At 41.0% G+C, this 57,671-nt stretch carries 54 protein-coding genes and 2 pseudogenes (1 of these 56 running past the window's edge); 38 read left to right on the top strand and 18 right to left on the bottom strand.

What is annotated here, in order from left to right:
• Positions 1–675: the 5' portion of a LacI family DNA-binding transcriptional regulator gene (locus tag IFO66_RS15685; protein ID WP_192026069.1), read on the bottom strand. 276 nt of this gene lie to the left of the window's left edge; 675 of the gene's 951 nt are visible here — the first part of the coding sequence; its start codon is at positions 673–675; the stop codon falls past the left edge of the window.
• Between the two features lie 178 nt (positions 676–853).
• Positions 854–1,903: a bifunctional transcriptional activator/DNA repair enzyme AdaA gene (locus tag IFO66_RS15680; protein ID WP_192026068.1), complete on the bottom strand. Its 1,050-nt coding sequence runs from the start codon at positions 1,901–1,903 to the stop codon at positions 854–856.
• A 402-nt stretch (positions 1,904–2,305) separates the two neighbouring features.
• Between IFO66_RS15680 and IFO66_RS15675 the strand changes: the two genes are divergently transcribed.
• On the top strand, positions 2,306–3,340 hold the full coding sequence (locus IFO66_RS15675) for a DUF2332 domain-containing protein (protein WP_192026067.1): 1,035 nt from the start codon (positions 2,306–2,308) through the stop codon (positions 3,338–3,340).
• A gap of 162 nt (positions 3,341–3,502) precedes the next feature.
• Here the strand turns inward: IFO66_RS15675 and IFO66_RS15670 are convergent, their stop codons facing one another.
• Both IFO66_RS15670 and IFO66_RS15665 read right to left on the bottom strand, forming a co-directional pair.
• Positions 3,503–4,108 carry a hypothetical protein gene (locus IFO66_RS15670; RefSeq protein WP_192026066.1) on the bottom strand — a complete coding sequence of 202 codons (606 nt, stop codon included), beginning with the start codon at positions 4,106–4,108 and terminating at the stop codon, positions 3,503–3,505.
• Between the two features lie 226 nt (positions 4,109–4,334).
• Complete coding sequence (locus tag IFO66_RS15665) at positions 4,335–4,931, bottom strand: TetR/AcrR family transcriptional regulator (protein ID WP_192026065.1); 597 nt, start codon at positions 4,929–4,931, stop codon at positions 4,335–4,337.
• 232 nt (positions 4,932–5,163) lie between these two features.
• Here IFO66_RS15665 and IFO66_RS15660 point away from each other — a divergent pair, with 232 nt between their 5' ends.
• On the top strand, positions 5,164–5,805 hold the full coding sequence (locus IFO66_RS15660) for an HD domain-containing protein (RefSeq protein ID WP_192026064.1): 642 nt from the start codon (positions 5,164–5,166) through the stop codon (positions 5,803–5,805).
• A 60-nt stretch (positions 5,806–5,865) separates the two neighbouring features.
• Here IFO66_RS15660 and IFO66_RS15655 read toward each other — a convergent pair whose 3' ends face one another.
• On the bottom strand, positions 5,866–6,477 hold the full coding sequence (locus IFO66_RS15655; protein WP_192026063.1) for a hypothetical protein: 612 nt from the start codon (positions 6,475–6,477) through the stop codon (positions 5,866–5,868).
• 201 nt (positions 6,478–6,678) lie between these two features.
• On the opposite strand from IFO66_RS15655, the gene IFO66_RS15650 reads away from it, so the two are divergent.
• From IFO66_RS15650 to IFO66_RS15640, 3 genes are all read left to right on the top strand, one after another.
• On the top strand, positions 6,679–7,128 hold the full coding sequence (locus IFO66_RS15650) for a DUF5946 family protein (RefSeq protein ID WP_192026062.1): 450 nt from the start codon (positions 6,679–6,681) through the stop codon (positions 7,126–7,128).
• 100 nt (positions 7,129–7,228) lie between these two features.
• Complete coding sequence (locus IFO66_RS15645) at positions 7,229–8,785, top strand: ABC-F family ATP-binding cassette domain-containing protein (RefSeq protein ID WP_192026061.1); 1,557 nt, start codon at positions 7,229–7,231, stop codon at positions 8,783–8,785.
• Between the two features lie 462 nt (positions 8,786–9,247).
• Entirely contained in the window at positions 9,248–9,925 is a 678-nt protein-coding gene (locus tag IFO66_RS15640) for a protein kinase family protein (protein WP_192026060.1), read from the top strand.
• An 82-nt stretch (positions 9,926–10,007) separates the two neighbouring features.
• Here IFO66_RS15640 and IFO66_RS15635 read toward each other — a convergent pair whose 3' ends face one another.
• Complete coding sequence (locus tag IFO66_RS15635) at positions 10,008–10,949, bottom strand: helix-turn-helix transcriptional regulator (protein ID WP_192026059.1); 942 nt, start codon at positions 10,947–10,949, stop codon at positions 10,008–10,010.
• A gap of 142 nt (positions 10,950–11,091) precedes the next feature.
• On the opposite strand from IFO66_RS15635, the gene IFO66_RS15630 reads away from it, so the two are divergent.
• The 10 genes from IFO66_RS15630 to IFO66_RS15585 all read left to right on the top strand — a co-directional run bounded on the left by IFO66_RS15630 (position 11,092) and on the right by IFO66_RS15585 (position 20,432).
• Entirely contained in the window at positions 11,092–11,613 is a 522-nt protein-coding gene (locus tag IFO66_RS15630; protein ID WP_192026058.1) for a dihydrofolate reductase family protein, read from the top strand.
• Positions 11,614–11,725: 112 nt separating this feature from the next.
• Entirely contained in the window at positions 11,726–13,138 is a 1,413-nt protein-coding gene (locus IFO66_RS15625) for an MBOAT family O-acyltransferase (protein ID WP_192026057.1), read from the top strand.
• Between the two features lie 18 nt (positions 13,139–13,156).
• A complete protein-coding gene (locus tag IFO66_RS15620; protein ID WP_192026056.1) occupies positions 13,157–14,449 on the top strand; it encodes an alginate O-acetyltransferase AlgX-related protein in 1,293 nt (430 codons plus the stop codon).
• 22 nt (positions 14,450–14,471) lie between these two features.
• Positions 14,472–15,326 carry an aminoglycoside 6-adenylyltransferase gene (gene ant(6), locus IFO66_RS15615; protein ID WP_192026055.1) on the top strand — a complete coding sequence of 285 codons (855 nt, stop codon included), beginning with the start codon at positions 14,472–14,474 and terminating at the stop codon, positions 15,324–15,326.
• A gap of 225 nt (positions 15,327–15,551) precedes the next feature.
• Positions 15,552–16,604, top strand: coding sequence for an NADH:flavin oxidoreductase/NADH oxidase (locus tag IFO66_RS15610; protein ID WP_192026054.1), 1,053 nt, complete (start codon positions 15,552–15,554; stop codon positions 16,602–16,604).
• Positions 16,605–16,818: 214 nt separating this feature from the next.
• A complete protein-coding gene (locus IFO66_RS15605) occupies positions 16,819–17,268 on the top strand; it encodes a MarR family winged helix-turn-helix transcriptional regulator (protein ID WP_192026053.1) in 450 nt (149 codons plus the stop codon).
• A gap of 156 nt (positions 17,269–17,424) precedes the next feature.
• Entirely contained in the window at positions 17,425–17,745 is a 321-nt protein-coding gene (gene trxA, locus IFO66_RS15600; protein ID WP_192026052.1) for a thioredoxin, read from the top strand.
• Positions 17,746–17,951: 206 nt separating this feature from the next.
• Positions 17,952–18,563 carry a TetR/AcrR family transcriptional regulator gene (locus tag IFO66_RS15595; protein ID WP_192026051.1) on the top strand — a complete coding sequence of 204 codons (612 nt, stop codon included), beginning with the start codon at positions 17,952–17,954 and terminating at the stop codon, positions 18,561–18,563.
• 47 nt (positions 18,564–18,610) lie between these two features.
• Positions 18,611–19,831 (top strand): cytochrome P450 family protein, encoded by a 1,221-nt coding sequence (locus IFO66_RS15590; RefSeq protein WP_192026050.1) that lies wholly within the window; start codon positions 18,611–18,613, stop codon positions 19,829–19,831.
• A 127-nt stretch (positions 19,832–19,958) separates the two neighbouring features.
• Complete coding sequence (locus IFO66_RS15585; RefSeq protein ID WP_192026049.1) at positions 19,959–20,432, top strand: GyrI-like domain-containing protein; 474 nt, start codon at positions 19,959–19,961, stop codon at positions 20,430–20,432.
• A 122-nt stretch (positions 20,433–20,554) separates the two neighbouring features.
• Here IFO66_RS15585 and IFO66_RS15580 read toward each other — a convergent pair whose 3' ends face one another.
• A complete protein-coding gene (locus tag IFO66_RS15580; RefSeq protein WP_192026048.1) occupies positions 20,555–21,802 on the bottom strand; it encodes a hypothetical protein in 1,248 nt (415 codons plus the stop codon).
• 315 nt (positions 21,803–22,117) lie between these two features.
• Here IFO66_RS15580 and IFO66_RS15575 point away from each other — a divergent pair, with 315 nt between their 5' ends.
• The gene (locus IFO66_RS15575) at positions 22,118–24,502 is read left to right on the top strand and encodes a polyprenyl synthetase family protein (protein WP_192026047.1); all 2,385 of its coding nucleotides are present in this window, start codon (positions 22,118–22,120) and stop codon (positions 24,500–24,502) included.
• A gap of 312 nt (positions 24,503–24,814) precedes the next feature.
• Here the strand turns inward: IFO66_RS15575 and IFO66_RS15570 are convergent, their stop codons facing one another.
• Positions 24,815–25,252 (bottom strand): hypothetical protein, encoded by a 438-nt coding sequence (locus tag IFO66_RS15570; RefSeq protein WP_192026046.1) that lies wholly within the window; start codon positions 25,250–25,252, stop codon positions 24,815–24,817.
• 122 nt (positions 25,253–25,374) lie between these two features.
• Here IFO66_RS15570 and IFO66_RS15565 point away from each other — a divergent pair, with 122 nt between their 5' ends.
• Positions 25,375–26,061 carry a response regulator gene (locus tag IFO66_RS15565; protein ID WP_192026045.1) on the top strand — a complete coding sequence of 229 codons (687 nt, stop codon included), beginning with the start codon at positions 25,375–25,377 and terminating at the stop codon, positions 26,059–26,061.
• Positions 26,062–26,260: 199 nt separating this feature from the next.
• On the opposite strand, the gene clpP is transcribed toward IFO66_RS15565, so the two are convergent.
• A complete protein-coding gene (clpP, locus tag IFO66_RS15560; RefSeq protein ID WP_192026044.1) occupies positions 26,261–26,845 on the bottom strand; it encodes an ATP-dependent Clp endopeptidase proteolytic subunit ClpP in 585 nt (194 codons plus the stop codon).
• A gap of 183 nt (positions 26,846–27,028) precedes the next feature.
• Here clpP and IFO66_RS15555 point away from each other — a divergent pair, with 183 nt between their 5' ends.
• The 5 genes from IFO66_RS15555 (at position 27,029) to IFO66_RS15535 (ending at position 32,259) form a co-directional block, all read left to right on the top strand.
• Positions 27,029–27,772 carry an RNA polymerase sigma factor gene (locus IFO66_RS15555; protein ID WP_192026043.1) on the top strand — a complete coding sequence of 248 codons (744 nt, stop codon included), beginning with the start codon at positions 27,029–27,031 and terminating at the stop codon, positions 27,770–27,772.
• 400 nt (positions 27,773–28,172) lie between these two features.
• A complete protein-coding gene (locus IFO66_RS15550) occupies positions 28,173–29,378 on the top strand; it encodes an MFS transporter (RefSeq protein WP_192026042.1) in 1,206 nt (401 codons plus the stop codon).
• Between the two features lie 146 nt (positions 29,379–29,524).
• Positions 29,525–30,709, top strand: a complete 1,185-nt coding sequence (locus tag IFO66_RS15545) for a stalk domain-containing protein (RefSeq protein ID WP_192026041.1) — start codon at positions 29,525–29,527, stop codon at positions 30,707–30,709.
• Positions 30,710–30,907: 198 nt separating this feature from the next.
• Positions 30,908–31,657 carry an alpha/beta fold hydrolase gene (locus IFO66_RS15540; RefSeq protein ID WP_192026040.1) on the top strand — a complete coding sequence of 250 codons (750 nt, stop codon included), beginning with the start codon at positions 30,908–30,910 and terminating at the stop codon, positions 31,655–31,657.
• A gap of 8 nt (positions 31,658–31,665) precedes the next feature.
• Complete coding sequence (locus IFO66_RS15535) at positions 31,666–32,259, top strand: TetR family transcriptional regulator (protein WP_192026113.1); 594 nt, start codon at positions 31,666–31,668, stop codon at positions 32,257–32,259.
• Between the two features lie 51 nt (positions 32,260–32,310).
• On the opposite strand, the pseudogene splB reads toward IFO66_RS15535, so the two are convergent.
• Together splB and IFO66_RS15525 are read right to left on the bottom strand one after the other, a co-directional pair.
• A pseudogene (splB, locus tag IFO66_RS15530) lies at positions 32,311–33,337 on the bottom strand (spore photoproduct lyase).
• Complete coding sequence (locus IFO66_RS15525; RefSeq protein WP_192026039.1) at positions 33,330–33,605, bottom strand: transcriptional regulator SplA domain-containing protein; 276 nt, start codon at positions 33,603–33,605, stop codon at positions 33,330–33,332. The pseudogene splB and the gene IFO66_RS15525 overlap by 8 nt, the downstream one beginning before the upstream one ends.
• A 213-nt stretch (positions 33,606–33,818) precedes the next feature.
• Here IFO66_RS15525 and IFO66_RS15520 point away from each other — a divergent pair, with 213 nt between their 5' ends.
• From IFO66_RS15520 to IFO66_RS15510, 3 genes are all read left to right on the top strand, one after another.
• Complete coding sequence (locus IFO66_RS15520) at positions 33,819–35,015, top strand: serine hydrolase domain-containing protein (protein WP_192026038.1); 1,197 nt, start codon at positions 33,819–33,821, stop codon at positions 35,013–35,015.
• 43 nt (positions 35,016–35,058) lie between these two features.
• Complete coding sequence (locus IFO66_RS15515; RefSeq protein ID WP_192026037.1) at positions 35,059–36,036, top strand: phosphotransferase enzyme family protein; 978 nt, start codon at positions 35,059–35,061, stop codon at positions 36,034–36,036.
• A 223-nt stretch (positions 36,037–36,259) separates the two neighbouring features.
• A complete protein-coding gene (locus IFO66_RS15510; RefSeq protein WP_192026036.1) occupies positions 36,260–36,613 on the top strand; it encodes a HesB/IscA family protein in 354 nt (117 codons plus the stop codon).
• Positions 36,614–36,660: 47 nt separating this feature from the next.
• Here the strand turns inward: IFO66_RS15510 and IFO66_RS15505 are convergent, their stop codons facing one another.
• Positions 36,661–38,379, bottom strand: a complete 1,719-nt coding sequence (locus tag IFO66_RS15505; RefSeq protein WP_192026035.1) for a DUF11 domain-containing protein — start codon at positions 38,377–38,379, stop codon at positions 36,661–36,663.
• 383 nt (positions 38,380–38,762) lie between these two features.
• On the opposite strand from IFO66_RS15505, the gene ahpC reads away from it, so the two are divergent.
• Together ahpC and ahpF are read left to right on the top strand one after the other, a co-directional pair.
• On the top strand, positions 38,763–39,326 hold the full coding sequence (ahpC, locus tag IFO66_RS15500; RefSeq protein ID WP_028595040.1) for an alkyl hydroperoxide reductase subunit C: 564 nt from the start codon (positions 38,763–38,765) through the stop codon (positions 39,324–39,326).
• Between the two features lie 13 nt (positions 39,327–39,339).
• Positions 39,340–40,869, top strand: a complete 1,530-nt coding sequence (ahpF, locus tag IFO66_RS15495) for an alkyl hydroperoxide reductase subunit F (RefSeq protein WP_192026034.1) — start codon at positions 39,340–39,342, stop codon at positions 40,867–40,869.
• A gap of 62 nt (positions 40,870–40,931) precedes the next feature.
• Here ahpF and IFO66_RS15490 read toward each other — a convergent pair whose 3' ends face one another.
• Positions 40,932–41,588, bottom strand: coding sequence for a helix-turn-helix transcriptional regulator (locus IFO66_RS15490; protein WP_192026033.1), 657 nt, complete (start codon positions 41,586–41,588; stop codon positions 40,932–40,934).
• Between the two features lie 273 nt (positions 41,589–41,861).
• Here IFO66_RS15490 and IFO66_RS15485 point away from each other — a divergent pair, with 273 nt between their 5' ends.
• The 4 genes from IFO66_RS15485 to IFO66_RS15470 all read left to right on the top strand — a co-directional run bounded on the left by IFO66_RS15485 (position 41,862) and on the right by IFO66_RS15470 (position 45,593).
• Positions 41,862–42,155 (top strand): HesB/YadR/YfhF family protein, encoded by a 294-nt coding sequence (locus IFO66_RS15485; RefSeq protein ID WP_192026032.1) that lies wholly within the window; start codon positions 41,862–41,864, stop codon positions 42,153–42,155.
• Positions 42,156–42,269: 114 nt separating this feature from the next.
• A complete protein-coding gene (locus IFO66_RS15480; RefSeq protein ID WP_192026031.1) occupies positions 42,270–43,268 on the top strand; it encodes an NAD(P)/FAD-dependent oxidoreductase in 999 nt (332 codons plus the stop codon).
• 382 nt (positions 43,269–43,650) lie between these two features.
• Complete coding sequence (locus tag IFO66_RS15475) at positions 43,651–43,917, top strand: CD3324 family protein (RefSeq protein ID WP_192026030.1); 267 nt, start codon at positions 43,651–43,653, stop codon at positions 43,915–43,917.
• A 203-nt stretch (positions 43,918–44,120) separates the two neighbouring features.
• Positions 44,121–45,593 carry an amidase family protein gene (locus IFO66_RS15470; RefSeq protein WP_192026029.1) on the top strand — a complete coding sequence of 491 codons (1,473 nt, stop codon included), beginning with the start codon at positions 44,121–44,123 and terminating at the stop codon, positions 45,591–45,593.
• Between the two features lie 53 nt (positions 45,594–45,646).
• Here IFO66_RS15470 and IFO66_RS15465 read toward each other — a convergent pair whose 3' ends face one another.
• Complete coding sequence (locus tag IFO66_RS15465) at positions 45,647–46,342, bottom strand: Crp/Fnr family transcriptional regulator (protein ID WP_192026028.1); 696 nt, start codon at positions 46,340–46,342, stop codon at positions 45,647–45,649.
• A gap of 86 nt (positions 46,343–46,428) precedes the next feature.
• On the opposite strand from IFO66_RS15465, the gene IFO66_RS15460 reads away from it, so the two are divergent.
• From IFO66_RS15460 to IFO66_RS15450, 3 genes are all read left to right on the top strand, one after another.
• A complete protein-coding gene (locus IFO66_RS15460; RefSeq protein ID WP_192026027.1) occupies positions 46,429–47,190 on the top strand; it encodes an HAD-IIB family hydrolase in 762 nt (253 codons plus the stop codon).
• A gap of 165 nt (positions 47,191–47,355) precedes the next feature.
• Positions 47,356–48,474: an NAD(P)/FAD-dependent oxidoreductase gene (locus IFO66_RS15455; RefSeq protein WP_192026026.1), complete on the top strand. Its 1,119-nt coding sequence runs from the start codon at positions 47,356–47,358 to the stop codon at positions 48,472–48,474.
• Between the two features lie 140 nt (positions 48,475–48,614).
• The gene (locus tag IFO66_RS15450; RefSeq protein ID WP_192026025.1) at positions 48,615–49,394 is read left to right on the top strand and encodes a hypothetical protein; all 780 of its coding nucleotides are present in this window, start codon (positions 48,615–48,617) and stop codon (positions 49,392–49,394) included.
• A gap of 158 nt (positions 49,395–49,552) precedes the next feature.
• Here IFO66_RS15450 and IFO66_RS15445 read toward each other — a convergent pair whose 3' ends face one another.
• The 3 genes and pseudogenes from IFO66_RS15445 to IFO66_RS15440 form a co-directional block, all read right to left on the bottom strand.
• Positions 49,553–49,810 carry a hypothetical protein gene (locus IFO66_RS15445; RefSeq protein ID WP_192026024.1) on the bottom strand — a complete coding sequence of 86 codons (258 nt, stop codon included), beginning with the start codon at positions 49,808–49,810 and terminating at the stop codon, positions 49,553–49,555.
• A gap of 341 nt (positions 49,811–50,151) precedes the next feature.
• Positions 50,152–50,308, bottom strand: a pseudogene (locus IFO66_RS24375) (IS1634 family transposase); the annotation flags it as partial.
• A gap of 261 nt (positions 50,309–50,569) precedes the next feature.
• On the bottom strand, positions 50,570–51,016 hold the full coding sequence (locus IFO66_RS15440) for a DUF6386 family protein (RefSeq protein WP_192026023.1): 447 nt from the start codon (positions 51,014–51,016) through the stop codon (positions 50,570–50,572).
• 1,312 nt (positions 51,017–52,328) lie between these two features.
• On the opposite strand from IFO66_RS15440, the gene IFO66_RS15435 reads away from it, so the two are divergent.
• From IFO66_RS15435 to IFO66_RS15420, 4 genes are all read left to right on the top strand, one after another.
• Positions 52,329–53,153, top strand: coding sequence for a MerR family transcriptional regulator (locus IFO66_RS15435; RefSeq protein ID WP_192026022.1), 825 nt, complete (start codon positions 52,329–52,331; stop codon positions 53,151–53,153).
• 110 nt (positions 53,154–53,263) lie between these two features.
• Positions 53,264–54,283: a serine hydrolase domain-containing protein gene (locus tag IFO66_RS15430; RefSeq protein ID WP_192026021.1), complete on the top strand. Its 1,020-nt coding sequence runs from the start codon at positions 53,264–53,266 to the stop codon at positions 54,281–54,283.
• Between the two features lie 238 nt (positions 54,284–54,521).
• Positions 54,522–55,505 carry a LacI family DNA-binding transcriptional regulator gene (locus tag IFO66_RS15425; RefSeq protein ID WP_192026020.1) on the top strand — a complete coding sequence of 328 codons (984 nt, stop codon included), beginning with the start codon at positions 54,522–54,524 and terminating at the stop codon, positions 55,503–55,505.
• Between the two features lie 246 nt (positions 55,506–55,751).
• Complete coding sequence (locus IFO66_RS15420; RefSeq protein WP_192026019.1) at positions 55,752–57,503, top strand: amidohydrolase; 1,752 nt, start codon at positions 55,752–55,754, stop codon at positions 57,501–57,503.
• Here IFO66_RS15420 and IFO66_RS23835 read toward each other — a convergent pair.
• Positions 57,471–57,671 (bottom strand): hypothetical protein (locus IFO66_RS23835; RefSeq protein ID WP_225445805.1); only part of this gene is annotated, 201 nt, incomplete at its 5' end. The two genes, IFO66_RS15420 and IFO66_RS23835, sit on opposite strands and share 33 nt — an antisense overlap.

Genomic DNA, 57,671 nt, shown 5'->3' with positions numbered 1-57,671 from the left:
ATTCTTAGCTGCCGCAATACCATCATCGAGACAACTGCAGCCGGTCAAATAATATTCGGGTATAAATGTTCCAAATACCTCTTTGTATGCCGTTATCAAATGTTGTGTACTCATACTTTCGGTTTCACGCGCTGTTGTAAATGCAACGTGTGTATGTCCTTTATCCTTCAATAGTTGAAATGCATCAAGATAGGATGAATATCTGTCGATATAAGAACATCCGATTGCAGGATGGGAAGTGTAATCGTATGACACGATCAAACCGTAGTCTGAATAAGGAATAATCGCATCCCAGTCATTTGCTCTAGAGGTAATGATCATACCATCAAGCTGTTTATTTTTTAATTTTGAAAGATATTCAATTTCTTTTTCTTTATTGTATTGAGTAGGCAGCACGATAACCGTATAATCCATTTCAACCGCTTTGTTTAGCACACCATTCAGTAATTGATCAAAACAAGCATTATTGTTGTAAGGTATGATAAGGCCGATCATCTTAGTTTCGCCGCGAGTTAAGTCGATTGCACTTTGGTTCGGCGCATAATTTAGCTCATTAATAATGGTAAGTACTTTTGTCCTTTTGTCATCTGACACATATTTATGATTATTGAGGACTCTAGAAACCGTCGTAACCGAAACACCAGCCAGTTTAGCTATATCATGAATATTCGCCATGGAAGTGAGCTCCTGTAACAGTATGATGCGGTTGATTCGCACTCCATTTAATCAAAGATAGAATCGATTATTGTAGAGGGAATCACCTGCATCCATTGTAAAATGTGAAATGGGTTTCATGTCAAGGACGACTGAGCCCTCTCATCCCGAACAAGAATGGGGATCGCTTTCTTTGAACTTATCTCGTTTGCTTTTCGTGATTAATTAACCATTCCTTGCGGGACAGTCCACCACCGTAACCTCCAAGATCTCCATTGGCGTTGATTATGCGATGACAAGGGACGATAATGGCCAGTTGATTAGCGCCATTTGCTCGTGCCACTGCACGATAAGCAGTTGGTTGGCCCACCAATGTGGCTAATGCTGAGTAGGATTGAGTTGCACCAGAAGGAATATTTCTTAAATGCTCCCATACTTTTTGCTGAAAAGGTGACCCAAGGTAACGAATGGGGGTATGAAATTCAATGCGTTTCCCGTCAAAATATTGAGTAAGCTCCATTTCGATAGACTGAATCGGCGGTGCAGTTCCTGGAATAATCGCGGATTTTGTTTGCTGCCTAAGTCGTTCAATCTCACGTTCCAACCCCCGACGATCCACAAATTCTAACAGATACAGTGCTTCGTCATCGGCGATGGCAATCATGGGGCCTAACCGTGTGTCTAGCCAAGATGCTTTCAGAGTGTGAATGCTTTCGAGCGAGCTAGGAGCTGTACCCATAATTCGTGAAAATGCATCTCTAAACCCGCTGCTTGATTCATAACCAACTGAAAATTGTGCATCGATTACAGGCTCGCCTCCTCTTATTTGCTTCATGGCAATCCCCATGCGCCGTGCACGTGCATATTCCACAAATGTCATTCCGAACCGCTTTTTGAATTGACGACGGGCTGTAGAGGCATCGATAGATATCTGCTGAAAGTCTACATCTTTCCATCTTTTTTCAGGATTCGTCTCAATCGCCTTCACAAGAATTCGAACGACTTCTGAAACGTGGTTGGGGTGGGAAAGAGGGTGGCATCTTTTACAAGGCCGAAAAGAAGCAAGCAATGCTTGCTTAGCAGTTTCGAAAAATTCACAATTCTCGAACTTGGGTTTTCTAGCTGGACAAGTTGGACGGCAAAATACACCTGTCGTCTTCACGCCAACATAGAATTGTCCTTCATATTGCGAATTTTTCTCAATCAACGCTTGATAATACTCCTGTTTACGCTCGACTCTAAACGTCATTCCGTTCACCCTTATTATAATTTGACTTGCTTTATTTACGATCATTATAGCCTTCTGTTTAAGTACTGTCCGCCGAAAATCAGGCATTGATTTTTTAGATTATGTCAGCACTATTATTTCCTCATCGACATCCTAACTTAATTTAAATAATCAAGGTAAGTAACAGGATTGGATGACAATTAGTTTACATAATAAATTTTTCGTAAACAATTTAAGTGCTTGAAAATACGGCCTTCTTGTGTTTAATCAAAGGCTATTGCTATTTATATGGACTTAGGGAAAAGTCGGTTTGGCATCGAATGATTAATAAATTATTTTTATATAATCAACAAGAAGTATTAAATATTATTTATTAAATTAAGGTGATAGAATACCAATAAATAGGTGATAAGGGGTGTGTGAATGACTTCTTCATTATCCAAACATTTTATGGTATTCGCAGCTAGGGAATGCAAAGGATCAAGCAGCTTGTACGAACACTTGTCTGACAAAATAGCGGCAGATGATGAACTGCTCGAATTGGCTGGATATGTCAGACAAGGGCAACCTGTACCCAATCTTTTCTTTGGTGCGGTTCACTATTTATTACTGAAAGGCTACGGTCATGAGCTAAGAGAGTTTTATGCAAGCCTTGTCAACGATCCTAGAAATGTTGCAGAAGCATTTCCGCATTTTAAAGACTTCTGCTTAACCTACAAGCTCGATATCATTCCGTTACTACAGAACAAGCTTGTACAGACAAATGAAGTTAGACGATGTTCTTATCTATATCCAGCTTTTTGTTATATGTACGAGAAAACGAAGCGACCATTAGCATTAATTGAAATTGGAACAAGTGCAGGGCTGCAGTTGCTGTGGGATAAATATAGTTACTCCTATAACTCTGATAATGAGGTTTATGGAAATGTTCATTCTGAGCTGCACATCCGTGCGGAAATAAAAGGAGCACGACATCCATTTATTTATAAGCAGAGCCCACCAGTCATTAGTAGAATAGGACTAGACTTGCATATTAATGACCTAAATGCTCCAGAAGATTATTTATGGCTAAACGCATTGATATGGCCAGAGCATTCGGAACGGAGAATTCATTTTGCCAAAGCTGCACAGTGTGCAAAAGAGCAAACAATTCAATTCATCGAAGGCGATGGTGTGAAGCTGCTTCCTGAGATTGCCTTGCAAATACCTAAAGAGTCTGTGATTTGTGTGTTCCACACGCATGTAGCCAATCAAATACCGGTAGAAGGTAAGCAAGAATTGGAAAGGCATATTAAGAAGCTTGGCGAAGAGAGAGAAGTTCTTCATCTTTATAATAATATGCGGGATTCTGGACTACTTCATCTTGATTATTATGTTGGAGGAAAGGAGTATAAGGAAACGTTAGCGGAAACGGAAGGGCATGCTCGCTGGTTCCAATGGATAGGAAAACATAAATAGGGCAGATATGAGTAAATTTAGAAAGTAAGCTTGACTAGATGATATAAGAGGTGGGTGTTGCTATATGCTATGAGCCGAACTTTAACTATGTAAGGTTCGGCTCATAGCTCAAATTGTGAAAAGGATGTATCGTTCTATCGTGCAGCCAACAACGGCTGAATATTAGGAATTCATTTTCCATTTTCTCATACCTTCTGACAAAAACCATCCTGCAATTCCGGATACCGCTATCACTCCCAGAACGAGTGGTATTTCGGAAGATCTAAATAAGGAAATATATCCAGTGAATGTATTGTTTACAGCACGCATACTAAACACAATTATGTAACTCAACATACATCCAACACCCATGCCGAGCATAGTGTACTTCAATTTGTAATCGGATAGTTTCTGTGGGACGGCTTTAATGCCAATTAGTATGCAGAGCAATGGAATACAGTCTATTACGATTTGAATAATTGATGAATAAGGTGAATAAGGTATAAACAGCTGATTATTCACTAGCGTATACAACCAAAATCCAAACACGCCTCCGAAAGCAATTCCACGAACATTCAGTTTCCCATACGTCTTGAAAAATTTCACACTGACTGCAATGGTGAGTAATGGAAATGCTAAAATTGCATATAGGTATGCGCCCAAGCGAGCCATACCGACTTCTGACGGACTAAATTTGCTAATATAAAATATTTCTAGCAAAAAATTTACGACTAGATAACTAGCTATAATCGAAACGATGCTTCCGAGTATAGAATATAAACTTCTCATAAGACTCTCCTTATCCATTTGGATAGGGGGATCATAAGCTGAGAATGATTGAAAATTAATTTCTTAATAATAATGTAACTATGTAAGCGCATAAACACCGGAATGGTTTCATTCATTAACCTTTTTTTGAAAATTTTTCACACGCATGCGGCCATCCAATACTAGCAGAAGACAAGCATGAACGGCAAATATGCATGAAAAAGCTTAGTGAAGAGAGATCTTGATATTACCTTTTTTTCGAAAGTGAAATTAATACATATTCAAGGTTCTTCTTAACAAAAGCGATATGTATATTATTCATAGTTAGTCTGCTAGACATGATACTGCCTTCAAGAGAAGAAAGGATGAAAGAAGCGGTAGCTTCTGTATCCATTTCAGAGTGATATTCTCCATCTCTTATCCCTTGTTCCAGTATATTTTGTATAATTGTAAGCATATCTATATAGGCTTCTGATGCTTTCTCGCGTAAAAGGGGGATCGTCTGATCACTTTCTACGGCCGTATTTAAAAGTGGGCAGCCGCCTTTCAATGGCGGATTATGCGCCGCGTCACGATAAACCTCGCACATAGCTAAAATTTTGGCTGTTGCTGTTGCTTCGCCGTCTATAGCAGTCATGAAACGTTCTGCTACCAACTTAGTGGAATAGTCGAAGGCTTCTAGTGCAATATCTTCTTTGCTTGAGAAGCAACCGTATATTCCGCCTTTCGTAAGACCTGTCACCTCCATAATATCCTGCATAGAACAAGACGCGTAGCCTTTTTCGTTAAAAAGCTCCGCAGCCTTCATTATGATATCCTGTTTGGTTTTATCGCCTTTCCGCATCTATAGGTTCCTTTCAAGTGGTATATATGTGCTTCCGTATTCATTGTAGCATGGTGAAGGGGCTTGTAAACGGATTAGCTCCAACGATATTTATTGTGCAAGTGATTGTCATAAAAGTTTGAATATTTGCAACATTTGCACCTTAAAGTTGGAGGGATATAATGGTATGTTTAAAAAGAACCGACCGGTCGGTTTTGTGTTATGCTAAATCCATTGATGAGGAGTGAAAGGAATGAGTAACCCTTTTTATCGAGTTCCTGATAGTGAATTAGCGACGAAAGCTACGAGCTACGTGAAAAACTTGTCAGCCCCGTATTTGTATAACCATGTAATGCGTTCGTATGCTTATGGCTACATTGTCGGAGAACGGACAGGAATGAAGTACGACCTCGAACTGTATTATTTAGGATCACTTTTTCACGATATTGGATTTACAGCACCTTTAGTTTGTGCAGATGGTCCCTTTGACAAATTAGGAGCGCAGGAAGCTTACAATTACTTAGTCGAGCATGAATATCCATCTGAAAAAGCAAAAATTGCGCAGCTTGCAATTGAACTCCATACTACTTTGGAAGGAAAGGATCATACACAATCGGAAGTGGCTATGGTTTCGTTGGGGGCAATGATAGATGCTACAGGTATCGCGATTCATGAAATTGATGCTAAGGCATTGCGTTATATTATGGATGCATATCCTGATGTAGAAGCGAACTGTTCCTTTATAGAATTATTTTTATATCAATATAAGAAAACAAATGATGTGAAATTCCTGATGATTGCGGAAGCTGCAAAGAAAAATAGACCCACATGCAGCCACAAGAGCCATAGATACGACAGCATGTTTCCAACAAGTGTGGACATAACGAAGTCTTAAATAAAAAGGTATAACCACTTCATTCATGAGGAGGTTATACCTTTACTTTTTCTATGTTCTCTAATGAGACGGTTGTTGTGTTTCTGGCAATGAATCAACCTTTTTCTTGTTGGTGGATAATAACCATCCTACAATCGCAGATACCGCTATCACTCCTAGGACGAGTGAAGTCTCGAATGTATCAAAATAAAAGTAGGAAATTAGGGAATTCTGAATGGCTCGCATCACAATTACAGTAGCGTAGCCTAATAGCCATCCGATAGCTGAACCAATTCCTATGTATACGATCTTGAAGTCATTAAACTCACGCTTCACGACGATGTAGCCAACGATAATAGACAACAACATGATGTAGTTCAAATAGGGATTAATGGAAGGAACGTCAGCCGAGATATACGTGTCCAATAATGTATAGAGCAAATATCCGATAGCGCCTCCAACAGCTATTCCACGCACATTCACCTTATCAAATGATTTAAAATAGAATAGAAGAAGGAGTATAGCTAGTACTAGAAGGGCAGTGAATGCTACAACTACTGACTGCAGCGTTGGGAAGAATCCGTCCGGCGAACGGAATGTACTGAAGTAAAAGACATCTAATACATGAAACAACCCTAAGTTGCTAGCAACAACGGTAACGATACTGCCTAGTATAGAATATATAATTTTCATATGTGCCTCCTTATATATTAGAATATTCATATCATAAGAGATAAATCGTTTGGGAATATTTTCTTAAGAATGATGTAACCAATTGAGATTTTTGTGCTGCACCCTATTTAGAATTCGAACATAAAAATGTACTTGACCTCACGTAACGTCATTGTATTAACGTTGTGAAGACAGTAGTTTGAACGGAACGGGGGGAGCAACTTGGTAGATAACAGCACAGTGATGGAATCTGGAAGATGTATAGAGTGTGGGGCTAGGGGAATTGATGGACATTCGTGTTATGAATTGTTCGGTTATCCCCTTGTGTGGGAACATAATAATCCAGACTTGTATGCATTGCACTTTTGGCTGGTTTCCTGTTATATGATCCAGCATCCTTCGAACTATACAGAGGAGGGCCACCGGTTATTGGTTCAATTATTTATTGATGCTTATGATCATAACTGGGATACGGGGTATATTCTTCAAAGAAATCGAGAGCTAGTAAGTAAAGTTGGTAAAATTACAAATCCAGTACCAAGTCAAGAAAGAACTCGAAATTCTAAATATTGGTCGATGACAATTGAAGATATATACACAGGAGGCGAGAAGAAGGCCATCCAACATATTATCAAATGGAAAGAGCGGGTAAGAGGCGAACTTCCATCGTAAAACAATATCATTCATAAAATACATGGATACACATTGAGTTATAGGCCCGATAACGTTTATAATAAGTCGAGTAAAAAGTATATTAGAAAAGGTGTCATGGATGAGCATATTAAACGTAGAGAAATTAAGCCACGGCTTTGGAGATCGTGCGATCTTCAAGGACGTTTCCTTCCGCCTGCTTAAAGGCGAACACATTGGGCTAATCGGTGCAAACGGTGAAGGTAAGTCCACTTTTATGAACATTATTACAGGCAAGCTTCAACCAGATGAAGGTAAAGTCGAATGGTCCAAACGCATGCGTGTTGGATATTTGGATCAGCATGCTGTACTTACCAAAGGATCATCCATTCGTGATATCTTAAGAAGTGCTTTCCAATATCTATTTGATTTGGAACAAGAAATGAATGATATGTACGGCAAGATGGGGGATGTAACGCCAGAAGAGTTAGAGAAGCTGCTTGAAGATGTCGGAACGATTCAAGATACGTTGACGAATCAAGATTTCTACCTCATCGATGCGAAAGTAGAAGAGACGGCACGCGGACTTGGTCTAAACGATATCGGTTTGGATAAAGACGTTCATGACCTTAGCGGCGGACAACGTACGAAAGTATTGTTGGCGAAGCTATTGCTCGAGAAGCCGGACATCTTGCTATTGGACGAGCCGACGAACTATTTGGATGAGCAGCATATCGAATGGTTAAAACGCTATCTACTGGCGTATGAGAATGCATTCATTTTGATTTCACATGATATTCCGTTCCTTAACAGTGTCATTAACATGATTTATCATATGGAAAATCAAGAGTTGAACCGCTATGTCGGCGACTATGATAAATTCCAGCAAGTCTATGAAATGAAAAAGCAGCAGCTTGAATCTGCTTATAAGCGTCAACAGCAGGAAATTGCTGAGTTGAAAGACTTCGTTGCCCGTAACAAGGCAAGTGTAGCGACACGTAACATGGCGATGTCCAGACAAAAGAAGCTGGATAAGATGGATGTTATTGAGCTGGCGCAAGAGAAACCGAAGCCGCAATTCAATTTCAAAGATGCTAGAGCTTCCAGCAAGCTTATTTTCGAAACGAAGGATCTTGTTATTGGATATGACGAGCCATTGTCTCGTCCGCTTAACTTACGTATGGAACGCGGTCAAAAGATTGCATTTGTTGGTGCGAACGGTATCGGTAAAACGACGTTGCTGCGCAGCATTTTGGGCGAAATCCAAGCGATTTCCGGCTCTGTTGAGCTGGGTGAGAACTTGGCAATCGGCTATTTCCAACAGGAAATGAAAGAAGCCAACACGAACACTTGTATCGAAGAGATTTGGGGCGAATTCCCATCCTTCTCACAATTCGAAGTGCGTGCAGCACTAGCGAAATGCGGACTTACGACGAAGCATATTGAGAGCAAGATTCAAGTACTTAGCGGTGGTGAGAAAGCAAAGGTACGTCTATGCAAGCTTATTAATAACGAGACAAACTTGCTTGTACTCGATGAGCCGACGAACCACTTGGATGTAGATGCTAAGGATGAGCTGAAGCGTGCGCTAAAGGCATACAAAGGCAGCATTCTACTCATTTCCCACGAACCAGAATTCTACCGTGATGTGGTTACAGAAACATGGAACTGTGAATCCTGGACGACAAAAGTATTTTAATAAGTGCTAATAAAGCCGGTTCTGTCGCAGTCGTTGTGATGGAGCCGGTTTCTACTAGTTACATACGTTGCAGTTTTAAGTACTCTACTTACGAGAAATGTTGAATGTCATCTAACGAAGCGTTAAGAAGTATAGACAACGTAGAACTATTATTTTTACAAGCCAACAAACCTCTTAGAAACCACAAACACTACTAGTTCACCATCATGGAAAAACAGATAGTCTCTAAGACAGAAGCTTTTGATATATACGGAAACCATTGTGAATATATTGGAGATGTAGCCTTCTGCATCGTGATAGAAACATGAAAGAAGTTTTACTAGCTCATATTATTGGGTATCAAATGAACAGAGCTTGCTACATTCCTATTTCAATACGTTGTATAGAGATGAAACGTCATTTGAAGATTACCGTGTAAACGTAGAAGCAGTGATATTCAGCAACATCTAAATGAGGTGACCTATGAATAGTGAGCAATGGAGGAGGGCAGAACACGCCCTGTCTCGTATGGAAGTAATAAAGCAAGGCATCAACGATCCGGTGACGATAGAAGGAGAATCGGATGAACTGCACTGTATAGGGATCGGTACGGATGCTGCTGTATTTGTCTATAAACAAATGCCTCAATTTGCCTACAAACTATATGCCACTCAGGCGCTTCCGAAAAAGGAAGCAGAAATAAGCGTGTATGAAGCATTGAAGGGGAGCCCTTATTTTCCTGTGTATTATGGTGCGGGGGATCGATATGTGGTCATAAGTCATGAACGAGGGATAAACTTGTATGATTGTTTGCTATTGGGTGTCCCTGTGCCAAGACAAGTTGTAGATGATGTAGAAGCAGCACGAGCATTTGTCCGAGAACGAGGATTGAACCCACGAGATATCCATTTGAAAAATGTATTGCTGCAGGATGGTCGAGGAAAGGTACTCGATGTATCTGAATATATACAGCCTGGCAACGACAAAAGATGGGAGCATCTCGTATGGGCTTACGATAACGTTTATCCTTTGCTAGAAGGAGAGAAAATATCGAGCTGGCTGCTCGAAGCTGTGAAAAATGGATATTACCGTTTTGATCCAGCAAGCGGCAATTTACAGGATTTCGCGGAGCGAATTAGAAGGCTCTTTTTTGGAAAATAAAATACTACGTTTCAAATAAAAAGTGGTTGGTCTCCTGTACATTGAGGAAGCCAGCCACTTTTCACTTTATTGTTATTCCGATTCAGTTAGCATGACCATACATCTGCAAAATTTCTTCCGCATGTTTGCGCATGCCTTCTATTAACTCCTGCGGTTCTATCACCCGTGCATGAGTTCCGAGTCTTAAAAACAGGGGCATCGAAAAAGCAATCTCACCTTTGTCTATAGGCGAATCAATCGTTCCCGATCCATCTTCATGAATGATGACAGTTCCCTCTAGGAAAGGGACGCTTTTGCACTGACGCACGCCTTCTTGTGTCAATTGAACATGGAGTCGCACAGGTTGTGTTATTTCATAGGAGCCGAACCATTGTTCCAAATTCATGTATTCATCTTTATTCTCTTCCGTCGAAACAATGGACACAATTCGATCGACACGATAAAGTAGTACTTTTTGCTTCGTATAATCAAATGCGGGCAAATACCATAATCCATCATGCGCATACACACCGATAGGTCGAATGTGCTTGGTCGTTGTTCCTCCTTTTGATTCATAGAGCATATGTATATTTTTATTTTCAATGGCAGCCTCTAACGTGTCTTTAAGCAGCGGGGTATCTATTGTTCGGGTAGGATTCCAAAAGGCGATGTAGGAGCGTACTTTATCTACTTTCCCTTTGGCATCAACCTGTAAGGAACGATATAGCTTTTGTGCAACGGAGTTGATCTCAGCATCAAATGGCAAGTCCCGATAATAGCGTAACGATTGAAAAGCAAAAAAGATGGAAACGGCTTCTTCTTCCGTAAATAGAATAGGTGGCAGCAACTTGCTCGATAATACAGTGTAGCCTCCGTTCCGCCCTTGTTCCGCATAAATAGGTAAACCCATATCACTTAAATCCAATATATATCGATGTACGGTACGAACTGATATATGAAATTCATCTGCAATTTCTTGCGCGGTAAATTTCTTTTTCGCACTGGCAAACACGAGAATATCTAGTAATCGTTTTGCTTTAGACAATTTCTTCACCTTTTCTTTTTTATCATGACATTAGTTGTCATGTTTTATGGTTAGTATAGAGGATACCTAATGAATTTATCAATTAGGATCATGTAAAATTTCATGTACATGGGATATGTATTGTAAAAAGGAGAACGATTATATGTCACGTGAAGTTATTTTGTTTATCGCAGTTAGTTTAGATGGATTTATTGCGAAAGAAGACGATGATTTGCAATGGTTAATGGAAACGGAAGGCGAGGGTGATAACGGATATAGCGAGATGTATCAATCGATTGATACAACGATTATGGGAAAACGCACGTATGACTGGGTGAGGGAGCAGATCGACACTTTTCCGTATACAGATAAAAAGAACTACGTATTTTCGACAACGGAAACGGGTTCTAATGAATATGTGGAATTTGTAAATGAAGATGTAGTCGAGTTTACGAAGAAACTAAAGGCACAACAAGGCTCAAAAATATGGATGGTAGGCGGAGGCATCATCCTGGATGCGTTTATCAAAGAAAACTTAATTGACGAGTATATCATAACGGTTACTCCTCATATTCTTGGCTCAGGTATTCCATTATTCAAAGAACGGAATCCACAAATCAATTTACAGCTCATAAACACAAGACGTTTCGGTCAGTTTGTAGAATTGCATTATAAGGTGAAATAGGGCGCTCTCGATGAGCGTCTTTTTAATTTTTCCTTTTTAGGGAAAAGTAACAACAAGAACGAGGACTAACTGTTATGGAGCATGGAGCATCAACAAGGGGGTGACAGATGATATGGTATTTTCAAGTATTCCATTTTTGTTTTTATTTTTACCGGGAGTACTAGCCATTTACTATGGATTGCTAAGAAAGCGTCAAGCACGAAACATGTTTTTGCTTCTTGCGAGCTTAGTATTCTACGCATGGGGAGAACCAGTCTATGTCCTGATAATGATTGTGAGCTTCATGGGTAACTATCTATTTGGCTTATCGGTGCATACATACAGAGAGCATCTGAACATGAGCCATCTCATCATTACAGCAATGTTGCTATTTAACCTCGGAATCCTCGCAGTTTTTAAGTATTTAGAATTTGCAGTTGGGATTATGAACAGCATATTCAATGTGCAATTGGACGCACCACATTTAACACTGCCGATAGGGATTTCATTCTATACCTTTCAAGGGATATCTTATGTCATCGATATCTATCGACGGGATGCAGAGCCATTAACCAATCCATTGGATGTAGGTTTATATATCGCTTTATTTATGCAGCTTGTCGCCGGACCTATTGTCCGTTTCAAGACCATTGCTAAGCAAATTTATGAAAGGCAGGAATGTGAGCATAAATTTGTATATGGTATCTCCCGTTTTATTGAAGGATTGGCTGTTAAGGTGCTGCTTGCCAATCAATTTGCACTGCTGGCGGATGCTGCTTTTCGTCATGAAGGTTATGAGCTGTCTGTTATGCTGGCGTGGATGGGCGCGGCAGCATATGGTCTGCAAATCTTCTTCGATTTCTCAGGCTATTCCGCAATGGCAATCGGCCTTGCTAACATGTTCGGTTTCCACTTTGAAGAAAACTTTAATGCCCCGTATATTTCGCGCACGGTATCCGAATTTTGGCGTAGATGGCATATCTCATTAGGCACATGGTTCCGAGACAATGTATATATTCCGTTAGGAGGCAGTAGGGTGTCCAAGTGGAAAGTCGTGCGCAACTTGTTCCTTGTGTGGTTGTTAACGGGACTATGGCATGGTGCCAATTGGACGTTTATTGCGTGGGGACTTCACTTTTTCCTGTTTATTATGCTGGAGAAGATGCTGGGCTTAGAAAGCTTCTTTGCTAAATACAAAGTATGGGGGCATATGTACGTCATACTGGTTGTGCTATTTGGGTGGGTGTTGTTCAGAGCCAACAATATTGCGCATGCCCTTGAATATATGCGTTCTATGTTTGGGTTCAACGGTAATGTGACCGTTGGAGAGGAGGCTATGTTTTATGCTCGCGAATATGTTCTTCTGTTCATCATCGGGATCTTGAGCTGCTTGCCATTGAAGAAGTGGGTGCTCAATCGCCACGTTAACCAAGTAAATTCAGTTGTAACTTATACGTATCAATTCGTCATGGCCGCGCTCTTTATTTTCTCCATTGCATATTTGGTGAAGGGCAGCTACAATCCATTTATTTATTTTAATTTCTAACCGATAGGAGGCATACGTGTGGACACGAGAAAAGAACAGCAAGCTAAGGAACACGACAATAGAAGCAGTGTCAAAAATAAAGTGATCATTGCCGTGTTCTGTCTGTTTCTTTTTCTAAGTGGTATGCTGACCTTGCTGCTGAATTCGACGAAAATAAGTACAAACGTAAAAAGGATCGTTAAGGACAATAATACGAAAAATGTAGGGATGGAGCTGGGTATTCGCGGACTTACGAAAGGGCTCGAAGACACGATTTCAAGCGGATTTATTGCGAAAGAGAAGTATATTGACCTTGTCGGATTAGCGGATCGTATGTTAGGAAGGCAGTATATTAACGATGTTGATCCCAAAAAGGACGTTGTAAAGGACAATCATGGTTTATTGCACTTTTTAACCCGTAGGATGAAGATAAGAGAAGTTACCGATCAGCTTATTCATCTAAATGAAATTTTGAAGGACAAGCGTATTCCACTCTTATATGTTCAAACGCCCATTAAAATTATGCCTGGATTTACTGAGCTGCCTCCTTCCATTGAGGACTACTCAAATTCCAATTCAAATACGTTACTTTCTGGACTATCGATGGGAGGCGTACCTTATTTTGATTTGCGAAGTGAAGCCAGCAAGCTCGAAATGAACCCCTCATCTATGTTTTATGAAACGGATCACCATTGGACGAATCAAACGGCATTCTGGGCAGTAAGGGAAGTCGTTAAGAAGCTCGATGCGGATTACAGCATACGTTTAGATCCTGACCAATTTTATACAGACTCGGCCAATTATGATTATACGAACTATAACCGTGTATTTTTAGGATCACAAGGAAGACGCGTGGGCAGATACTATGCAGGAGTCGATGATTACACGTTGATCGTGCCCAAATTTTCGACTCGATACAAGATTGGCATCAATAAAAACGGACGATCTTTATCCATGAAAGAAGGGACTTTTGAAAATACGATATTGCATAAAGAACTACTGAATATGACTAGTTCCGTTTATAAGAACCGTTATGCAGCTTATTTTGGAGCAGATTATCGTGAAGTACAAATAACGAATAAGGAAGCTCAAAATTTTTATAAAATTGTCGTTGTAAAAGATTCCTTCGGTCTTCCATTCACAGCCTTTTTGTCAACGATGGCAAGCGAGATACGGATGATTGATTTGCGATACTTTTCTCATGAGCATGTCATTACCTATATCGAGGAATTTAAACCTGATGCGGTTCTGTTTGTGTATAAAGGATTAGGAATTCGTTATAATTTGATTAGCGAAATATTGAGGCGATCACACAATCAGGTTCAGAAATAGAATACGATAAGAGGTGACGGGGATGAGAAGCAAACAGGAAATGATGGAATTAGGAATGAATTTTGCGCGCAATTGTGAACAAATTAGAATCTTTACGCTGGAAGGCTCATTAACGAATGTGAACATCCCGAATGACGAATTTCAAGACTATGATTTCAGTTATTTTGTTACAGATATGGAGCACTTCAAGCAAAATGATGATTGGCTGGGCTACTTTGGCACAAGGATTATGATGCAGAAGCCAGAGGCGATGGAATTATTTCCACCTGAGTTAGGGAATTGGTTCTCTTATCTTATGATCTTTGAAGATGGCACGAAAATGGACCTGACCCTTATTCCGCTGAATGAGTATGAAGAGTACTTTGCTAATAGTGATGGTCTAGTCGAAGTTCTATTAGACAAAGATAACCTCATCGATGGGCCTGTAATAGCTACGGACAAGATGTATCATATTGAAAAGCCAAGTCATCAATCATTTGATGACTGCTGCAATGAATTTTGGATGTCATCCACTTATGTGGCGAAAGGGCTAGCCAGAAATGAATTGTTATTTGCTGCCGATATGATGAACCAAGTATTTCGCCCCAATTTACTGACGATGTTGCGCTGGAAGGTGGGAATCGAAACGGAATTTTCGTTAAGCATAGGGAAGTACGATAAATTTCTAGAACAATACGTGTCGAGTGAAACATGGACGACCTTACTTGCTACATATGAGATAGGCTCTAAACAGAACATGTGGGAAGCACTATATACCAGTTACTCCTTGTTCAGAATAACGACTCAATTTGTTGCAGATAAGCTGGGATATAGCTATCCTGATTATGATGAGAACGTAAGCCCGTATATCGATACTATACGTCGAACATATGCTTGATGTAACTGATAACAATTATTCGATCATGTAGCTGTAAAAGCGCCGCTGAGAGTTCAGGGTGCTTTTTTTATTTAGGCGCATGGCAATGGATATTTCTAAGTTTGATTGTCTAAGTTAACAATCAAGGTGTTGACAGGAGTAAAAATGATCATTATATTAAATGCATGCACATGCATGTAAATATTTATTTTCGATACATCGATATTATAGATAAGGAGAGTTATCATGGAACATTTATTTAGCCCTTATGAAATGATGGATTTAAAGTTAAAAAATCGTGTTGTTATGCCACCTATGTGCCAATATTCCGTTACGAACAAAGATGGGATTGCAACCGACTGGCATTATGCGCATTACGTTAGCCGTGCGATTGGTGGGGCAGGTTTAATCATAATTGAAATGACCGATGTGGAGCCAGATGGACGCATTTCGGATTATGATCTTGGCATATGGTCTGATGATCATATTGCGCCATTGGCTAGAATCGTTGAAGCTTGCCATGCGTACGGTGCAAAGGTAGGTATTCAAATTGCTCATGCAGGGCGTAAAGCAGAGGATGCGGAAGTTCCAGTCGCTCCATCTGCGATTCCATTTGGTCCAGAGTCTAAGACACCTAGAGAATTGAGTACTGAAGAGGTGAAGGAACTAGTCGAGAAATTCCGGCTAGGTGTAGAGCGAGCTGTCAAAGCCGGAGTGGATGTCATTGAGCTTCATGGCGCACATGGTTACTTGATTCATCAGTTTCACTCTCCGTTATCCAATAAAAGAACAGATGAATACGGGCAAGATGTGACGCTGTTCGGAAGAGAAGTTATTCGTGCGTCTATGAGTGTAATGCCAGCAGGCATGCCATTGATCATGCGTATTTCCGCTAGAGAATATGTGGAGGGTGGATACGGAATTCAGGAAAGTTTGGCGTTCAGTAAGGCGTATAAAGAAGCTGGCGTGGATATTTTCCATATTAGCACAGGCGGCGAAGGGGCAATTGGAGTTGGGCCCATTGCGATGAATGACAGACCAGGATCTCATGCCGCTTATCAAGTGCCATTGGCAAGAACAATTAAGCACAGTCTAAACGTTCCTGTTATTGCAGTGGGCAGGTTGGATGAGCCAGCTCTTGCTGATGCTGTTATCGGCAATGCAGATGCTGACCTCGTTGCAGTAGGTCGAGGAATGCTGAGGAATCCATACTGGACGTTAGAGGCAGCTGTTCAGCTTCATAAACATACAGATGTCCCTCAACAATATCAATCTGGATTCCCTAGAAGGAACCAATAACACAGTTTTAATAAATACAAATTAGAGACCGATCAATCATGTTGATGGTCTCTTTTTAGCACATAGAATCCTATATTTCCAGTTGAAAATTGTTCTTCGCAAAGCAGCTATTTGCTCGTATTTACTTGACGGTTAATGTTATACTTTTAAAAAGTAAGGATAGTTTAAAGTAGGATAATGTTCAGCAACTTGATGCTCAGGAAGGAACTGTGAGATGGACAACACCATTAATAATGAGCCCAACCTAATATCGAATTGGTTGACTTTAACCCATATACAGATGACTGTTGCCAATGAATTAGAAGCAAATCTACAAGAGAAGTATCAGTTATCGTTAAAAGAGTTTTATTTGCTATTGTCTTTATCGGAGGCTCCGTATAAAAAGCTGAAGCTTCAACAGCTGGAATCAATGGTTGGATTAAGCCAGAGTGCGCTATCAAGGCTTGTTAGCCGTTTCGAAGCGAAAGGCTGTGGGGCTTTGCAACGCATTACTTGTGATGATGATCGCAGAAGTATTTACACATCACTGACGCCTTATGGTCAAGATAAGGTGAATAAGGCATTAGTAACGTTCGAAGAAGTGTTGTTGGCGACATTCCCCGGGCAGCAAGTGGAGCAGTTACTGCAACAAATGCTTCGCTTCAAACAGTTCAAGTCGAAATAAGCCCAATGCGGGCTTTTTTTGATTTGCGAAAAGTGTTTTGAGGTGGTGTAACAACTATATTGTTCACAGGTGGAATGCATCATTAATATTTATGAAGGAGCGGTACCTGAGAAGATTCATTAGCGGATGGTTAGGATAAATGGGAGGTAGATATACATGACGATTATCCATACAACGGGAGCTTCTTTTAAAAAAGACGTAAAGAGCAAAGGATATACGCTAGTTAATTTCTGGGCACCTTGGTGCGGGCCATGCCGAACATTGGCGCCTATTCTTGAAACGTTTGCTCGAAAAAATAGCAGCGAAATAAAGGTGCTCAAGGTAAATGCAGATGAACATACGGAGATCACAAATCAATTTGCGATTAAAGGTCTCCCAACAACTATTTTGTTCAAAAATGGCAAGCAGATTGATAAAATAGTCGGCTTAGTGAGCTTAGATAAGCTTGAGCAATTGCTCGTTGCACATAAGAAGTAGACGACTGGAACAAGATTCGGACGTTATTAATTGAAAAGTAGTCAAACTTTAGAAGGATGCTGTTGTGCAATCAAATCTCGTCATTGTGGAGCATGCTCCATGCAGGCGGGATTTTTATTTTCGATCTTGACTACTGGAAAAAATTGATCTATATTCTTACTGACCAATTGGTTAGTAAGAATGGTGTGTGAGTGGGAGGTGAAGGGTTGCCTTTACAACTGTATGACAAAACGAAAGTATTAGAGGCTTGTATGTCTGTGTTTGCGCAGCATGGATATAAAAATACCTCGACGATCATGTTGGCCGAGGCAGCCGATATATCAAAAGCTTTGATCTTTCATCATTTCAAAAGCAAAAAGAATTTGTACCTCCAATTGCTGGAGCATTGTATGACGAAAATACGGTTGGAGCTTGGTGTCGACGCTATTATCGAGCAAGATGATTTTTTTGAAGTCATCGAAAAGATTACACTTCTAAAGTTTGACTATTTCCGAAAATATTCAACTGAATATAAGTTTGTATTCGATGCGTTCTATGCCGTACCTGAAGAATTAAAAGAAGTGATCGCCGAGAGATACGGCAAAGGAGTTGCAGAAAGGCATCAGCTTTTAGAGCAGTTATTTGCAAAGGTTGCACTCAAAGAAGGTGTCAATCGTAGCTATGCTTTTGAACTCGTTATGATTACCATTCAACATTTTGATAAGAAATTTCTAACAGAAGTCACAGATATCGAAACCATTGATGAAGAGTATGGTCAGCGTTTCTTTAAGGAAATGAATCTTTTTCATCGCATGCTGCGCTTAGGAATTGCCAAGTGAAACTAGCTCGAGTGTACTTATCCTTCTACTATGAAAGGGGTATTCCCATGAGACAGTTTACAAGCACTGAGTTTATCTCTCCTGAAAATATGCGTGATTTCAGCTCCCTCTACAAAAAGCTTTCGGAAACCGATGAACCGCTCCATCGAATGGATGACTTTTTTGGCATGGGAGCAGCATGGGTTGCTTATAAATATGATGACGTAGCAGGAATTCTTAAAGATGCTCGCTTTGTGAAAAATATGAAACATCTTACTTCTAACCCTTCAAATGAAGGAAGTAAAACGGTGCAATCTCTGCTGCAAAGATTTCAAAGTATGCCAAACATGCTTACGGTCGACCCTCCTGATCATACTCGGCTGCGCAGGTTAGCCTCCAAAGCATTTACCCCACGAATGGTTGAGGAGTTACAACCGCGTATTCAACAAATCGCAGATGAATTGCTGGATGCGGTACAGGCGCAAGGGACTATGAATATCGTTGAAGATTATGCTTATCCGCTTCCGATAAAGGTCATTTCCGAAATGTTAGGCGTCCCTGCCTCTGATCACATTCGATTCCGTGAATGGACCAGAACGATTAGTAATTCTGCGTTAGACCCTACCAAATTAGAAGAAGTCGAAAACGCCCTGGAAGCCTTTATGGAATACGTTAAAACATTGCTGGAAGAGAAACGAAAGCAACCTTGTAATGACGTCATAAGCAGCTTGATTCAAGCATACGAAGATGGGGATCAATTCACCGAAAATGAAATTATCTCCACGATATGGCTCCTCATTGTGGCCGGGCACGAGACGACCGTTCATCTTATTACAAATGGTACCTTAGCACTCTTACAGCATCCAGAACAGATGAATCTACTCCGTAACGATCCTAGTTTATTGCCAAGCGCTGTGGAGGAAATGCTGCGTTATGCAGGTCCTGTCATTTTTAGTATGCGGATTGCTGGCGAGGATATGATCTTCCATGGTCAGGAGATTCGTAAAGGTGAAGTAGTTGTACTTTCCGTAGCCGCAGCCCATTTAGAAGCAAGTAAGTTTGAACAGGCTGAGACTTTCAATATTACACGTGAAGAGAACGATCACCTTGCATTCGGTAAAGGGATTCACTTCTGTCTAGGTGCACCGCTTGCTCGTTTGGAAGGAAAAATTGCTTTTGGTACGTTGCTGCGAAGATTCCCTAATTTGCGTTTAGCAGTAGAGCCAGAACAATTAGTATTTAAACCAAATTCAATGCGTGCACTTGAAAGTTTGCCTGTTGTATTTTAGCTTTTAGCTGTAATCTAAGTGTCGAATGCGATTGTTGATACAGGATCCTATCTGTTTCACATTGGAGTTAATTTTTGTATAATCATGTTGGTAAACTATTTCATGGTGATTAGGAGACATGCCCAGTATGCAAACAGAACAAGTCCAAACGGTGCAGCTCAATGAGAAAAAGCTGGTTGGTTTATCTGTAACGGTGTCGTTAAATCAAGATTTAGAACATGGAATTGTTGTCAATTTGCGAGAGCAGCTCCTTTCCAAGCGTTCTGAAATGACAAATCGGGTGGATGACGGGATATACTTAATTCAAGTTTACCCGGATTGTGAGTGGACAGAGGATGTTCCATTTGAAAGTATTGTTGCAGTGGAAGTGAGTGGAGATGCACATGTTCCCGACGGATTCGTTCAGCACACGATACCAGCCGGAGACTATGCGAAGTTCACACATAGGGGACCAGAATCCGAATTAGGAGAAACGTATGATGCGATTCGTGAGACAGGCATTGCCGCACTTCGTCCTTTTGACTTCGAATACTGGGCAGATAGCTGTGTGTTAGACCAAGAAGAGAGTACAATCGATATTTACTTGCCTTTGGAAGCGTAGAGAACAAGCTCTGACCATCGCAGCGAGTAAATTTCAGATTAAACGTGTAACAATATGAAAACCAGTCTAACACCCATTGTGGGGTGATGACTGGTTTTTCGGTGTCCAAACATCGATTTTCACTATTTTGAGGAGAGCCATCGGTTCTTATCCAACACAATTATGCTAGTAGGCGATTTCTCCTTTAATCGAAGCGCGACTAATTTGGCACCAGCCGTTTGCCAATTATAATAAGTCCGCTCAGGTACATACGTACGAAACCATTCTAGCGCTTCTACAGATGTGGCGTCCAGCTTATCTGATGTATATCTCATACTGTATGGCTTAATTCCGATAATGTAAGGGAAATAAAGTGCGTTATAGTAACGCCATTCATCAGAAGTACCAAATGCCTCATCTTGTCTAGGTTTTAAATAGCCGATGCTTTCAAGGAGGATCGATTTGAGTTCGATCGCTCTTTCCACAACGTCATCCTCAGCGCCCCGTTCATGCAAGCGAATATCAATCAGCTTCAGGTTCGTGAGGGGACTTGCAGCGAGACGCTTTAAATCACCGAATTGGGCTAGCGCACGGCGTGTATGTCGATAAAGATCATCTTCATCCATCTCCTCGGGCTCTGCTTGATCGTTTAATCGAGTTTGCACATCTTCAACCATTCGTAAGTGGGCGCGTTCCTCTCGAAGCTTTGGAAAAGTGAAAAATGCAATGCTGTCCAAAACTGCACGAAGTGGATACACGAATACTTGGAAGGTAATCGAAATGCATATGCTGATTAACAATAGTAATATGGTCATGCTGTTCCAAGATGAACTGAGCTGGATAACGAGGGCAATTTGCCCGGAGAATATAGTGGTAAATATGACTGAGTAATCCAAGGAACGAAAAAAATCAGGCAGATATGCTTCACCGTGTGCCATTAGTTCTTTTATTAATAGACGAACTGCAAATAAAAGGAGTACAGCTCCGAACAGAATCCAGTTCCATTCAAAAGAAAGATCCCACGGTAGAAATCTTCCTTTAAGTGATATAAGTACATACATGAGAATGGGGAGTATCGTGATGACACGATCGACGACAAGCATCTTCTTCCATAGAAAGACGCGCCTCTGAGTTTCATTATCGATTTCAGTAGTAGCTCCTAATGCAGCAATCACCCATGTTATAAAGGTAAAGTGGAGAAATAGTGCGGAAAATAGGTGTGTTTGATCAAGTAGGTCAGTAGCCGAAAGCACTAAGGTAGCACCTAGTCCAACAGCTGCTAGCACTAAGCATAGACCTGTAGTTAATAATAGCTTGTTGTATGTATCACGGTTGCATATATATAATCCTAGCCAAAAAAGAAGACCGAACATCATATAGGTTAACACCATCTGTACGTATCACCTCATTAACATTTTCCTCTGACCAATAAGAATGGAGTACCAACTAAGATTTTATACGTCCAAATTATATCATGAAACAGTCAGATATCATTCACAATCGTGGGATAACAAGCGATTTTTTCTGCTCGACTCACCGTAGATGTAACGCAACACATTCCTTTGCGTATTAAAATATGAGAAAATAAATAAGATGCTACAAATCTGTTGAGGCACTTAAACAGACTATTTCACATTATTGCACAATCTCCTTCATCCTTAATGGATGCATGTTAAATTAAAATAGAAGCTGAGGTAATCCATCATATGCGTGAGGAATTTACAGATCATGCCGATACTTGGTATCGACTGCATGAGCAGAAGGCAGCACAATATTTTGCATCACTTCATGCTCAACTAAAGGAAAAAACATATACAGCAACGTTGATTAACGATTTTCATTTATGGAAGAAGAATCATATTCATTCTCATTCTTTGCTTTCTTTATTGTCACGAGGGAAGAAGAAGCCTGATTCAAAGGATTATCATCGCTATATCCAATGGTTGAATCATATGGGCAAGCTAGACGATTATTTAGATCGCAGCATTTCTTATATTTATATGAGGGATTTGGGGAAAGCGCTGCATTCTCCTGAGACACAGATTAGTATTCAGCGGCTAGTCACGAATATAAAAGATCATTTAATTCGTACTACTTCTGCTAGTAAGCAAAATCAAACTGAGTTCATGAGTATGGCGGGAGTATACCGTTGGGGACAGAAAGAGCACGTTGAGCAGGCAGTGATCTGGGTTCTTGATAAAATTAAGGCGGTTTCTGCTCATATTCCGAAAGAGATGAACGCAGAACATGCTATTCGCAAGCTTATTAAGATTATTTTGGGTGTAGTTCTTCATGTGCTTGATGAACTGGATGATACAACACCGCCTGCGGAGCGTGCACGATCCCTTGATGCAGCGCTTCGACTTGGGTACTGTTATGGACTGACGTATCCATTTATTGATGATCTGCTGGATTCCGACGCCTTGAACGAGTCTGAGAAAGAGCAATATTCGAATATGATTCGTACAGCCATTATTAATGGAGAAGTACCGGAGCTAGGGGAATGGGCGGGAAATAATGCAGACATTATACCTTTCATACACGCAGAGCTCCGCGATGCTTTTGAGTATATTAAGAATCATCAACGGTCATCAACGTTGAATACGTTCTTTGAGCAATCTTATGTGTTTTTTCATTCGCAGGACATTGACAGGGTAAAAGTACTTACGAATACCCACTACACAAATGAAGACCTGTACGTGCCTATTATTTTAAAATCAGCATCATCACGGTTAATTGTCCGCTCTGTTCTAAGTGCGGAAGTTGATGAAGGCTTTGACAATCGAACTTTTTATTATGGCATTTACAACCAGCTTGCTGATGACTTTGCAGATATGTTTGATGATATGAAAGAGGGATCGGTAACACCTTATACGTACTACTTAACATACCGAGATCAGCGGCCTGATTTGATTAATCCATTTGAAATGTATTGGGCAGTTATTTCGAATTTGATCCATAACGTATATCAGTCTGATGCCAAGACACGAGAAGTGATACTGAATCGTGCCATCAATGGCTTGAAGCGCTGTAAAGAACGTGTTGGAATTGAAAAATATAACGAAATGATGGGCCTATTCGCCTCTGGCATGCCAGATCTTAATCAGCTCATTCAGCAAATGGTTCGTAAAGCGGATGATGTTGATTTCTTTGATAAATTAGTCCGCGATCAGATGGTAACTACACTTCGAAATAATCGAATGGAGAAGGAACAGTTTTTCAATACGATCAAATCGGTTCGTAATCAAATTAACACGTTATTGCATATTCCGAAACATAACGGGATACCAGAGATGAAAGAATCGATTATCGATGCTGCCAATTACAGCCTTGAAAGTGGAGGTAAGCGACTAAGACCTATTATGGCATGGGTGATGGGGGTAAATGAATACGGACTTCCATCTACTGCAATTATGCCTTTGCTGCGATCGTTGGAGTATATGCATACAGCATCCTTGATTTTCGATGATTTGCCGTCGCAGGATAATGCTTCTACACGTAGAGGTCGACCAACGCTGCATCATATGCATAATAGTGCGATTGCTGAATTAACGGGATTATTTTTGAACCAGAAAGCAATGGGGGAACAGGCGTCTCTTCATGATTTTGATGCGAAAGCTGTACTGTCGTTGATACAATATTCGTCCGAAAGGGCAGCAGATATGTGTGCGGGACAGGCGATGGATTTGCAGTCTAAAGGAAAAGCGCTCACGCTAGAGCAGTTGAATACAATCTGCTTCTACAAAACGGGAATTGCATTTGAAGCATCGCTCGTTATGCCTGCTATTCTGGCGCAAGCACAAGAAACAGAAATTAGCACGTTAAAGAAGTTCGCTTATCATGCGGGTATTGCCTTTCAAATTAAGGATGATCTGCTTGATCTCGAAGGCGAGCAGCAATTACTTGGCAAGCCAGTTGGGCAAGATGCATACAACAATACTTCGACGTTCGTGACGATCCTTGGTAAAGAAGGCGCTAGGAAGGAAATGTGGGAGCATTATTGCCTTGCTACAGAGGCTTTGGTAGATATGCCGCGCAATACAACCTTTTTAAAGCATTTATTGAATTATATGATTCATAGAGAGTCTTAACTAAGAAGGATGTTGGCATACGACATTTCATACTAAAAAAGGTGCGAACTTATATGTTCACACCTTTTGCTGAAATTAACGAACAACTACACTAGCTGAAATGAACTTTCAGCAGAAGTAGAATACGTGGAATTCATTGATAAGAGAGAGTCCGGCCTGTAAATGGTCAGACTCTCTTTATTTGTTTATGAATAATCGCCGCTATATTTTACAAGTGTTTGATAATATGGAAATATGATGTTAATATTTAAGATGTGCTATTGAGGTATTTTAACAGGTGAGAGTAAGTGTTTGTCTATCGGAGTTGAAATACTAGCGATTGTAAAACTGTACGTAGCTTCCATTTCGTATGAAGTTCCCAAGAAAGCCCCAGTTTATCCAGCCACCATGACCGCCGTTTCGGAAAGTCCCACTCTGAAATACCCAAACTTTATAATAAATAGAACCATAATTTACGATAGTTTCTTCTTGTATACCAGAAAAACTCCACGAATGAGCTTGTTGTGTATTAAACACTAACACATTATAACGATTTCCCCATTTGTTATTGTAGAAATGAAGCGTATCTTTCACAAATTGTTCACGAGCATTCATCGTTGTAATGTCACCATCAGCTACATTCGTTATGGTGGGCTGTGCAGCAGGAGTTGGTGCGACATCAGGTGTAGCGAAAGCGGCTGTCACTCCAGATGTTAACATGAGCGTTAAGCTCAAACTGGATACTAGCATCATGCGACTAAATTTTTTCATTTTAATACCTCCTAAATTGTTTTTTGTGATATTCACATGTTCATACTAAATCTAGTATGTGTCTGCCGTGTGTTCAACTCCACAAAATGTGTACACATAGCAGACATAAAGGAGTGGTAGTAGTGAGTTATAGCGTACTTTTAATAGAGGATGATGCTGATATTCGTAATATAATGTGCCTATATTTCGAGAAGGAGCAATGGCAAGTACATGAAGCAGAAGACGGAGAAACGGCACTAGACATGATAAGAACTTGTTGTGTTGATTTGATTATTCTTGATATTATGCTGCCAAAGCGGGATGGCTGGAGTATTTGTCGATGGATTCGAGGATTTTCTTGTGTGCCTATTATTATTGTAACGGCGTATTGTAATGATGATGATCAATTAATGGGATATGAATTTGGGGCTGATGATTACATAACGAAGCCATTTAGTCCCAAGATATTAGTTGCACGCTCTACGATGTTAGTGAAACGTGCGGAGGGAACAGTAGGATTGGATCAACAGATCATTTCCTTTGGCCATGTGTCTATTAATAAGCAAAAAAAGTACGTCGAAGTGAATCGTTCCGAAGTAGGATTAGCGCCAAAAGAATATGAATTACTAGAATACTTGGTGAGAAACAAAGGGATTATTTTGTCACGAGAAGCGATACTTGATCATGTATGGGGATTTGATTTTTATGGGGATCATCGTGTTGTAGATACCCATATTCGCAAGATTAGAGCAAAGCTGGGAACGGAAGCTCGACATATTCATACCGTAAAAGGGGTCGGGTATAAGCTGGAAGTCAAAGATAAGGAGTAGCCCCACAACTACATCGTTTACATGCGTATGCAGAAGTCATTAGCGTAGTGGTGCACCAATTCGTTACACAGGACCAACTCATTAAGCTTTTGGTTAGGAAGGAACTAATCACGTATTAGATGCATAATACTTATTTGGCAATGTGAGAGAGGAATACAGAAGCCACCAAAGTGGTGGCTTTCATCATACATGGTATGGATTAGTTAGAGGTGAGCACTTTATCAATAATACCGTACTCTAGAGCTTCATCCGCGGACATAAAGTGATCTCGATCCATGTCCTTTTCTATTCTTTCTATAGACTGTCCCGTCCGATCTGCGGTGATTTGGACCAATTTCTCACGAGTTTTTAAAATCCGTTTCGCACTAATTGCAATATCGCTTGCCTGCCCTTGCACTCCACCATGAGGTTGGTGGATCATAATCTCACTATTAGGAAGCGCAAAGCGTTTACCCTTAGCTCCAGCGAGCAACAGCATGGCTCCGAAAGATGCCGCAAATCCAGTACAAATTGTATGAATTTGCGGCTTAATGTACTGCATTGTATCATAAATACCTAATCCAGCGCTTATCGAGCCTCCGGGGCTATTAATGTACATATAAATATCTTTATCAGAATCTTCGGCTGCGAGTAGAAGCAACTGTGCAATAATGCTGTTAGCAAGCGGGTCATTGATCTCTGAACCGACAAATACGATTCTGTCCTTAAGCAATCTTGAATAAATATCGTACGATCTTTCGCCGCGGTTGGTTTGCTCCACCACATATGGGATAAAACTAGACATGGCATTACCTCCGTGTTTATGTTTGAGTCATGTAACAACAAGTAAACGAATCCGTGAGTTCAAAAGGTACGCAGCAAGCGTAAATATAAAATGTATACGTTTAGCGTAACGTAACGCACGTATTAATCGTTTACCTATAAGATAATCTAAACAACGCAACGGATAAGGAGTTGACTGTGAAAGATGAGCCATTCATTAACGACATCACATGAGACGGTGAGCAACGATCTGGAACAGTTAAACGCTGTGCTTAGCCGATACTGTCTTTCGTTAACTCATTCTGTGTGGGATTCTGAAGATTTGGTGCAGGATACATGGGTGAAGGTTTTGGACAGGAAGCCGGAACAAGAACATAACAATCCTGAAGCACTATTGTTGCGAACAGCTAAAAATACGTGGATTGATCAAGTGCGCCGCAAAAAAGTACTGGATCGAATTTTGAATCAGGAAAGAGAGCAATGGGCAGAAGGTGAGAAACATCACATAGGCGGCAGTAGTACCTTTGACATCGAAATCGCTTTTTATTATGTGATGAAATATTTGTCCCCATTGCAAAGAACCGTCTTCCTACTACGCGGGGCGCTTGGTTATTCCGTTGCTGACACGGCAAACAAGCTTCAGACGACAGAGGGGGCAGTCAAGGCAGCGTATCATCGTGCGCGTAAAGAGCTGCAATCATTGAAAAATGATGACGATGCTGTAGATGCAATAGTTATCACTGACGAAGAGGACGTACAATGGAATCTGAGTGCGCTTGTTAGGGCATACGTTAATGGAGAGGTAGAAGAGGTAGTAAGACTTGTCCAAGGAGAACAAGGGATGCATTATGTATGTAACATTTCCTCGATGGTTTCGACTCGTGCACAAATGAAAAACAAAGCCCATCGTAATTGTGTGTTTAACGTATATGCATCGCTGGCTGCGTAATTGTATGAATTACGCAGTCTCCTTTCAATTGTTATTGAACATAAATAAATCTAATTATTGGTATTACTTACATCGTGTTGACAGCTAACGGCAGCCGATGTTACGCTTTTCATATTAACTTTAAGGAGGCTTGTAATCTATGACTCATTCTATGCGTTTAAGATAAGCTGGCAATAAAAAGGCGGATTTTCCATCCACTTTTGTGGGCTTTTTTTGAGCTGCTTATTTTTACGTAAGATGACATGGATTGCGAGCTAGGGTAGATTTATTTTCTATGCTTTATATGTTCATGTTCTTTCTCGTACTTACTGCAGAACTATGCCTACATGTCGGCTTGGATCTGTATTTTTTATTGCCTAAAGCAGACAAACAATAAAAAATACAGGGAGTAAATGGAAACATGAATAAACAAAATTGGAAGCGGAATTTCTTTACGATTTGGGCAGGGCAGGCTGTGTCACTGCTAACAAGTGCGGTCGTACAAATGGCAATTATTTTACATCTAACAGATACGACAGGTTCAGCAATGGTGCTTTCGATGGCGACGATGGTCGGATTTTTACCACAGGCTGTATTGGGGACGATGATTGGCGTGCTTGTTGATCGCTGGAACCGAAAATTGGTTATGATCGGTGCAGATCTTTTTATTGCAGCGGCTGGGGCGATCTTGGCAGTGATAGCACTTACAGCAGACTTGCCCATATGGGTCGTAATGGTCGTTCTATTCGTACGTAGTGTAGGTACCGCATTTCACACACCTGCATTAAGTGCTGCAACCCCCTTGTTAGTGCCGGAAGAGCAATTAACCAAATGCGCTGGGTACAGCCAATCCGTCCAATCGGTCAGCTATATTTTAAGTCCAGCAATCGGTGCTTTTCTATATGCAACATGGGAACTAGGAGCCATTATTGCAATTGATGTAATCGGTGCAATTATCGCTTGTATAACAGTAGCACTGGTCAAAATTCCAAATCCAGATTCACATGATGCAAGCGTAGAAAGTAGCTTTATTGAAGAAACAAAAGATGGCTACCGCGCATTCAAACAATCAAAGGGACTATTTGCTTTGCTTTGGATTGGTGCATTATATGCTCTTGTTATTATGCCAATCAATGCTTTGTTTCCCTTGATGAGTATGGGGTATTTTGGAGGAACAGCGATACATGTCTCTATAGTTGAGATTGTATTCGCAGTTGGTATGCTTGTCGGTGGTTTGCTGCTTGGAGCATGGGGAGGATTTAAAAAGCGTGCGCTGAGTATCATTTTCTCTATTTCATTGATGGGCATCAGTCTATTGATTTCAGGCCTGCTCCCGATAGATGGCTTTGTTGTGTTTGTGTTCTGTAGTGCTTTAATGGGCTTCTCCAGTCCATTCTACAGTGGGGTGCAGATGGCACTTATTCAAGAGAAGATTGAGCCGGAATATTTAGGCCGAGTGTTCGGTCTGTTAGGAAGCATTATGTCCTTTGCTATGCCGTTTGGATTGATTTTGTCAGGTATTTTCGCTGATCAAATTGGCATTGCGACCTGGTTTGTCTTGTCAGGTGTATGTGTATTAGGGATAGCGCTTCTATGTGCATTGATTCCATCAATAAGAAAGTTGTAACATGATTTTGGGTCATCCGTGTAAACGGGTGGCCTATTTTTTATGAAATAAACTGCATAGAAAGCGTTGTGACTGCTATAATATGGGATGTTAATATTTTCTATTTAAATAGAAATCATCTTTTTTATCGTTTAGGAGGCGGAGAAATGAGAAGGCGAATTACCATTGGCATGCTGCTCGTTTTTGTGTTAGCTTTTCCATCGTTACTGGCAGCAGCAGAAAAGAACAAATCGGTGGAAATTGAACTCAAGTATGGCTCGAATAACTCTTATGTCTACGAAGGATTCCGAAATAATGGAATAGATTATGTTCCGATGAATCAGATAAGTTCAGATAATCAGCTAACTGAGACGTATCGAGTTGGTGCCAAAACCTATGAATCTTTATTAAATGTTCAGATCCCACCGAAGTCGGACGTGTTTGGCAAATTTACAGCTTGGGAAAAAGATATCGTATTTCGAGTAGGAAAGAATTACGTGCGTGTGAATGGAAGCTACATAAAATTGAAAGGAACACCATTTGTTCATAAGGGTACTTTTTATGCACCTCTAGCTCCAGTGTTGGATGCATTAGAAATAAAAACAACTTATGACAAGAAGACGAAAGTATATAAAGTGGATACGTCTTATACGCCAACCTTCGATTATGCGAGCAAGACTTATAATAATATGACTTATCGTGTTGATTATAAGACAGGTAGAGTTCACGTGACAGATAAGAAGGGCAGACGTAAACTCCTCACAACATTAGACGAGCCCATTCATAAGAGAGCGGAAATTACATTTAAGAAGACGCCCAAAGGACATGTGATTCTGAACATCTTCGATGACCATGGCGAGCCGAGCATTAATATGAATAAACATATGCTGCTGCTAAAGAACGACAAGCTCATTCATAAAACACTCGCTGATTATCATAAACGATACGAAGATAATATCGAGGTAGTTGGATCTACTATTTTCATGACTAACGGTAAGAAACTAAATATGATTAGTGATGAGACTGGTAAAATTGTGAAAACTGTAGACTTAGTAGCTCTAGGTGGAGTGGATGATCAGTATTTTGTACCTATGGTAGGAGAAGATTATATTCTTATCCGACCTATGGAAAAAGGCTTATTGACGCTGGTTTATTTCGATAACAAGGAGAAGGTGCTGCTATACAAAGAGTTTCTGAACAAGCAAGAACAGGAGTACGCAGAGATGAATGATGTTCCCTATCATGGTGACTACCTCGAATTTGTGAAGCAAGAGGGGAATAAGCTATATTTCAAAAATAAAAGCAATTTGATTAAAGAAGATAAGACCTTGTACACGTATACGTTAAAATAAACAGGTAGAACTCGTTGCAGGACAGGCTGTAGCGGGTTCTTTGCTGTTTTACAGGTTACAAAGCAAGACGAGATTATGGATTTTCGGTGATTTCGTAATGATGTGTTTGTAATCCGTACCACTTTTATATTGACTAAACGTTCATTCAACAATAAACTTTGATCATCTTCTCATTACCAATTCATGGAGGGTTGCCGGATGGATTTGTATTATGAAGTACATGGTGAAGGAGAGCCTGTCGTCCTTGTGCACAGTGGTGCTGCTGATATAAGAGATTGGGCTTTTGTTACACCAATTTTGGCAAAAAAATATCAGGTCATTGTCTTCGACGGTCGTGGATGCGGCCAATCGCCTTCACCAACAGAACCAGCTAACTACGTGGAAGATTTGCTCGCCATAGTGGAACATCTGCAACTTGAACAGGCAACAATTGTAGGGCACTCGATAGGGGGCAGGATTGCAACCGATTTTGCTCTGACTTATCCGCATCGTGTTACAAAGCTTGTACTTGTAGCCCCAGCCTTGTCCGGGTTCCAACATAGTGAGGTATTCACGAAGAACATGTTGAACATCCAAGCGGCATCACCTAATGTTGGTAAAATGATTGAGATATCCTTGAACAACTGTATTTATCGTCTTATATTAGCTAGTCCGCAGCGAGAATACTTCATAGATCTGCACGCATCTAATATGTTAAAAATGTTCCATTGGAATACTTGGGAGTCGGTATGGCCGCAGCCTCCTGCTATAGAGCGTCTGGAGCAGCTTTTAACTCCAACTTGCTTTATTATTGGTACAGAAGACTCTTCGGATCTACATCAAATTGCGGAGCATTTTCAAGCCGTCCCAGACATCCGATTTGTTGAGATGAACGGAGTCGATCATAAGCCGACGCTAACTCATCCGGATCAACTCAGCCGTCATATACTTGAATTTTTGGAGGATTGATCGTAGCCGTGCCCCGCACCCCAGAAGAAAATGAACGCATCCGACAAGCTGCGAAAGAAAAAATTCATGCAGCGGCGATGGCGCTTTTTGTTAAAAAAGGTTATCATGCTACCTCGGTCGAAGATGTAGCCAAACAAGCGAACATATCAAAGGGCTTGTTATACAACTATTACAAAGGAAAAGAAGATCTGCTCGCAGCTATGATCCAAGTTCGAATTAAAGAAATTTCCGAAGTAATAGTCACAGCCGCTGCGATAAAGACACCGATTGAGCAGCTGCGCTATATCGTCGATGGTGCATTAGATAACGTATACCACCGCCCTGAAGTTTATCGGTTTTACTTAAACTTGCAAACACAGCCGGAAGATGACCATGTGCTTGCAGCCTACAGACAGCAGCTGAATGAGGAATCCCGCAAACAATTTGAAGTACAATGTCAAATCTTTGAGGGGCTCGGGGTAAAGGAACCGAGAATGAAATCGCTTTTCTTCTCTTCCGCGCTCCATGGCACCATGTTGATGATGGCAACTTATACGGAGGGATTCCCTGTAGAGAAGATGAAACAACAACTAATGCGAGAATACAGCATGAACTCATTCTAAAATAGGATGCGGCAGTTAGAGCACAATTACGTACTCTGAACTGCCGCTTTTTTATGTAAAATACTCAATTTTTGCTTGTGGAAAATAAGTGTTAATTAAACTGCCTAACGTATCTTTTATTTCTTCTTGTTCTGTATCGGTATAGACGTATTTTCCAATCCCATATCGACCCCATTTCCATTTACGCTTTGACTCTTCCAGCTCCAACTTTGTCATCGGATAGTTTTGTTGAATCACACGCTTGGCTGGTTTGGTGAAACGATGCTGAATCATTTCAAATGTTACATTGTTTTTTGCAGAAGCAGGGAGGGAGGATTCGAGGTTTTGGATAAGCTCTGTGTAGCCTTCCTTCCAAACTTCATGTAAATAGATCGGAGCAATAATAAATCCTAATGGATATCCAGCGCTAGCAACCTTAGCTGCAGCTTCGATTCGCTCTTGAAGTCTGGACGTTCCAGGTTCAAAATTTTTGATGATGTAGTCAGCATTGATGCTAAAACGAAAGCGCGTTCTTCCATTATGCTTGGCATCAAGCAGATGATCTACATGCGCAAACTTCGTTACAAACCGAAGCTGACCATGCTGAGATTGACCAAAATGCTCAATCGTTTTTTTCAATGTATGTGTCAAATGATCTACACCAACAATGTCTGACGTACACGATGCTTCAAAACGAGTAGGCTGTGGAGCACGCTCCAGCATATACTTGTCTGCTGCTTCTAATGTCCTCGACATTCACATAGGTTCGAATGTAGGGTTTACTTCCCATTGTCGTCTGCAAGTAGCAATAGTGGCAGTGTCCCATACAACCGGTTACTAATGGAATCGCATACTCTGCGGATGGTTTGGACGTATCAAACTTAAGCGTTTTACGAACACCAAGCACGAGTGTTGATTTCGCAATACGATATCGTTGGAAGTCATTTTCTCCAGGCAAGTTACGAATTTGGTTATGGGATGTCGTTTGTCTAATTTCTACACCCATCTGTTCAAATTTGTGGACCAACTCTTTGCCTAATGGATAATCCAATGCACTAGGTTCCACATAAACAAGCTGCGGCACAAATGGCTTAACCATAGTAATTCTCCGTATCTCCTATACCAGATATATCCCCCATGCCAAAAGCCTCTTGATATGCGAATTCTGCATCTTCCAAAGAAGAATACACAGCCACTTCATTTGTTAGCGGATAATAGGTTTCGTATAGAAATAGGGCCAGTCCGCTCGGAACTTCAGGATTGTGGACAACAGCGGCTTGCTGCACGTTAGCTACATCTTGCGAATGGGGGTTCCGTATAATGACATATACAACTTGACCAGGTGAAAAAGGGATGCTTTGCTCCATATTTTTATCGTACCCTTCTAAGATTGAATTCAGTGTCTATATTTTGCTTACCAGTATTAGTGTCCTAAACCAGATCATTTATGCTTGCAGCGCAATTCGATTTCATTTTTAGATGAACTTGTTGCAGGTGAATAACACTGTAAGCGAGAACAATATTATGAAAGTTATACATGTCTAGTGATGTTTAACAGATGCAAAAGGAGGTGCTGTAAAATGTCGAAGCAAGCATGGTCACAAGCAGGACTTGAGCGATTACAAGCAGTGGTTGCTGCACAGGTCGAGCAAGGAGCGCTCCCGGGCGTTGTTTACGCGGTAAGCCGTCAAGGTGAAACCCACGTGGAAGCGATCGGCACGATGGAAATAGCAGGTGAGCGACCGATGACGCGGGATTCGATATTCCGCTTGGCTTCGCTTACAAAGCCAGTGTCAGCCGTTGCGGCAATGATTCTAGTTGAACAGGGGATATGGAAGCTTGATGATGCTATCGATCATTGGCTTCCCGAATTGTCAGAACGTCGTGTTCTGCTTCATCCCGATGGGCCACTTGATCAGACTGTGCCTGCCAAACGTTCGATCACCATACGTGACTTGTTAACACTAAGACTAGGTATTGGTTTTGTTTGGAAGCCACCAGGCAGTACGCCAATTCAATGCGCGATGGAGGAGGCCGGCATTGCACCAGGGCCACATCGTCCTGTATTGCCGCCTGATGAATGGTTAAAACGGCTTGGCAGCTTGCCACTCATTCATCATCCTGGGGACGAGTGGATGTATGAAACAGGAAGTGAGATTCTTGGTATATTAATTGCCCGAGCATCTGGGTGCTCGTTAGAGAAATTTATGCGCGAACAGATCTTTGAGCCGCTGCAAATGAAGGATACTGCGTTCAGTGTGTCTGCTGAGCAAGTACATCGTCTGCCCACTAGCTATATGACGAATTGGGAAACAGGTGGACTAGCGGTATACGATGAACCAAGTAGCAGCAGTTGGCTCTCACCTTCTATCTTTTCTTCGGGGGCTTCTGGACTTGTCTCTACAGTAGATGACTATTTAGCGTTTTATCATATGCTCCTGAACAAAGGTGCCTATGAAGGAGGGAGCATTTTGTCATCATCATCGGTAGAAATGATGACTTCTGATCAATTGACATTGCCTCAAAGAGTAGCCAACCAAATCATTTTGAATGAAGGGGGAAGTTGGGGCTTGGGAGTAGGAATTGCGGTCGAGCGTACAAGTTGGTTTGAAAAGGGCAGCTTTGGATGGAATGGTGGCACGGGCACAAGTGCTTATATCGATCCTGAAAATGAAATGATCGGCATATTATTCACACAACGAATGATGGATTCCGCTGAACCTACCCCTATATTTGATGATTTTTGGACTCATGTCTATAAAGCTATTCCGAAATAACCGATCTATTTGTGATATGTACGAGGAGAGGGCGACTAACATCATGACTAATGACACACTTCATACGATTTTGAATAGGTTTGACATCCACCAGCCTACTATTACGTTTTTAAGACATAATGAGAATAGAACGTATAGAGTGGATGACGTTCATGGAACTTCCTATCTGCTGCGTATTCATCAACCAGTGAAGGAAAGCATGATAGGCATGCAGCATACCTATGATGGATTGCTTGCCGAGCTGAAGATGCTAGATGCACTCGCAAGTCAAAACTATCTCATCGTTCAGGCACCGCTTCGTAATCGAGACGGGGAGCTTATCACGGTGTTGGAGCATGAAGGTCAGCAGCTAAATTGCTCTATACTAACATGGCTCGAAGGAAGAGATCTTCAGAAGGAGGATGTCTCGAAGCGTGAAATTGTACAGGAGCTAGGTTTCCAGCTTGCTGAACTTCATTCGTTTTTTCGTCAATATCCGCACGAAGGTATGGAACAGCGTCCTAGTCAAGGACTCACCTATAATATTGGAATGATTGATACGATTAAAAAAGGCTTGAAACTAGGTATGTTCACTGCCGCTGATGTCTCCATTGTAGAAAAAACTATTTTGCTCATTAATTCACGCTTGGAGGGCTCTGGGTTAACACGGGAATCATGGGGATTGATTCACGGAGATTTAGGGTTAGGCAATATTATTATCACCCCAGAAGGAAAATTGAGCTTTATAGATTATGGCTTCTTCGGGCCGGGGTATTATTTGACGGATGTGGCTATGGGAGCTTCTATGATTCCGGCAGAACACCGAAATTTATTTTTGGAAGCTTATTATGGGCACAACAATTGTCATGAAGAAGAACTACTTTTAATAGAAGGTTTCATGCTAATTTCAATTATTGGGTTTTACGCGTTTATGATGGGGAATGAGTCTGTCCATGACTGGATGCGTGAACATATGCCGCAGCTCTGCGCCAAGCGGTGTCTTCCATACTTGTCAGGTGAACGGATATTTTATATCAGCTAATAGAAATCATCGTTAATCGTTTATGTAATTGAGCCACGTTGCCATTTCGGCAATGAATAGAGTTAAATCATGTAGTCAAACGGGCAGTGCTGCTGCACTGTCTTTTGATGTATAAAATATAAGGATTGACCTAACGACAGGATTAGGTTAGCATGTGTTCATGAACTTATTATACTTTTTAGTATAATTAATAAATTTAATCCATGCGATAGAGGTGATAAAAATGATCGAAATTAGTGATCATGCAGCTGTCCAAATTAACGAGATGTTTAGCAGCTTAGATTGGCAGCACGTATATTTGCGTGTTGGTGTCGTTGATGGAGGATGTAGCGGCTTATCCTATGATTTACGCCCAGATGATACAATGTCCGATGAAGATCTTTCTTTCAAAGAGAAGGGTGTTCATGTCATTATGGATGCTAAGAGTATCGAGTTCCTTGTAGGTTTGAAAATTGATTATAAAGTGCAAGGAATGACGGGGGGGTTCACTATGGATAACCCCAACGTGAAAGCAAGCTGTGGATGTGGAGCAAGCTTTAGAACAGCTACATATCTGGGTGCTGTGAATAAATGTTAAATGCTAAAAGGCGCGTCCATAGATGGAGCGCCTCTTCTAACCTAAGCTTATTTCTCTCGCTCTTCTATTTTAATAACAACGATGTTCGATCGAATACTTTGTGAATCTACGGAATCAGCTGGTCGATAGCTTAAGGTGGCATAATTTCGGATTTTGTGAATCGTCGGCAAGGCCACCTGTTTTACACAGTAGGAAACCTCAACAGATTGACCTGGTTCAAGGTTGAGCAGCGAAATACCACTTGCTGGTTTTGCCTTAGGATGGGACTTACTATTGATTTTCACGCTTTTCGAAATGAATTTCGTTCCGTCTTCAAACAGATTCGTTAAGGTAATCTTTTCTAAAGGGACGTTACTTGCGTTAGTAACTTTAAAAGTAAAGAAAAGATTATCTCCTACATACATAGACTTATTGGATGCTTTCTGTTTGACCTTAAGTGGAAAAGGGGAGCCTTTTATTACTTCTTTCTTTTTTTGCAGTGTTTGTATCCCGAAATTTACTTCATTAGATGCAATATTCTCCTCTAACATAGGGCCATCTGCGACACTTCGATATTGAATCTTGGCGATCGCTTGATTGGAAATCGTGTCGCACTGTAGCCGCTTCGCTGGTATTTTCACTTTATACAACAAGATAATCGATTGCTCTGGAAGTAAAGTGCCAACAGAAATGCCAAGGCCAGGATTGGTATTAGGTGGGGCGAGTTCTCCATTTATATGCACACTTTCAGAAATTAACAAGACATGGTCTGCCAACGTATCGAAGATGATTACGGATTCAGCGGAGGTACTACCTATATTTTTAACAACAATGGAATATTGCAAGACTTGTTCTTCAAGTTCTTGTGATGGGCTAACATCCATTGTAACTTCCAATCTAGGTTGATTAATTTCAATGCTAATTCCAGCAGCATATAAGTTGTAGAAGTCACCTGTCGTACGGAATTGGAACATGGCAGATGTCTGACTATTGAAAAGGGATTGAGAAATATCCATATTTGATATATCCCATCGTCTGCTTCCAACGCCTCTCCTTCCAATTTCATCTTTACTAAAATAGGGCATAGATGCTGTGTTATATGTGCTTGTACTGCGGGCAGCATCTCCTTGTAGTGCTGTGAAAAAATGATGTAGAACATCATTTGAATTCGTAAGATCGATTGGATTCGCTGCAGCGTAGTCGAGAAGACTTGAAGCATCTTCCTCTCGTTCCCCCATACACACAGCCAATTTCCCAGCAATCGGACCACTAAGGGGTGTCCCGAAGCCGCTTATCGTTGTCGTGACGGATGATGATGGATTTACGCGAACGCCTCCCACATTCAAACTTAAGTTTCTTAAAGGTAACGTTGGGTGTTCGTAGATTACACACAGTGTCCAGCCGATTAACTTACATAATGTATCTGCTTGACGTATATTCGTCGAGTTTCCGTTTACAATATAAGCGCCTGAGCCTCCTGCTCGAATAATATCGGTCACGTTGGCAGATCGGAAATATTCATATTCTCCCATATAAGAGGCCGTAGCTGGATCTGGCTTAACGCGGAACTTTATTCCTTCTGGGGTGGTCAAATGAATAGGAGCTTCTATCGATGCACGCCAGTTGTTTCCTAAATGGTTAAAAGACCCTGCCCAAACGAGTTCAGCGTACAGCACACGGCTCTTAGGAGGCAGAACCAGCTCAGCTATGGAGCTCACACCAAGTGCATTTCCTGCAAAGGTCAGGTCACCAGAAGCGTTGCCTGAAAATCGAAGCATGAATGTCATAGTCAAACCTCCTTATCTGGCTGCACGTGGCCATCTCGTAAATAATACATCCATTCATACGTGTGCTTTCTGTTAAATACGTATGCAGCTAGATGATGTAGATGCATGATTCCAACGTACTTATTTCATTTAAATGTCTTTTGGGGTAGGAGGAATACGATCTGGCATTTAGCAGCACAATGAATAATGTTCATGCTCTTGTTAAGAGTCTCTAGACTGAAAAAGGTTCTCATTTTATAATGATTATAAATAGCTTGACAGATTGCATCGTCTAGTAAATAATAATAATTATAAAGTGAGTTCGGAAGCTGATTTTAGCATGTCCAGAATTTACTCTATACTTATTACAAATAAAACTCTATTAGTCAAAGGAGATATACAACATGTCACTAATCGGTACAGAAGTACAACCATTTAAAGCACAAGCATTCCAAAGCGGTAAATTCCTTGAAGTTACAGAGCAAAGCTTCAAAGGTCAATGGAGCGTAGTATGCTTCTACCCAGCTGACTTCACGTTCGTTTGCCCAACTGAACTTGAAGATTTGCAAAACCAATACGCAGAGTTGAAACAACTTGGCGTTGAAGTATATTCTGTATCTACAGATACTCATTTCACACATAAAGCTTGGCATGCAAGCTCTCCTGCAATCGGTAAGGTTGAGTACATTATGATCGGTGATCCATCCCACGTGATCTCCCGTAACTTCGATGTATTGATCGAGTCCGCTGGTCTTGCAGATCGTGGAACATTCATCATCGACCCAGACGGTGTTATCCAAACAGTTGAAATCACTGCTGGTGGTATCGGCCGTGATGCAAGTGCACTAATCAGCAAAATCAAAGCAGCACAATACGTGCGTAACAACCCAGGTGAAGTTTGCCCAGCTAAATGGCAAGAAGGCAGCGAAACACTTAAGCCTAGCCTTGATCTTGTAGGCAAAATCTAAGGTGGGATTGTAAATGGCACTCGATCACGACATCAAACAGCAGCTAGCGCAATATCTTCAGCTCTTAGAAGGGGATATCGTTCTAAAGGTTAGTGCGGGCGATGATGCTGCATCTATAGAGATGATGTCTCTAATAGATGAGCTTGTCAGTATGTCCACGATGATTACAGTCGAAACAGCACCATTACCTAGGACACCAAGCTTTAGTGTGAATCGTGTAGGTGAAGAGACAGGTGTATCCTTTGCAGGTATACCGCTCGGGCACGAGTTTACTTCTTTAGTATTAGCGTTGCTTCAGGTAAGTGGTAGGGCTCCAAAAGTAGATCAAAGTGTCATCGATCAAATTAAGAGCATCGAAGGCGAGTATAAGTTCGAATCTTATATTAGCCTAAGCTGTCACAACTGTCCTGATGTGGTACAAGCACTGAACTTGATGAGTATCTTTAATTCAGGCATTTCGCATACGATGATTGATGGCGCTGTATTCAAAGAAGAGGTAGAATCGAAGAACGTCATGGCTGTTCCAAGTGTTTACCTCAACGGTGAATTTTTCGAAAGCGGTCGTACGACTGTAGAAGAAATCCTTGCCAAGTTGGGCACGGCTCCAGATGCATCTGAGTTTGATAAGAAGGAACCGTATGATGTTCTCGTTGTCGGTGGCGGTCCAGCAGGTGCGAGCGCAGCTATATATGCGGCTCGCAAAGGGATTCGTACTGGTATCGTTGCTGAGCGTTTTGGCGGTCAGGTTAATGATACATTAGGCATTGAGAATTTCATTAGTGTGAAATACACAGAAGGTCCTAAGCTTGTCGCTAGTATCGAAGAGCAAGTGAAAGAGTATGGCATCGATGTTATGAAAACTCAACGTGCGGCACGTCTAGACAAGAACGATTTCATTGAGATTGAACTTGAGAATGGTGCTGTTCTTAAGAGTAAGACAGTTATCATTTCAACTGGTGCTCGTTGGCGTAATATCGGTGTTCCTGGAGAGACAGAATTCAAGAACAAAGGGGTAGCTTATTGCCCGCATTGTGATGGTCCTCTGTTCGCAGGTAAAGATGTCGCGGTTGTTGGCGGTGGCAATTCTGGAATTGAGGCAGCGATTGATCTCGCTGGTATTGTAAGACATGTAACGGTTCTTGAGTTCGCTCCAGAGCTCAAAGCCGATGCAGTGCTGCAAGATCGCCTGTACAGCTTGCCGAATGTAACGGTTCTGAAGAACGTGCAAACGAAGGAATTAACGGGAACTGATAAGTTAAACGGAGTTTCTTATACTGAACGTGATTCAGGAGAAGTGAAGCATATCGAGCTGCAAGGTGTCTTCGTCCAGATTGGTCTTGTGCCAAATACAGATTGGTTAGCGGATACCGTTGAACGTACTCGTATGGGTGAAATCGTTGTAAACAGCCATGGTGCTACAAATATACCTGGTGTATTTGCTGCCGGCGATTGCACGAACAGTCCGTATAAGCAGATCATCATTTCGATGGGGTCTGGTGCGACTGCTGCTCTAGGTGCGTTTGATTATTTAATACGTAACTAATTGATTTGAGATAGGAGCAAATGCTTGTTATCTCTGCATAGTTAAGAAAAACAGCCCTCACTTCATGCGAAGTTGGGGCTGTTTTTTGCTTCATCAAACTTAACAATAAACTTACAAAAATGATCTCCATCTGTACGACAGCACGTTCTTGATATATCGTTCGTGCCGAGTACACTTTTCAGCATATCCGTTTCGCAGCTACAAGCAGTCTTATACGCTCTCGCAACGGATAGAATAGGGCAGTTATACTCCACTAATTCGTATGTGGTTTCATTAATTTGAGAGTAACCAGCCATATAGCCTTTTTCATTTTGAATGTTAACCATTTCAGCCACTTTTTCAGAGGTAGTCTTGTTGTCCATCCGTGAATCATACTCATTAGTTAGCCGCTCTTGTCTCTTATCAAAGAGACGTTGAATCGCTTCGTTTCCATACAACTCTTCGATATCATGTAGAAACTCAAGACTAATGCCATCATAATTTTTAGGGAAGTAAACTTCGGCTTTTTCAGACAAAGAAAAAGTTTGAATCGGTCTTCCCATAGGCTGCCTTACTTCGTTCGTTATTATTAGCCCGTCTTTATCCAGTACGCTCAGGTGCTTTCTCACAGCCATATGTGTTATATCTAAAAGTTCTGTAAGCTCATTTACAGTCAACACAACTTCTCTTTTCAGCAAAGTAAGAATTTTATCTTTCGTGCTTTTCTTTGTAATTTCCATGCAACTGTCCCTCCAATAAACAGGTGGAGTTAACTCTCATTCAAACACCGTAGTTTTCACTCAAATTTAATCTAATAATTTTACTATAAAGTATAAAATATTGATAGGCATGCGGAAAAATAGAAGTTTATTGACGAAAAGGATAATAAAATATTATACTTATACATATAAAAAGTATAACTTATTAGTTGGGAAGTGAACAGTTCCAGCACAAATTAACAATTCTATAAGTGAACCGTTAGGTACTTATAAGCAGGATTGGAGTGAATCACCATGGAAATCGTAATATCTGAAAATGCCATCCGTTCTTTTCAACATGAATGGGCGTTAGCAGAAGGTCAGTATGTAAGAATATACGCTAAATACGTAGGTGCAAGTGATGATGCCTTCTCCATTGGAATTAATGCGAGTGCAGATCCAATAGATCCAGCGCTAGTGAAGGCTATTGGCGGCTATCAATTTTTTATAGAAAATAGCGACGCTTGGATGTTTAAACATAAAATATTGAAAATAGATAGTAACGAAGAGGATGGCGTTTTTTTTATTAATACTAGTTCGTGTCCGTAAGTATGTATACTTTTCTATATCTAATTATTATATATTTTAGTATATAAGGTATACATATTGATTACATGAAATAAAGAGATAAATATTTTGCGTTACCGTGAGAGGAGAACCATCATGCAGGAGCAGCAAACAAACGAAATAGTTGATATGATTATTATTGGTGGAGGTCCAGCGGGTATGTTTGCCGGGTTCTATGCAGGGATGCGCAGTGCAAGCGCGCGAATTATAGATAGCATGCCTCAATTGGGCGGTCAATTGGCAGCCCTGTACCCAGAAAAATATATTTATGACGTTGCAGGTTTCCCTAAAGTGACAGCGCAAGAGTTGGTAGACCGTTTGAAAGAGCAAATGAGCGCATTTCCGGTTGATGTTAAGCTGGAGGAGAAAGTGCTGCAAGTGATTAAGGAAGATGAGCGTCAATTTAAGGTAGTTACGAATAAAGGTGCGCATTTCGGACGGTCTGTCATCATTGCAGGTGGAGTAGGTTCCTTTGAGCCAAGAAAGCTTGATCTTCCTGAAGCAGCTGCCTTTGAAGGAAGAGGGTTGCATTATTTCATCGGTGACTTGCAGTCCTTTGCTGGACAAGATGTTATCGTATGTGGAGGAGGAGACTCTGCTGTTGACTGGTCCCTGATGCTAGAAGGTATCGCGAATAGTGTAACGATTATTCATCGTAGAGACAAATTCAGAGCACATGAACATAGCGTTGAGAACCTAATGAAATCCAGCGTTAACGTTCTGACTTTTATGGATGTTAAGCAGCTTAGTGGCGAAGATCGCTTACACGAGATCACGATCGCAAACAATCGTACGGGTGAAGAAAAGCGCATTGCTTGTGATGCGCTAATCGTAAACTACGGATTTGTTTCCTCTCTAGGCCCTGTCACGGAGTGGGGATTGGATATTGAAAAAGGTTCCATTCGTGTTGATACGAAAATGGAGACAAACATTCCGGGGATTTTTGCAGCAGGGGATATTACAACGTATCCTGGTAAGTTAAAGCTAATTGCTGTTGGATTAGGAGAAGCGCCAACCGCGATCAACAACGCAAAGGTTTATATTGATCCAAGTGCTAAGCTCTCACCGGGTCATAGCAGCAATATGAAGTTTTAATCATAAAATGAATTAACTTAATTAACTTGAATATTAGCACAAGCCCGCAAGCATCTTGCGGGTTTTTAATTTGCGTATTTACTATGGAGACGGGTTAGGAAGGATACTGATCCTTTTTGTCGAATAAGTCGAATGATTACAATGAAGCTATCTGTATACATATTTTACTTGCAGCGTTGAGAAGGGGTGTACAAATTGAACCATAGTACTGCTGACAATCAGCTCCATGCAAAGTCTATATTATAACCAGAGCGGTGATTTGCATGGAGCGTCCTAACAAACCGCATGTTTTCATTCTTGCTTTTTAATAACGGTGAAGACAGTTAATAGTATAGATTTTGCTTCCTTAAAATGATTTTTAATTTTAAGGAGTAGATCACCGATGAAATATACTAGTGCAGAAGCTGTTTTGCCAGAACATTTGTTAAAAGAAGTACAGAAATATGTACAAGGTCGGATGCTTTACGTCCCTAATTCAGAAGGGACTCGTAAAAAGTGGGGCGAAAAATCTGGCAACCGAGCTTACTTAGACCTGAGAAATAGCCAAATTCGCCACCAATTTGAGGCTGGATTATCCATTGATCAGCTCTCTGAACGCTATAGTCTATCTTATGATAGTATTAAGAAAATTGTATATTCAAAAAAATAATTAGCTTAAAAGGTTTGCGGAATATACCGCAAACCTTTTTTATGTGCAAAAACAATTAGGAATTGTTCTTTGTATATATTTTGATGGGCAGTCAGAACTATGATGAAGTGGTGAGTGAACATCATCGGGCTCACGGATAGGTGTTGATATGAAAAATGGAAGCTTTGAATGACAAGACCAAGAATTGAAAGCAGGGATGTTAGATGGAAGTTAGGATTCCACTGAATCACTTTGATAGCGAAGAAGCAACCATACTGGAAATACAAGCGGCCATGGACAAAGGAGAGATCACATCCAGAGAGCTTGTCATGCACTACATGTATAGAATTGCAGAGTACGATCAGAATGGGCCAATGATATATTCGGTTATGGAAATAAACCCAGATGCAATCTTTTTGGCAGAGGCACTCGATAAAGAAAGAAATGTAACAGGTGCCAGAAGCCCTTTGCATGGCATCCCTGTGCTGCTAAAAGGCAACATTGAAACAAATGATAAAATGCGTACCAATGCTGGTGCGTTAGCATTGCAATATCATGTTAGCGCTCAAGATGCATTCCTAGTTCAACAGTTAAGGCAAGCTGGCGCAATCCTATTGGGCAAAGCAAATCTCACCGAATGGGCTAATGGTATGTCATCTACAATGTGGGCGGGATACAGTGGGGTAGGGGGGCAAACGAAAAATCCATATGGCGATCATTTTCCAGGCGGATCAAGTACCGGTTCCGCGGCATCTGTGGCAGCTAATCTCACTACTGTCGCAGTTGGGACAGAGACGTCTGCCTCTATATTAAGCCCATCTGTAAATCAAGCAATCGTTGGCATTAAGCCAACTGTAGGCTTAATAAGTCGCTCAGGCGTCATTCCGTGGTCATACTCGCAGGATACAGCAGGACCCATGGCAAGAAATGTGACAGATGCATCGATTTTATTAAGTGCTCTTGCAGGTAAAGATGAGCGAGATCCGGCTACTTGGAGAATGGAACAGTCTAACTTAGACTATACAGCTTTTTTAGATGAAAATGGATTAAGCAATGCAACAATAGGTGTGTTCAGGAATGCTGCGTCTAACCATTTCCGTGATAGCGGCGAATATGATGGACGATTATTTAATGATGCTGTAGCCGAATTACGAGCATGTGGAGCTACTGTAGTTGAAGATATTGATATCCCAACGCTCCACAAAGAATGGACTTACAACAAAATGCAGTGTGAATTCAAGCATGCGACGGAGAACTATTTGCAAAGCCTACCGGCTCATCTTCCGGTTCATACACTAGATGAGTTGATAGAATGGAACGAGCAGCATGCTGATCAAGCATTGAAATATGGGCAGGACAAATTAAAGTCTCGCGCTCAGTTAAACAATGCATTAAAGAGCCCTCAATATCTACTAGAATCCATCACTGACTTATATGATGCGCAGCATAGTGGGATCGACTATGCTTTGAAAAAATATCATTTAGACGCAATACTATTTCCTGCATATGTAGGTGCGGATATAAGTGCGAAAGCGGGTTACCCGTCTATTGCAGTTCCAGCTGGATTTCAGTCGAATGGGAGGCCGTTCGGTATTACGTTTGCCGGAACGGCCTTTAGCGAACCAACACTCATTCGTATTGCTTATGCGTTCGAACAGAAAACGAAACATAGAAGGATGCCAGAGCTCAAGTACTGAATATTTCTATGTTATCGCAAGGGGGGCTGGAAGTAGGCTGGTTCATTTATGTATTAATCGTAGAGCAGTCCATTTGACAGCTCGTCCAATCGTTCCCAATCCAACACGTATAGCTTTTTCTTTTCTTTACGAATGATATTCATCTCATTCAGCTTTACAATTACACGATTTAGATGTCGTGGCGTCGTTCCTATTAAAGATGCAATCTCAGAGATATGCGGCGTGAGCATCTCCCTACCGAACTCATTTTTAAGACGAGTCGTTAACAGGTAGCTTGCAAAGCGCTCTTCAACCGAGGCTAGCAAATTTATTCTTGAAGCGGTCGTACAAGTTTGAAGCTTATAGGAAAGATGCTTAAGCAGCTCATGTAAAAAGGTATGGTTCGTCATCAGTTCTGTTTCGACGGTGCGCTTGTTAATGAATAAAAAAGTTGTCTTTTCAACCGCTTCCACCTGAGACTGAATCACTACCTGTTGGATTAATTCAATATCACCGAATACAGATAATGGGTGACAGAACCGCAGCAGCAATGCTTTCCCTGTCTCTACACTGGATGACACTTTTGTTTTTCCTGCAACTTGAAAATAGACCCCGTCCAGCTCTTCGCCTTCTCTGAGTATGAGCTCATTGGGCTCATATATGCGAAGTTGTAGTGGCACGGAGTTGGATTGTGATTGCATGAATAGATTATCGAGCTGGTATTTCACAAGATAATGCTGGATTATATCGCTATCATGAATGATTTTCATCGTTTTCTCCTCTTTTGAGACATCTGTCCTTTTTATTATACAAGCAATTGCTATGATAAATATCAGAAAAGGAAGGAGAATGAACGATGAAAATTGTTTTTGATTTGGACGGGACGATCTGTTTTTCAGGAAAGCCGCTAAGCGAGAAAATGATTCAAGCTCTCGATCTCCTTGTGAATGAAGGACATGAAATCATTTTTGCTTCGGCAAGACCGATTCGTGATCTATTGCCTGTCATTCCTGAGCAGATGCATTATTATCCGATGGTTGGTGGGAATGGGGCATTTGTGGGAAGGGGAGGAGAGATTCTCTCTACCGTACATTTTGATAAGGCTATAGCAGATAGTCTGCTCCAGTTGATAAAGGAGTTTGAGGCTGCTTATTTAATAGATAGCAAATGGGATTATGCATACACTGGTGCTCAAGACCATCCAATACGACGAAATGTGGATCCTGAGCAAAGGGCGCACCATAGACATGTAGCAGAGTTGGATGAGATTGTAAAAATAGTCATTTTACATAGTCTTGATCAGCAACGTTTGTTAGGTGAATTGCAGCAGCAGCCGATTGTAATTAATATGCACGGAGCTGAAGACATCATAGATATTAGCCCTGTAGGTGTTGATAAATGGGCAGGGCTGCAGGCCTTGGGACTACGGTCGCATGAATTTATCGCATTTGGCAACGATGCGAATGACATGTCTATGTTTCAGCACGCTCAGCGCTCTGTATGTGTAGGGAATCATCCTGAACTTGCGGGCATGGCAACGGAACAGGTTGTAAATGATGAAGAACGAGTGGTTGATAAAATTAGACACTTATTTTACGAACATTTAGTCGTAGAGTAGATCGCAAGTTGCCTGTCCTTTTGTACGATGATGTATTTCACTTTCGTTAAGCTGAATAGCTGCTAGGATAATGGTTGATGTTATCTAAAATAAATGGTTCATGTTATGCTTTTAGGCATAATTCGCTATAATGGTTACAGGGATTTAGGAAAGGAATGCAATCATATGAAAGTCATCGTAGTAGGAGCAGGAATTCTAGGGGCGTCTACCGCATACCACTTAGCAAAAATGGGTGCAGAGGTTCTGGTCGTAGACCGTAAAGATAAAGGACAAGCTACGGATGCAGCAGCAGGTATTATTTGCCCGTGGTTAACACAACGACGCAATCAGGCATGGTATCGGTTGGCAAAGGCTGGTGCGCGCTTTTACCCTAAATTGATCGAACAGCTCGAAAACGAGGGTGAAGCTCAAACGGGCTATGCGCAAGTTGGATCGCTTAGTCTTCATCATGATTTGGACAAAATCAACAAGATGGAGGAGCGAGCGCATCTCCGAAGAGAGGATGCAGCAGAAATCGGGGAGATTACTCTTCTAGATGAAAATGAAACCCGTATGCAGTTTCCGCTGTTGGCAGAAGGATATCATGCTGTGCACATTAGCGGTGCAGCCAGGGTAGATGGCCGTGCACTGAGAGATGCACTATTGCAGTCTGCTCAGAGAAACGGGGCTGTCCTGATCGATGGGGATGCCACGCTGGAGTACCAGTCGAACCGTGTCACTGGAGTAAAAGTCGGCGAAGAAAGCTACACGGCTGACATGGTCGTCGTGTGTGCGGGTGCATGGGCGAAGCCACTTCTACAGCCTTTAGGTATTAACTTTAAGGTTACTTATCAAAAAGCACAAATTATGCATGTACAGCTTCAAGATGGACAAGATACGAGCACTTGGCCTGTCGTGATGCCACCATCAGATCAATATTTGTTAGCGTTTGACCATCAAAAGATCGTAATTGGGGCAACACATGAAGATGATATAGAAGGCTACGATACAAGAGTAACACCTGGTGGCATGCAGGAAGTTCTGAACAAAGGATTAACCTTGGCGCCTGGGCTAGCTAGCAGTACATTTGAAGAGGTACGTGTTGGTTTTCGACCGTTTACCCCTGGTTTTCTTCCGGTTATAGGGGTGTTTCCTGAATGGGATGGTGTTATCGCTGCTAATGGACTTGGTTCGTCGGGATTAACAATGGGGCCCTATATAGGAAGCCAGTTAGCAAAATTAGCACTTGAAATGGAACTAGATATCGATATAAATGATTACGATATTCGTAAAGCAATAGAATAAGGTTGAAGTAGTGAAAAGCAGAAGCAGATCTTCTGCTTTTTTGTTTTCACTTTTTTCTCTTTCAAGCAAATTACGTCACAATTGCACGAGTTGATGGTGTTATACATTATGAGACCCTAATGAAGAGAGGAAAAACAACCATGAAAACGACAATGAAATTAGCAATTGCTACGCTTAGCGGATTACTTCTGTTCAGCTCCATGACTCTAGCTGTGGAGGCAACTTCGTTAACAACTGCAAGTAACTCTAGGTGGAAAGAAACAGCAGCCAAGCCTAAATCAGAAAGCGAAGCAGATAAGTTAATAAAAGAAGAGCTGGACAAAATTGGGGAACTACTCAAGAAAAATCCTGATGATATGTATATCGTATTTGTCAGCAACGAATTAACGAAAAAGAAAACGAACGAGGTTTTCTCGATGGGAGGTTCGTTAAAATTCTCTACATACAAAGATTATTGGAAAAAAGCTTCTACGTTGAAAGATACCGTGCTGCAGGAACCTGCTGACCTGCCAGAAGGATATAATTTTACGTATGGCGAAATTTCGGGACCGTACAGTACAGAGTTAAGTGCAGATTTGAAGGCTGAAGCGAAAAAGCTAGGAAAACAGATTCACTGGAAAAAAGTGAACTGGACGCGTGCGACCTCAATTCGGTTAGAGTATAAGAGTGGAGAACATGATATTAAATTTGGTTACAGTCTGCTTGATAAGAAGGATGCTAAAGCACCTAGGGGTTTCACTTATGAATCAGCTGATGAGATGATTAAGGATAATCCTAAACTCAGTAAAAAGGACAAGTATGTATTTAACATTCTTACTTGGGTTGAAAAAGGGAAGTATTATTCCATCACAACGAATCCAGACAGTCCATTAACAAAGGAAGATCTAATAAAATTGGCTAAAACGATAGTTAAAAAGTAGATCTTAGTCGCTCATAACAGAGTTCCATCAATGTTAGCAAATATAGTCCTCATGCGACGGATACTCTGGCTTATAAAGAGTATCCGTCTTTTCGCACCAATTAAATAATCAAGCAACATTATTCCGCTCTTGATTTTTCTTCTTTTTCCTTCGTTTGTTTACCCACTTGTTCTTAGCTGTTCCACCTCCACCGACAGCATGCTGTTGTTTGGTTCCTGCGCGCTTTCGATGGCGGAGTTCGTCCCGCCAGTACTATATTTCCCAGCGCCGCTTGCCACTTGTGTAGCAGAAGCATTAACAGCATTGGTAGGTAGCTTCACAATTTGATCGTTTAGCACGACAACAATTTCTTTGAAGGGACGACGTGTTTTTCCTCTATTGCTTATACGGTATGGCTTGAGATCAGCAGCCTTCAACCATTTATTCGTGGCCGTTCCTCCAGCGCCAACACTTTGCAGCTGCGACCTGCACCGCTTGCAATTTGTGTGGTATTGGGGGCGTTCGTAAACTGATGGTTTACGCCTAATGAATAATTATGCATTCATATACATTAGTTTGTGCCCTAGACAATCTGCCGATGATACTTGAAGCGTATGTTGGCCTGTCAAGCGGCCATAGTGTGATATGCGTCATCGATCGATCGACGATCTAAAATAAGTAAGAGTTATTTTTCATCAGGAGTTCTAGATGGTTCTTAGATAGTTGTAGATTTTGTTTCAAAATTTTGACATAATCCCTCCGAGATTTTATGATTGTCAACCGAGGCAGGCGAAGAGATTTCCAGTGCTTTATCAAGTTCAATCTGGCACCTGGTGATCTCTCCAATTTTAATTCTTGCCCAGGCCGTTCGTAGCATCGATCATGTCCAGTTCATCGAGCAGACCTTGCATTGTATAGCGCTGGAAGAGCTCTTTCGCGCAGCAGCAATTCAGGCATATCCATCTTTCTTAAAACTTCCCCGTACTTCTTTTCGAGTTCTAGAACGATTTCTTCTATGCGCACGCAGAAACATAAGCTGCGCTCCCTTGTGTCGTTTACATGTTTTACCACGTCTACTACACCGATGTTTTAAGGGTAGGAACCTCTTGAGGTTCCTAGGCATAGGTACGTTGAGAAAACTCTTGCGGAACAGACTTCGGCTCCTCAAATTAAGTATCATAAAATCACTTTGACACCTATAAACTAATTGGAGAGTCTAGTTTATTAAAATCTCTATCAGCCAAACTAAACGACAATTTAATTACATTATCTTCTCTCTTAAATCTTACTAAGTAATTGCCAATTTCTAATTTTAAATAAATCCCAGACATATACTCTGATCCATCTGGTTCTAAATCCCCCCCTGTAGTATCTTCTCCTGCACCGACATATATATGCCCTGAAGGAGCCTTCATATACAGTGAGCCATCACAATCACTCATACTATCTAATATGTCAACACTATAAGCCCCATCGCTACCTAAGCCTAAAAATATAATATTTCCTTGATTTATTTCATCAAGCTCATCTTCAGGTATACTCCACCAATCTGCTGAATCATTTATTCTATGCTTTATAGCCTCTAGATCAAAAACAGCCAGAGTTGCAGTATCCGTTGAAAATGAAAATCTTGCAGTCTGCATTTACTTTCCCTCCATTATCCACATTTAAAGGCTCTTACTTGTTTAGCTCCATCTTTTACGTAAATACCAGAAAATGACTTGATTGTTTTTTATAGCCTCAGACTTAGAAGTAACTTGGCTAAGTCTCTCTGACAAAATTTTATGCGCTACAGAACTAGCCCCCCTGACTGCCCTACAGGTAATTTTACCCCAGTAGGGTGAGGCCCTATAACTAGCGGCTAAACCTAACGGGTGAACGACGAATAAGTGGATAAATAACGCATAAGAACAAGGGTTTTGGGCTCATTGTGTCGAAATTATATGCAAAGGAAACCTCGAAAATCAATTGATCATGCCAAGCGATTTCTTTCTGCCCTGCGGTGAAAAGCTGGACGAAGAAAATTGCTGGGTTCAGTTGGCGCGATGCTCCTAGCTTGATGGCGATGTGGTAGTCATCCGTTTGTGGATGGTGTCAGCTACGCTGGTACTACCCCAAAAAAGAAGCATTTTGACTGAATTGAATAAGAAAATGAAAACCTTCTGAGGGGAAGCTTTCCAAAACCCCTGGGACGGTTATTTGTTATCCCTTTTTAAGTATACCATTGCTGAATTAAACCTTTAAGATTTAAATATAGCGAAATAATTATGACACCACACATCTATCGACTCCAGCCAAGGGCGTTCTAGTGATGATACGCTTTTTCCCTTTTTCGATAATAATAGTGAGTCGATCTGATTTCCTACCCATAAACATCCTCCTTATCACTATAGGTTTTTAATAAGTATATGTCCTAATGATGAATCGGTAAGGGGTAGGTGTCGAGTAGGTTATGGTATACTTTTATAATGGGAAGACGTAATCGAAGCAGGAGATAGTATGATTCTAATCAACTTGTTAACTTTATCGAAATATCCTATGATAGCAAGCAAATGTTCCGATGTATGCTTTATGGAGAGGTACTATTTTCATAGAAGAAGACATGCTTACGGAGCGGTTTCAGGAGTTAGCTCCAGAAGAACAACAATACGAAATGCACTTTATGTACTATGAGACTGCAGCAGTTTGTACATCCAATTACTACGATAAATAAATAATGAGTTGAGATCATCCCTGTTCTAATAAGCTACTCCTTATTGGAATGGGGATTTTTTAGTCGTCAGTAACGAGCGCTTGCTCATAGTATAAAGGAGAGTCAAAATTCAATTTAGTGGATAACTTGATGTCATTTTGGTGTTGACCTTGCCCTAAGGGGAAGGTGTACAGTGAAATGGAAGCAAGTTCCGATAGCGATGCAGCAAGCAGCTCAGAACATAAGAAGAACGGAGGGGAAAAGTGCTATCAATTGGTGAATTTTCGAAAATATGCGAAGTCTCTACAAAAACGCTTCGCTATTATGCTGAGATTGGCTTAATTCAAGCGGATGAAATTAATCCAGAGAATGGTTATCGATATTATTCCATCAAGCAGCTCAAAAAAATGCTCTTTATTACTCGTATGAAATCGTATCAATTTTCGCTAGAAGAAATCAAAGCTATTCTGGAGTTGGAAGAGGATGTAGCAGAGGAGAGGCTTTGCACGGTTTTGCACCGAAAGAGAAACGAAATACAAGATAGGCTGCATGCTCTGGAGTACACGATAAATCAAATAACTAATGATATCTCGAATTTAGAAAAGGGAATTCCGATCATGTCCTACCTTGATCAAATAGACGTTCAACTGGTTGAAATAGAGCCGTTGAATCTTCTGTATATACGCAAAATGATGAGCAAGGATGACTATGCTGCTGGATACGGCATGTATTTTAGCAGCCTGTACGAAAAGATTGCGACCGAACAACTAACGTTGCTAGGTGCTCCGATGACGATTTATCACAGTTCAGAATACAATCCTTCAGGAAATGATACGGAATTTGCCATTCCAATAAAAGAGGTAGTAAAGGGAACGAGAGATTTAGCAGGCGGCCTTTGTGCAAGGACGGTTTTCACTGGACCATATTCAGAGTTGACATCAATCTACGCTAGACTAAGAGAATGGATAGAACATGAAAACTATGAATTGGTGAATTCACCTTATGAAATATATGTAACAGATCCCAAGCAGAGCGCAGCACCTGAGGAAATGGTCACAGAGGTGTATTTCCCTGTAAGGAAAAAATAGCTGCATGACCTAAGACACTTGAGTTCTGAGGACAAGACACTTTCCTAAACATAAACACTTACTGTATAAAAAATCAGAACTGTTTGCAACATTAGAGGAGGTACATATAGATGAAAAACGACAGTCCAACAAATGAATGGCAAACCGCAGACCCTAGCATTTTAAAAATGGATGCCAATACGTTTATTGAACTCGAACATGTGGTGCAATCCAATTATCAAAATATAAATGGTATCGTTGTTGTAAGAAATGGGTGTATCGCTTACGAAAATTATTTTAATGGCTACAGCTTGAATGATACGCATCATGTAGCATCTGTGACGAAAAGTGTTCTATCTGCGCTTATTGGTATTGCTATAGATCAGGGTTACATAAAAAGTGTAAACCAAAAGATATTGGACTTCTTTCCTGAATATGTGCCTGATCCAGCAGATAGGAAAAAACGAGAAATTACTATCCAGCATCTTCTTACGATGACAGCTCCTTATCCATTTGAAGACTGGCGTGAACCCTTAGATAAGTTATGCATGCAGCCAGATTGGATAACCTATACGCTGGATATGATCGGGCAAAACGGGGAGCTTGGCTCCTTTAAGTATTCGACTGCAGGAGCACACTTACTATCAGCTATCCTTACACGCAGTACAGGGAAAAGCGCTCGTGAGTTCGCCAACACGCACTTATTTTGCCCCATAGGTATGCAAGAAATTCCGAACTACAAAATGGAGGCATTTGGCTTCGAGGATTTGTTCGGGAATAATGTGGAAGGGTGGGTTCATGACCCGAATGGCTATTCCACTGGAGGCTGGGGACTTACACTGAGTACGCGTGATATGGCACGTTTCGGCTTGCTATATTTGAAGCATGGGGTATGGGGTAATCAGTCGATCATCCCGCAAAAATGGATAGAGGAATCAACAGCGTGGAATGCCAATCATTACGGCTATCTTTGGTGGTTACGAGAGGAGGATGGTGTTCGTGCAAACTTAGCATTAGGGGATGGTGGAAATGTCATTTGCTGCATTTCAGAACTAGATCTCGTTGTATCTATATCATCATCCTTCATGATGAATGCTAACGATAGATGGACATTAATTAAAGAATACATTGTCCCAGCATGTATATCGTAACTACAAGTTAATACAAGATTGGTACGTTGGCTGTAGAAACAGCGATAAAAATTGCAAAAGGCAACAGGTTGAAGCTTCTATTCCAGTTGAGCTTGAACTCATCACAAAAGATACCGTTAACAAATAAGGTAACGTTGGACAAGTGTGCATATGTTCTTTGAGCGTAGCACACTTGTTTTTGTTAAGTCTCTTTCCGTACACTTTATAGGAAGGTTACTCGTAAAAGGTTTTGTTATCAATGACGACAATTAGAGACGTTAGCAAGCTGGTTGGTGTATCTGTAGCAACGGTTTCCCGACTGCTTAACCAAAGTGGCTATGTGAGTAAAGAAGCAGAAAGTGCTATTGTGGCAGCGATTCAAAAATTAAATTATAAGCCAAATAATATTGCTAGAAGCTTGGCTGGCAAAAAAACGGCCGCCGTTGCTTTGATGGTGCCGGATATTTTAAATCCTTTCTTCCCAGAAATCGCTCGCGCAGCAGAGGACGCAGCTGCTGCTGAAGGCTATACGTTCGTACTATGCAATACGGACAATAATCCAGTTAAAGAAAAGCGGTATATTGAGACGCTGATCAACAAGCAAATTGACGGTATTATTATTTCTTCCTATACGATTCAAGCGGAACAAATCATTGCCTTGCAAGATCGATCGATTCCAGTTGTGGCTATCAATAAACCTTTTTCTGGCTATCCGATCGTTACCATTACAGCTGCTAATCAACATGGCGGTGAATTGGCTGTTAGCCATCTTCAATCTGTCGGGTGCCAAAAAATTGCTCATATTTCAGGCCCAACGGATGTACACGCTTCAAGAGAGAGGACGCTCGCTTACGAAGAACAGTGCAAAGCGTTTCCTTGGTTTACGCCAAGCCTGATAGGTTATGGCAACTTTACGGTAGCGGGTGGCTATCAAGCTATGAAGGACATCTATAAGAAGCATCCTGATGTTGATGGTGTATTTGCAGGCAATGATCTAATGGCTGCTGGAGCATTGAAGGCTCTTATAGAGCTAGGCGTTAAGGTTCCTGAGCAAGTCAAGTTAATTGGTTTCGATGGCATACGTATGGAGATGGTCTATCCAGAGATTACGACCATCTCTCAACAAATTTACTCCGTCGGGGAAACGGCCATGAATTACTTAATCCGCTTAATCAATAATGAGCCAGTTGAACGTAAAAATTATGAGTTTGATGTAGAATTGCTGTATAAAGGAACTACTTAGTGTTAAATTGACATCCATAATAATCACAGCATCAACTTAATGAACAGGCTCCTTAGCTAGAGGGGGTCTGTTTTCTTTATGTATATGTCTTATTATAAATTCGTGAAATCCCTGTACTGCAAGGGATAGAGAGTGTACTTCTAGCCATATTAAATGAAGAGTCAGCACTAGCAGTTGACCTTGACATTATGTCAATGCTTATTCTATCTTCACGGGCAGTTTATTTTAATAAAGGAGTAACAACATATGAAAAAATTTCGCTTGAAAACAATAACGACTGTTTGTGTCATTTTTAGCATGATATTCGTGTCAGCTTGCAAACCTGAAGTAGGTGAGGCCCATTATGACAGTAAGGTACCTGTTAGCCAATTATCCAACCACGTTGTCATTAAAAATGCCACCATCTATACAGCTAACCAAAAACAAGATATGGCAGAAGCAGTAGCATTGAAAGATGGTAAAATTACATTTGTTGGATCTAACAAAGATGTAGAAAAGCTTATCACTGAGGATACTCAAGTTATTGATGCAGAAGGGCAGCTTGTTCTACCTGGTTTTGTAGATAATCATAATCATATTTTTGAAGCACAATCACCAGCTGCAGGAAATTGCAGTGTATCACCAGAGCATTCTTTACAAGAACAACGTCCCTATTTAGAAGCATGTCAAAAAGGCATAAAGCAGGGAGAATGGATTAGCGGAACAGGATTTAGCTTAGAAAACTTATTACAAGATTCGGATGAAGAGTCAGAAGACCAATCACCATTACAGCTCCTTGACGAGCTATTTCCGAACAATCCTGTCGTAATTATGGAGAGAACATCGCACGCTGTATGGGTTAACTCCAAAGCACTTGAGGTAGTTGGGATGAATACAGATAAGAAAGATCCACAGGGCGGAAGAATAATTCGAGACCCTGAAACAGGTGAGCCTTACGGTATTCTTTATGATGCTGCTGGTGATATTGTGATGGAGAAAGCATGGAGTTCACAACCGGGTCTATTTGAGAAAAATGTTGAAGGTTTATTGGCTGGCCTAGATGAGGTTGCGAAAAATGGAATTACAACCGTTGGTGATGGTCGTCTCTATTGGAAACGTGGCTGGTTAGATGTGTGGGACAAAGTATATGACGATGGGAAGTTAACGTCACGAGTAGTCCTTCGTCCATGGGTATACCCTAACATAGATGAAGCAGAACAACTCGAGTATTTCAAAAAAGTGAAACATCATGATCTATCATCAAGAATGCTTATTAATCAGGTGAAAATGTATAGTGATGGAATTAGCATTAATAGCACTGCAAAAACATTAGACAAATACAAATTTGAATGGTTCCCTGGGACTCCATATGGTCTAAATTATATACCAGAACAAAAAATGAAATGGTGGTTGACGGAACTCAATAAAATTGGTTATGGTGCTTTTATTCATACGATTGGTGATGGTGGGGTAAGAGAAAGTTTGAATGCAATAGAGGCAGCCCAAAATAATGGAGCGAATCAGCCATACACACTTACGCACGTAGAAATGGTTGAAGAGAGTGATATTCAACGTTTTGCTGAATTAGGTGTTAGCGCTGATTTTCAGGTAGGGCATGATTTTGCAGAAGACCCTAATCAAAGCTGGGCAAGTACCTATTTTTCAAATGAGCAAATGAAGCGGATGATGCCGTTAGGGCAAATATGGAAAACGGGGGCGAATGTATCGCTTAGTAGTGATTGGGATGTAAATGAGCTGAATCCACTCGTTACGATTTCTAACTCATTGAGTCTTGGCGAAAAGGGGTTACCTGATGTATTTTCAGCCATTGACGCCTACACAATTAAGCCTGCCAAATCATTAGGCCTTGATAAAGTTACTGGCTCCATTGAGGTTGGTAAATCTGCGGATATTATTATAGTAGATGATGATATCACTGAGATGAAAGCACATGATATTTCTAAGGCTAATGTGTTAATGACCGTGTTACAAGGAGAAGTCGTTTACTACAAAAAATAAATAGTCGTACATGAAAAAGAATGCAGACCTACTATCTGCATTCTTTTTTGTTGTACGCCCAGCATGGGCGTCATCTCTAGGGTGAAAGTCCCGAACGGGGGCTGGCGAACGCCTACCGTTAGCCAAGAGCAAGGGTGTCTGTCGTGAGGCAGAATCTGAAGGAAGCTG

This window comes from Paenibacillus arenosi, assembly GCF_014841135.1.
GTDB lineage: Bacteria > Bacillota > Bacilli > Paenibacillales > Paenibacillaceae > Paenibacillus_B > Paenibacillus_B arenosi.
This window is presented reverse-complemented; position numbering and strand designations above follow the sequence as displayed.

Coding starts and splice junctions, on each gene's coding strand:
- IFO66_RS15490 (WP_192026033.1), bottom strand. CDS start 41,588: ATGGAAATTACAAAGAAAAGCACGAAAGATAAAATTCTTACTTTGCTG.
- IFO66_RS15550 (WP_192026042.1), top strand. CDS start 28,173: ATGAATAAACAAAATTGGAAGCGGAATTTCTTTACGATTTGGGCAGGG.
- IFO66_RS15670 (WP_192026066.1), bottom strand. CDS start 4,108: ATGAGAAGTTTATATTCTATACTCGGAAGCATCGTTTCGATTATAGCT.
- IFO66_RS15640 (WP_192026060.1), top strand. CDS start 9,248: ATGAATAGTGAGCAATGGAGGAGGGCAGAACACGCCCTGTCTCGTATG.
- IFO66_RS15480 (WP_192026031.1), top strand. CDS start 42,270: ATGCAGGAGCAGCAAACAAACGAAATAGTTGATATGATTATTATTGGT.
- IFO66_RS15610 (WP_192026054.1), top strand. CDS start 15,552: ATGGAACATTTATTTAGCCCTTATGAAATGATGGATTTAAAGTTAAAA.
- IFO66_RS15630 (WP_192026058.1), top strand. CDS start 11,092: ATGTCACGTGAAGTTATTTTGTTTATCGCAGTTAGTTTAGATGGATTT.
- IFO66_RS15645 (WP_192026061.1), top strand. CDS start 7,229: ATGAGCATATTAAACGTAGAGAAATTAAGCCACGGCTTTGGAGATCGT.
- IFO66_RS15430 (WP_192026021.1), top strand. CDS start 53,264: ATGAAAAACGACAGTCCAACAAATGAATGGCAAACCGCAGACCCTAGC.
- IFO66_RS15555 (WP_192026043.1), top strand. CDS start 27,029: ATGAGCCATTCATTAACGACATCACATGAGACGGTGAGCAACGATCTG.
- IFO66_RS15475 (WP_192026030.1), top strand. CDS start 43,651: ATGAAATATACTAGTGCAGAAGCTGTTTTGCCAGAACATTTGTTAAAA.
- IFO66_RS15515 (WP_192026037.1), top strand. CDS start 35,059: ATGACTAATGACACACTTCATACGATTTTGAATAGGTTTGACATCCAC.
- IFO66_RS15450 (WP_192026025.1), top strand. CDS start 48,615: ATGAAAACGACAATGAAATTAGCAATTGCTACGCTTAGCGGATTACTT.
- IFO66_RS15680 (WP_192026068.1), bottom strand. CDS start 1,903: ATGACGTTTAGAGTCGAGCGTAAACAGGAGTATTATCAAGCGTTGATT.
- IFO66_RS15655 (WP_192026063.1), bottom strand. CDS start 6,477: ATGAAAATTATATATTCTATACTAGGCAGTATCGTTACCGTTGTTGCT.
- IFO66_RS15585 (WP_192026049.1), top strand. CDS start 19,959: ATGCAAACAGAACAAGTCCAAACGGTGCAGCTCAATGAGAAAAAGCTG.
- IFO66_RS15605 (WP_192026053.1), top strand. CDS start 16,819: ATGGACAACACCATTAATAATGAGCCCAACCTAATATCGAATTGGTTG.
- ahpC (WP_028595040.1), top strand. CDS start 38,763: ATGTCACTAATCGGTACAGAAGTACAACCATTTAAAGCACAAGCATTC.
- IFO66_RS15455 (WP_192026026.1), top strand. CDS start 47,356: ATGAAAGTCATCGTAGTAGGAGCAGGAATTCTAGGGGCGTCTACCGCA.
- IFO66_RS15520 (WP_192026038.1), top strand. CDS start 33,819: ATGTCGAAGCAAGCATGGTCACAAGCAGGACTTGAGCGATTACAAGCA.
- IFO66_RS15420 (WP_192026019.1), top strand. CDS start 55,752: ATGAAAAAATTTCGCTTGAAAACAATAACGACTGTTTGTGTCATTTTT.
- IFO66_RS15440 (WP_192026023.1), bottom strand. CDS start 51,016: ATGCAGACTGCAAGATTTTCATTTTCAACGGATACTGCAACTCTGGCT.
- IFO66_RS15570 (WP_192026046.1), bottom strand. CDS start 25,252: ATGAAAAAATTTAGTCGCATGATGCTAGTATCCAGTTTGAGCTTAACG.
- IFO66_RS15460 (WP_192026027.1), top strand. CDS start 46,429: ATGAAAATTGTTTTTGATTTGGACGGGACGATCTGTTTTTCAGGAAAG.
- IFO66_RS15675 (WP_192026067.1), top strand. CDS start 2,306: ATGACTTCTTCATTATCCAAACATTTTATGGTATTCGCAGCTAGGGAA.
- IFO66_RS15470 (WP_192026029.1), top strand. CDS start 44,121: ATGGAAGTTAGGATTCCACTGAATCACTTTGATAGCGAAGAAGCAACC.
- ahpF (WP_192026034.1), top strand. CDS start 39,340: ATGGCACTCGATCACGACATCAAACAGCAGCTAGCGCAATATCTTCAG.
- IFO66_RS15580 (WP_192026048.1), bottom strand. CDS start 21,802: ATGGTGTTAACCTATATGATGTTCGGTCTTCTTTTTTGGCTAGGATTA.
- IFO66_RS15660 (WP_192026064.1), top strand. CDS start 5,164: ATGAGTAACCCTTTTTATCGAGTTCCTGATAGTGAATTAGCGACGAAA.
- IFO66_RS15510 (WP_192026036.1), top strand. CDS start 36,260: ATGATCGAAATTAGTGATCATGCAGCTGTCCAAATTAACGAGATGTTT.
- IFO66_RS15465 (WP_192026028.1), bottom strand. CDS start 46,342: ATGAAAATCATTCATGATAGCGATATAATCCAGCATTATCTTGTGAAA.
- IFO66_RS15505 (WP_192026035.1), bottom strand. CDS start 38,379: ATGACATTCATGCTTCGATTTTCAGGCAACGCTTCTGGTGACCTGACC.
- IFO66_RS15540 (WP_192026040.1), top strand. CDS start 30,908: ATGGATTTGTATTATGAAGTACATGGTGAAGGAGAGCCTGTCGTCCTT.
- IFO66_RS15425 (WP_192026020.1), top strand. CDS start 54,522: ATGACGACAATTAGAGACGTTAGCAAGCTGGTTGGTGTATCTGTAGCA.
- IFO66_RS15625 (WP_192026057.1), top strand. CDS start 11,726: ATGGTATTTTCAAGTATTCCATTTTTGTTTTTATTTTTACCGGGAGTA.
- IFO66_RS15665 (WP_192026065.1), bottom strand. CDS start 4,931: ATGCGGAAAGGCGATAAAACCAAACAGGATATCATAATGAAGGCTGCG.
- clpP (WP_192026044.1), bottom strand. CDS start 26,845: ATGTCTAGTTTTATCCCATATGTGGTGGAGCAAACCAACCGCGGCGAA.
- IFO66_RS15485 (WP_192026032.1), top strand. CDS start 41,862: ATGGAAATCGTAATATCTGAAAATGCCATCCGTTCTTTTCAACATGAA.
- IFO66_RS15545 (WP_192026041.1), top strand. CDS start 29,525: ATGAGAAGGCGAATTACCATTGGCATGCTGCTCGTTTTTGTGTTAGCT.
- IFO66_RS15525 (WP_192026039.1), bottom strand. CDS start 33,605: ATGGAGCAAAGCATCCCTTTTTCACCTGGTCAAGTTGTATATGTCATT.
- IFO66_RS15575 (WP_192026047.1), top strand. CDS start 22,118: ATGCGTGAGGAATTTACAGATCATGCCGATACTTGGTATCGACTGCAT.
- trxA (WP_192026052.1), top strand. CDS start 17,425: ATGACGATTATCCATACAACGGGAGCTTCTTTTAAAAAAGACGTAAAG.
- IFO66_RS15590 (WP_192026050.1), top strand. CDS start 18,611: ATGAGACAGTTTACAAGCACTGAGTTTATCTCTCCTGAAAATATGCGT.